Origin of the sequence: Aeromonas sp. 602658, from assembly GCF_049173005.1 — a bacterium.
GTDB classification, from domain to species: Bacteria; Pseudomonadota; Gammaproteobacteria; order Enterobacterales; family Aeromonadaceae; genus Aeromonas; species Aeromonas veronii_A.
Window position 1 is genome coordinate 1 of sequence record NZ_JAAKRF010000024.1, and the last position, 51402, is coordinate 51402.

Annotated in this window: 62 protein-coding genes and 1 pseudogene; 16 read left to right on the forward strand and 47 right to left on the reverse strand. The window is 59.0% G+C overall.

What is annotated here, in order from left to right; all coding sequences use genetic code 11:
- Both G5253_RS15080 and G5253_RS15085 read left to right on the forward strand, forming a co-directional pair.
- Nucleotides 1-216, forward strand: a 216-nt coding sequence (locus tag G5253_RS15080) for a hypothetical protein (RefSeq protein ID WP_421203662.1), incomplete at its 5' end; no start/stop codon positions are given.
- A 153-nt stretch (nt 217-369) separates the two neighbouring features.
- Nucleotides 370-477 (forward strand): annotated as a pseudogene (locus G5253_RS15085) (gamma carbonic anhydrase family protein); the annotation flags it as partial.
- 218 nt (nt 478-695) lie between these two features.
- Here G5253_RS15085 and rplQ read toward each other — a convergent pair.
- The 28 genes from rplQ to rpsJ form a co-directional block, all read right to left on the reverse strand.
- Complete coding sequence (rplQ, locus tag G5253_RS15090) at nt 696-1079, reverse strand: 50S ribosomal protein L17 (protein ID WP_005307999.1); 384 nt, start codon at nt 1077-1079, stop codon at nt 696-698.
- Nucleotides 1080-1122: 43 nt separating this feature from the next.
- Complete coding sequence (locus G5253_RS15095) at nt 1123-2112, reverse strand: DNA-directed RNA polymerase subunit alpha (protein ID WP_005307997.1); 990 nt, start codon at nt 2110-2112, stop codon at nt 1123-1125.
- 25 nt (nt 2113-2137) lie between these two features.
- The gene (gene rpsD / locus G5253_RS15100) at nt 2138-2758 is read right to left on the reverse strand and encodes a 30S ribosomal protein S4 (RefSeq protein WP_005342696.1); all 621 of its coding nucleotides are present in this window, start codon (nt 2756-2758) and stop codon (nt 2138-2140) included.
- Between the two features lie 39 nt (nt 2759-2797).
- The gene (gene rpsK / locus G5253_RS15105) at nt 2798-3187 is read right to left on the reverse strand and encodes a 30S ribosomal protein S11 (RefSeq protein WP_005307993.1); all 390 of its coding nucleotides are present in this window, start codon (nt 3185-3187) and stop codon (nt 2798-2800) included.
- Between the two features lie 14 nt (nt 3188-3201).
- Nucleotides 3202-3558 carry a 30S ribosomal protein S13 gene (rpsM, locus tag G5253_RS15110; RefSeq protein WP_005307991.1) on the reverse strand — a complete coding sequence of 119 codons (357 nt, stop codon included), beginning with the start codon at nt 3556-3558 and terminating at the stop codon, nt 3202-3204.
- A 139-nt stretch (nt 3559-3697) separates the two neighbouring features.
- A complete protein-coding gene (gene rpmJ, locus G5253_RS15115) occupies nt 3698-3811 on the reverse strand; it encodes a 50S ribosomal protein L36 (protein ID WP_005319705.1) in 114 nt (37 codons plus the stop codon).
- Between the two features lie 27 nt (nt 3812-3838).
- Nucleotides 3839-5167, reverse strand: a complete 1329-nt coding sequence (secY, locus tag G5253_RS15120; RefSeq protein ID WP_005307989.1) for a preprotein translocase subunit SecY — start codon at nt 5165-5167, stop codon at nt 3839-3841.
- 8 nt (nt 5168-5175) lie between these two features.
- Complete coding sequence (rplO, locus tag G5253_RS15125; RefSeq protein WP_005342691.1) at nt 5176-5613, reverse strand: 50S ribosomal protein L15; 438 nt, start codon at nt 5611-5613, stop codon at nt 5176-5178.
- 2 nt (nt 5614-5615) lie between these two features.
- Nucleotides 5616-5795 (reverse strand): 50S ribosomal protein L30, encoded by a 180-nt coding sequence (rpmD, locus tag G5253_RS15130; RefSeq protein ID WP_005307985.1) that lies wholly within the window; start codon nt 5793-5795, stop codon nt 5616-5618.
- A gap of 6 nt (nt 5796-5801) precedes the next feature.
- The gene (gene rpsE / locus G5253_RS15135; RefSeq protein ID WP_005342686.1) at nt 5802-6302 is read right to left on the reverse strand and encodes a 30S ribosomal protein S5; all 501 of its coding nucleotides are present in this window, start codon (nt 6300-6302) and stop codon (nt 5802-5804) included.
- Nucleotides 6303-6316: 14 nt separating this feature from the next.
- Nucleotides 6317-6670 carry a 50S ribosomal protein L18 gene (rplR, locus tag G5253_RS15140; RefSeq protein WP_005340606.1) on the reverse strand — a complete coding sequence of 118 codons (354 nt, stop codon included), beginning with the start codon at nt 6668-6670 and terminating at the stop codon, nt 6317-6319.
- A gap of 9 nt (nt 6671-6679) precedes the next feature.
- The gene (rplF, locus tag G5253_RS15145) at nt 6680-7213 is read right to left on the reverse strand and encodes a 50S ribosomal protein L6 (protein ID WP_005307981.1); all 534 of its coding nucleotides are present in this window, start codon (nt 7211-7213) and stop codon (nt 6680-6682) included.
- A 13-nt stretch (nt 7214-7226) separates the two neighbouring features.
- Entirely contained in the window at nt 7227-7619 is a 393-nt protein-coding gene (rpsH, locus tag G5253_RS15150) for a 30S ribosomal protein S8 (protein ID WP_005307980.1), read from the reverse strand.
- Nucleotides 7620-7640: 21 nt separating this feature from the next.
- Nucleotides 7641-7946, reverse strand: a complete 306-nt coding sequence (gene rpsN, locus G5253_RS15155) for a 30S ribosomal protein S14 (RefSeq protein ID WP_005340609.1) — start codon at nt 7944-7946, stop codon at nt 7641-7643.
- A 10-nt stretch (nt 7947-7956) separates the two neighbouring features.
- Nucleotides 7957-8496: a 50S ribosomal protein L5 gene (rplE, locus tag G5253_RS15160; protein ID WP_005331162.1), complete on the reverse strand. Its 540-nt coding sequence runs from the start codon at nt 8494-8496 to the stop codon at nt 7957-7959.
- Nucleotides 8497-8509: 13 nt separating this feature from the next.
- Nucleotides 8510-8827 (reverse strand): 50S ribosomal protein L24, encoded by a 318-nt coding sequence (gene rplX, locus G5253_RS15165; RefSeq protein ID WP_266134979.1) that lies wholly within the window; start codon nt 8825-8827, stop codon nt 8510-8512.
- An 11-nt stretch (nt 8828-8838) separates the two neighbouring features.
- The gene (rplN, locus tag G5253_RS15170) at nt 8839-9207 is read right to left on the reverse strand and encodes a 50S ribosomal protein L14 (RefSeq protein WP_005307975.1); all 369 of its coding nucleotides are present in this window, start codon (nt 9205-9207) and stop codon (nt 8839-8841) included.
- 147 nt (nt 9208-9354) lie between these two features.
- Nucleotides 9355-9603, reverse strand: a complete 249-nt coding sequence (rpsQ, locus tag G5253_RS15175; RefSeq protein ID WP_005307966.1) for a 30S ribosomal protein S17 — start codon at nt 9601-9603, stop codon at nt 9355-9357.
- A complete protein-coding gene (gene rpmC / locus G5253_RS15180) occupies nt 9603-9794 on the reverse strand; it encodes a 50S ribosomal protein L29 (protein ID WP_005307965.1) in 192 nt (63 codons plus the stop codon). Before rpmC ends, rpsQ begins: the two co-directional genes overlap by 1 nt.
- Nucleotides 9794-10207: a 50S ribosomal protein L16 gene (gene rplP / locus G5253_RS15185; protein ID WP_005340612.1), complete on the reverse strand. Its 414-nt coding sequence runs from the start codon at nt 10205-10207 to the stop codon at nt 9794-9796. Before rplP ends, rpmC begins: the two co-directional genes overlap by 1 nt.
- Before the next feature lie 13 nt (nt 10208-10220).
- Complete coding sequence (rpsC, locus tag G5253_RS15190) at nt 10221-10934, reverse strand: 30S ribosomal protein S3 (RefSeq protein ID WP_005307962.1); 714 nt, start codon at nt 10932-10934, stop codon at nt 10221-10223.
- Between the two features lie 3 nt (nt 10935-10937).
- Nucleotides 10938-11282: a 50S ribosomal protein L22 gene (rplV, locus tag G5253_RS15195; protein ID WP_005319741.1), complete on the reverse strand. Its 345-nt coding sequence runs from the start codon at nt 11280-11282 to the stop codon at nt 10938-10940.
- Between the two features lie 10 nt (nt 11283-11292).
- Nucleotides 11293-11571, reverse strand: a complete 279-nt coding sequence (gene rpsS / locus G5253_RS15200) for a 30S ribosomal protein S19 (protein WP_005307960.1) — start codon at nt 11569-11571, stop codon at nt 11293-11295.
- A 22-nt stretch (nt 11572-11593) separates the two neighbouring features.
- Entirely contained in the window at nt 11594-12415 is an 822-nt protein-coding gene (gene rplB / locus G5253_RS15205; protein WP_005340614.1) for a 50S ribosomal protein L2, read from the reverse strand.
- Nucleotides 12416-12430: 15 nt separating this feature from the next.
- Entirely contained in the window at nt 12431-12733 is a 303-nt protein-coding gene (rplW, locus tag G5253_RS15210; protein ID WP_005307955.1) for a 50S ribosomal protein L23, read from the reverse strand.
- Complete coding sequence (rplD, locus tag G5253_RS15215) at nt 12730-13335, reverse strand: 50S ribosomal protein L4 (RefSeq protein ID WP_005340616.1); 606 nt, start codon at nt 13333-13335, stop codon at nt 12730-12732. The genes rplW and rplD overlap by 4 nt, the downstream gene beginning before the upstream one ends.
- A gap of 17 nt (nt 13336-13352) precedes the next feature.
- Complete coding sequence (rplC, locus tag G5253_RS15220) at nt 13353-13985, reverse strand: 50S ribosomal protein L3 (protein WP_005340620.1); 633 nt, start codon at nt 13983-13985, stop codon at nt 13353-13355.
- A 22-nt stretch (nt 13986-14007) separates the two neighbouring features.
- Entirely contained in the window at nt 14008-14319 is a 312-nt protein-coding gene (rpsJ, locus tag G5253_RS15225; protein WP_005307944.1) for a 30S ribosomal protein S10, read from the reverse strand.
- Nucleotides 14320-14675: 356 nt separating this feature from the next.
- Here rpsJ and G5253_RS15230 point away from each other — a divergent pair, with 356 nt between their 5' ends.
- Nucleotides 14676-15590, forward strand: a complete 915-nt coding sequence (locus G5253_RS15230; RefSeq protein ID WP_227341575.1) for a DMT family transporter — start codon at nt 14676-14678, stop codon at nt 15588-15590.
- Nucleotides 15591-15627: 37 nt separating this feature from the next.
- On the opposite strand, the gene envZ is transcribed toward G5253_RS15230, so the two are convergent.
- Together envZ and ompR are read right to left on the reverse strand one after the other, a co-directional pair.
- Nucleotides 15628-16938 (reverse strand): two-component system sensor histidine kinase EnvZ, encoded by a 1311-nt coding sequence (gene envZ, locus G5253_RS15235; RefSeq protein ID WP_266134978.1) that lies wholly within the window; start codon nt 16936-16938, stop codon nt 15628-15630.
- Nucleotides 16935-17657 carry a two-component system response regulator OmpR gene (ompR, locus tag G5253_RS15240; RefSeq protein ID WP_005340625.1) on the reverse strand — a complete coding sequence of 241 codons (723 nt, stop codon included), beginning with the start codon at nt 17655-17657 and terminating at the stop codon, nt 16935-16937. The genes envZ and ompR overlap by 4 nt, the downstream gene beginning before the upstream one ends.
- Before the next feature lie 248 nt (nt 17658-17905).
- Between ompR and greB the strand changes: the two genes are divergently transcribed.
- Nucleotides 17906-18379, forward strand: a complete 474-nt coding sequence (gene greB, locus G5253_RS15245; protein ID WP_005355349.1) for a transcription elongation factor GreB — start codon at nt 17906-17908, stop codon at nt 18377-18379.
- Between the two features lie 191 nt (nt 18380-18570).
- The gene (locus G5253_RS15250) at nt 18571-20880 is read left to right on the forward strand and encodes a Tex family protein (RefSeq protein ID WP_421203665.1); all 2310 of its coding nucleotides are present in this window, start codon (nt 18571-18573) and stop codon (nt 20878-20880) included.
- A gap of 70 nt (nt 20881-20950) precedes the next feature.
- On the opposite strand, the gene G5253_RS15255 is transcribed toward G5253_RS15250, so the two are convergent.
- From G5253_RS15255 to bioH, 4 genes are all read right to left on the reverse strand, one after another.
- On the reverse strand, nt 20951-21229 hold the full coding sequence (locus G5253_RS15255) for a hypothetical protein (RefSeq protein ID WP_005340630.1): 279 nt from the start codon (nt 21227-21229) through the stop codon (nt 20951-20953).
- Between the two features lie 85 nt (nt 21230-21314).
- Nucleotides 21315-22091 (reverse strand): putative metalloprotease CJM1_0395 family protein, encoded by a 777-nt coding sequence (locus G5253_RS15260; protein WP_266134976.1) that lies wholly within the window; start codon nt 22089-22091, stop codon nt 21315-21317.
- A 1-nt stretch (nt 22092) separates the two neighbouring features.
- Nucleotides 22093-22326, reverse strand: a complete 234-nt coding sequence (locus tag G5253_RS15265) for a flagellar basal body rod C-terminal domain-containing protein (protein WP_005342675.1) — start codon at nt 22324-22326, stop codon at nt 22093-22095.
- Between the two features lie 71 nt (nt 22327-22397).
- Nucleotides 22398-23162: a pimeloyl-ACP methyl ester esterase BioH gene (gene bioH, locus G5253_RS15270; protein ID WP_075116222.1), complete on the reverse strand. Its 765-nt coding sequence runs from the start codon at nt 23160-23162 to the stop codon at nt 22398-22400.
- A 38-nt stretch (nt 23163-23200) separates the two neighbouring features.
- Between bioH and G5253_RS15275 the strand changes: the two genes are divergently transcribed.
- A complete protein-coding gene (locus tag G5253_RS15275; RefSeq protein ID WP_266134975.1) occupies nt 23201-23929 on the forward strand; it encodes a ComF family protein in 729 nt (242 codons plus the stop codon).
- An 80-nt stretch (nt 23930-24009) separates the two neighbouring features.
- Complete coding sequence (gene nfuA, locus G5253_RS15280) at nt 24010-24588, forward strand: Fe-S biogenesis protein NfuA (protein WP_005340636.1); 579 nt, start codon at nt 24010-24012, stop codon at nt 24586-24588.
- Between the two features lie 69 nt (nt 24589-24657).
- Here nfuA and gpsA read toward each other — a convergent pair whose 3' ends face one another.
- The 3 genes from gpsA to G5253_RS15295 are packed head-to-tail and all read right to left on the reverse strand — an operon-like array spanning nt 24658 to nt 26617.
- Nucleotides 24658-25662, reverse strand: a complete 1005-nt coding sequence (gpsA, locus tag G5253_RS15285) for an NAD(P)H-dependent glycerol-3-phosphate dehydrogenase (protein ID WP_266134974.1) — start codon at nt 25660-25662, stop codon at nt 24658-24660.
- 2 nt (nt 25663-25664) lie between these two features.
- The gene (gene secB / locus G5253_RS15290; RefSeq protein ID WP_005340639.1) at nt 25665-26135 is read right to left on the reverse strand and encodes a protein-export chaperone SecB; all 471 of its coding nucleotides are present in this window, start codon (nt 26133-26135) and stop codon (nt 25665-25667) included.
- Nucleotides 26136-26185: 50 nt separating this feature from the next.
- Complete coding sequence (locus tag G5253_RS15295; protein ID WP_005340640.1) at nt 26186-26617, reverse strand: rhodanese-like domain-containing protein; 432 nt, start codon at nt 26615-26617, stop codon at nt 26186-26188.
- A 246-nt stretch (nt 26618-26863) separates the two neighbouring features.
- On the opposite strand from G5253_RS15295, the gene gpmM reads away from it, so the two are divergent.
- Both gpmM and envC read left to right on the forward strand, forming a co-directional pair.
- On the forward strand, nt 26864-28393 hold the full coding sequence (gpmM, locus tag G5253_RS15300) for a 2,3-bisphosphoglycerate-independent phosphoglycerate mutase (RefSeq protein ID WP_005356867.1): 1530 nt from the start codon (nt 26864-26866) through the stop codon (nt 28391-28393).
- Between the two features lie 9 nt (nt 28394-28402).
- Nucleotides 28403-29755 (forward strand): murein hydrolase activator EnvC, encoded by a 1353-nt coding sequence (gene envC / locus G5253_RS15305; protein WP_421203667.1) that lies wholly within the window; start codon nt 28403-28405, stop codon nt 29753-29755.
- 132 nt (nt 29756-29887) lie between these two features.
- On the opposite strand, the gene G5253_RS15310 is transcribed toward envC, so the two are convergent.
- Nucleotides 29888-30538 (reverse strand): Qnr family pentapeptide repeat protein, encoded by a 651-nt coding sequence (locus G5253_RS15310; protein ID WP_421203669.1) that lies wholly within the window; start codon nt 30536-30538, stop codon nt 29888-29890.
- An 89-nt stretch (nt 30539-30627) separates the two neighbouring features.
- Here G5253_RS15310 and G5253_RS15315 point away from each other — a divergent pair, with 89 nt between their 5' ends.
- A complete protein-coding gene (locus G5253_RS15315; protein ID WP_421203671.1) occupies nt 30628-31635 on the forward strand; it encodes a substrate-binding domain-containing protein in 1008 nt (335 codons plus the stop codon).
- 84 nt (nt 31636-31719) lie between these two features.
- Here G5253_RS15315 and G5253_RS15320 read toward each other — a convergent pair whose 3' ends face one another.
- Genes G5253_RS15320 through G5253_RS15330 form a run of 3 tightly spaced genes read right to left on the reverse strand, consistent with a single transcriptional unit; the run spans nt 31720 to nt 34673 of the window.
- Complete coding sequence (locus tag G5253_RS15320; protein ID WP_005342660.1) at nt 31720-32361, reverse strand: bifunctional 4-hydroxy-2-oxoglutarate aldolase/2-dehydro-3-deoxy-phosphogluconate aldolase; 642 nt, start codon at nt 32359-32361, stop codon at nt 31720-31722.
- A 9-nt stretch (nt 32362-32370) separates the two neighbouring features.
- Nucleotides 32371-34167 carry a phosphogluconate dehydratase gene (gene edd, locus G5253_RS15325; RefSeq protein WP_266134971.1) on the reverse strand — a complete coding sequence of 599 codons (1797 nt, stop codon included), beginning with the start codon at nt 34165-34167 and terminating at the stop codon, nt 32371-32373.
- On the reverse strand, nt 34164-34673 hold the full coding sequence (locus G5253_RS15330; RefSeq protein WP_005340649.1) for a gluconokinase: 510 nt from the start codon (nt 34671-34673) through the stop codon (nt 34164-34166). The genes edd and G5253_RS15330 overlap by 4 nt, the downstream gene beginning before the upstream one ends.
- A 245-nt stretch (nt 34674-34918) precedes the next feature.
- Between G5253_RS15330 and gntU the strand changes: the two genes are divergently transcribed.
- The 4 genes from gntU (at nt 34919) to G5253_RS15350 (ending at nt 42280) form a co-directional block, all read left to right on the forward strand.
- A complete protein-coding gene (gntU, locus tag G5253_RS15335; protein WP_005355418.1) occupies nt 34919-36259 on the forward strand; it encodes a gluconate transporter in 1341 nt (446 codons plus the stop codon).
- Nucleotides 36260-36409: 150 nt separating this feature from the next.
- Complete coding sequence (gene pssA, locus G5253_RS15340) at nt 36410-37759, forward strand: CDP-diacylglycerol--serine O-phosphatidyltransferase (protein WP_193860903.1); 1350 nt, start codon at nt 36410-36412, stop codon at nt 37757-37759.
- A 190-nt stretch (nt 37760-37949) separates the two neighbouring features.
- The gene (gene recG, locus G5253_RS15345; RefSeq protein WP_193758393.1) at nt 37950-40019 is read left to right on the forward strand and encodes an ATP-dependent DNA helicase RecG; all 2070 of its coding nucleotides are present in this window, start codon (nt 37950-37952) and stop codon (nt 40017-40019) included.
- A gap of 143 nt (nt 40020-40162) precedes the next feature.
- Nucleotides 40163-42280 (forward strand): AsmA family protein, encoded by a 2118-nt coding sequence (locus tag G5253_RS15350; RefSeq protein WP_421203674.1) that lies wholly within the window; start codon nt 40163-40165, stop codon nt 42278-42280.
- 54 nt (nt 42281-42334) lie between these two features.
- On the opposite strand, the gene G5253_RS15355 is transcribed toward G5253_RS15350, so the two are convergent.
- Nucleotides 42335-43243: a bifunctional GNAT family N-acetyltransferase/hotdog fold thioesterase gene (locus G5253_RS15355; RefSeq protein WP_227341588.1), complete on the reverse strand. Its 909-nt coding sequence runs from the start codon at nt 43241-43243 to the stop codon at nt 42335-42337.
- A gap of 51 nt (nt 43244-43294) precedes the next feature.
- Between G5253_RS15355 and G5253_RS15360 the strand changes: the two genes are divergently transcribed.
- The gene (locus G5253_RS15360) at nt 43295-43975 is read left to right on the forward strand and encodes a spermidine synthase (protein ID WP_265062869.1); all 681 of its coding nucleotides are present in this window, start codon (nt 43295-43297) and stop codon (nt 43973-43975) included.
- On the opposite strand, the gene dtd is transcribed toward G5253_RS15360, so the two are convergent.
- The 5 genes from dtd to G5253_RS15385 form a co-directional block, all read right to left on the reverse strand.
- The gene (gene dtd, locus G5253_RS15365; protein WP_042054233.1) at nt 43964-44401 is read right to left on the reverse strand and encodes a D-aminoacyl-tRNA deacylase; all 438 of its coding nucleotides are present in this window, start codon (nt 44399-44401) and stop codon (nt 43964-43966) included. The two genes, G5253_RS15360 and dtd, sit on opposite strands and share 12 nt — an antisense overlap.
- Nucleotides 44402-44493: 92 nt before the next feature.
- Nucleotides 44494-45366 carry a virulence factor BrkB family protein gene (locus G5253_RS15370; RefSeq protein ID WP_005340664.1) on the reverse strand — a complete coding sequence of 291 codons (873 nt, stop codon included), beginning with the start codon at nt 45364-45366 and terminating at the stop codon, nt 44494-44496.
- 176 nt (nt 45367-45542) lie between these two features.
- Nucleotides 45543-46784 (reverse strand): malic enzyme-like NAD(P)-binding protein, encoded by a 1242-nt coding sequence (locus G5253_RS15375; protein ID WP_421203677.1) that lies wholly within the window; start codon nt 46782-46784, stop codon nt 45543-45545.
- Nucleotides 46785-47038: 254 nt separating this feature from the next.
- Nucleotides 47039-48265 carry an aromatic amino acid transporter gene (locus G5253_RS15380; RefSeq protein WP_139747002.1) on the reverse strand — a complete coding sequence of 409 codons (1227 nt, stop codon included), beginning with the start codon at nt 48263-48265 and terminating at the stop codon, nt 47039-47041.
- 169 nt (nt 48266-48434) lie between these two features.
- Entirely contained in the window at nt 48435-49868 is a 1434-nt protein-coding gene (locus G5253_RS15385) for a DUF2867 domain-containing protein (RefSeq protein WP_421203680.1), read from the reverse strand.
- Between the two features lie 286 nt (nt 49869-50154).
- Here G5253_RS15385 and G5253_RS15390 point away from each other — a divergent pair, with 286 nt between their 5' ends.
- The gene (locus G5253_RS15390; protein ID WP_421203681.1) at nt 50155-51246 is read left to right on the forward strand and encodes a hypothetical protein; all 1092 of its coding nucleotides are present in this window, start codon (nt 50155-50157) and stop codon (nt 51244-51246) included.
- The last annotated feature ends 156 nt before the right edge of the window (nt 51247-51402 follow it).

Genomic DNA, 51402 nt, shown 5'->3' on the forward strand with positions numbered 1-51402 from the left:
GAAAATCAAAAATTGTTTTTGATGCTCGATGCTGTGAGTGCCCACACAGATTGCTTGATTCAAATTGTTAAAGAGCGACGCAACAATGTGTTGCTGCGGGAGTGGAATTCTACTCAACCGCTTTCTCGAGTCAAGCCTTATTTTCAAAGGTTTTTCGAGATTATTGACGAGGTTGTTTGCGTTGCCGCTTGCCCTGTCGATGGAGGCGCATTATAGGGAGTGAATTCGTTCTGGCAACCCCTTATCGGCAATAAAATTGCAAAAAACTGCACTTTTTTAGTTATTCATCTCCAACCACAGCTTTTATACAAGCTTATCCACAGAAATGAGTTCCAGGTTGCTAGAATGGCCGAAAACAAGGAGGCCAAGATGGACTTGCGACTGAGACCTTACAAGGGAAAACGCCCACAACTGGGCAAAGGAGTATATGTAGATCCCTGCGCGACACTGGTGGGCGATATCCAGCTGGCCAACGATGTTCGGATGAAATGAGCAGACAATTCACCATTTCGCCAGGTTCAGGAACAACTCTTACCTTCTATATAGAAGAAGTTGAATGATGAGTTGAGGCAGTTGAGGCAGTTGAGGCAGTTGAGGCAGTTGAGGCAGTTGAGGCAGTTGAGGCAGTTGAGGCAGTTGAGGCAGTGTCAGAATGGATTAAGAGAAAAGCCGGGACAAGCCCGGCTTTTTCTTTATCACTCAGCAGCTGCTTCAGCAGCGGCCGGGCGGTCTACCAGCTCAATATAAGCCATAGGGGCGTTGTCGCCAGCACGGAAACCGCATTTCAGAATGCGAGTATAACCGCCGGCGCGCTCCAGGTAGCGCGGGCCCAGTTCATTGAACAGCTTAGCCACGATCGCGTTGTCGCGAGTGCGGGCAAATGCCAGACGACGATTAGCAACGCTATCAGTCTTGGCAAGGGTGATCAGCGGTTCAACTACACGACGCAGCTCTTTTGCCTTAGGCAGAGTCGTCTTGATGATCTCATGACGAACCAGGGAGCTGGCCATGTTGCGGAACATAGCCTGACGATGGCTGCTGTTCCGGTTCAGTTGACGACCACTCAAACGATGGCGCATGACCTTATCCTTCTAACTAAATCTGTGAAACCCGTAATCTGGATTACTCGTCAGCGATGCTGGCGGGCGGCCAGTTCTCAAGGCGCATGCCAAGAGACAGACCACGGGAGGCCAACACGTCCTTGATCTCAGTCAGGGACTTCTTACCGAGGTTAGGAGTCTTAAGCAACTCAACTTCGGTACGCTGTACCAGATCACCAATATAGTGGATAGCTTCTGCCTTCAGACAGTTCGCAGAACGAACTGTCAGCTCCAAATCATCGACAGGACGCAGCAGAATCGGATCAAACTCGGGTTTCTCTTCTTTCTTCTCGGGCACGCTGACATCGCGCAGATCCACGAAGGCTTCCAGTTGCTCGGCCAGAATAGTGGCAGAACGACGGATAGCTTCCTCAGGATCCAGGGTACCATTGGTCTCCATGTCGATGACCAGCTTGTCCAAGTCGGTACGCTGTTCCACACGTGCTGCCTCAACATTGTAGGCAATACGAACGATGGGGCTGAACGCGGAGTCCAGCAGCAGGCGACCGATAGGACGCTCTTCGTCATCGTTGTGAACACGAGCAGAAGCAGGCACATAACCACGACCGCGCTGAACTTTCAGGCGCATGCTGATTTCAGCATTGGCACCAGTCAGGTGGCAGATTACGTGCTCCGGGTTTACGATCTCGACTTCATCACCGTGAGTGATATCACCTGCGGTAACGGGGCCTGTTCCAGACTTGGTCAGGGACAGAGTTACCTCGTCCTTGCCTTCTAGCTTCACAGCGATACCTTTCAGGTTGAGCAGGATTTCAAGAATGTCTTCCTGTACACCTTCTTTGCTGCTGTACTCATGCAGTACCCCGTCAATTTCGACTTCAGTAACTGCACAACCGGGCATAGAAGACAGCAAAATACGACGCAGGGCGTTGCCCAGCGTGTGACCAAAGCCACGCTCGAGTGGCTCAAGAGTCACTTTCGCATGAGTCGGGCTAACTTGCTCGATGTCAACTAGCCGCGGTTTAAGAAAATCTGTTACAGAACCCAGCATTGTGTCCTCTCTTTAGAAGCTAGCTTTACTTGGAGTAAAGCTCGACGATCAGCTGTTCGTTAATGTCGGCAGACAGGTCGGAACGCTCTGGCAGGCGCTTGAAGGCACCTTCCATTTTAGCGGCATCAACCTCTACCCAAGTCGGCTTCTCGCGCTGACCAGCAACCTCAAGGGCAGCTTTGATACGCGCTTGCTTCTTAGCCTTCTCACGAACGCAGATCACGTCCTCAGGGGAAACCTGGAAAGAAGGAATGTTCACAACGCGGCCGTTTACCATGATGGCCTTGTGGCTCACCAGCTGACGAGATTCAGCGCGGGTAGCACCGAAGCCCATGCGGTATACGACGTTGTCCAGACGACCTTCCAGCAGCTGCAACAGGTTTTCACCGGTGTTACCCTTTTGACGGGCAGCGTCGCGGTAGTAGTTGCGGAACTGTTTTTCCAATACGCCGTAGATACGACGAACTTTTTGTTTCTCGCGCAGTTGCACACCGTAATCAGACAGACGGGGCTTGCGAGCGCCGTGCTGACCAGGAGCGGTGTCAATCTTGCACTTAGAATCAATCGCACGAACACCAGACTTCAGGAAGAGGTCTGTGCCCTCACGACGGCTAAGCTTAAGCTTAGGACCGATATATCTTGCCATCTTCTTTCTCCAACAATCCTAGACCAAGTAGCTACAGCGTTACACGCGGCGCTTCTTGGGAGGACGACAACCGTTGTGCGGGATCGGAGTCACATCAGTAATGTTAGTGATGCGGAAACCAGCCGCGTTCAGGGCGCGGATGGAAGACTCACGACCGGGACCCGGACCTTTGACCATGACTTCCAGGTTCTTGACGCCATATTCTTTGGCCATCTCACCAGCGCGCTCGGCAGCTACCTGAGCAGCGAACGGGGTGGACTTACGAGAACCACGGAAACCGGAACCACCAGAAGTAGCCCAAGACAGAGCATTGCCCTGACGGTCAGTAATGGTCACGATTGTGTTGTTGAAAGATGCATGAACGTGCGCAATACCGTCGCTCACTTGCTTTTTAACGCGCTTGCGAGCACGAGTCGGAGTTTTAGCCATTTTCTACCTTCCCGTTACTTCTTGATAGCCTTGCGCGGACCCTTACGGGTACGAGCGTTGGTCTTGGTACGTTGACCACGAACAGGCAGGCTACGACGGTGACGCAAACCACGGTAGCAACCCAGATCCATCAATCGCTTGATGTTCATGGAAATCTGACGACGCAGGTCACCTTCAACGGTGAATTTACCTACTTGTTCACGCAGACTCTCGATCTGAGCTTCGTCCAGGTCTTTAATTTTCACATTCTCAGCGATACCGGCTGCGGCACAGATGGCCTTGGAGCGGGTACGACCGACGCCATAAATCGCAGTCAAAGCAATGACTGCATGCTTATGGTCAGGAATGTTAATGCCAGCGATACGGGCCACTATTCACTCCTACATATAGTAGATTACGACCACCACAAAGCCCGTGAGCGGATACGTGGCGGTCAACCAATACACAACAAAAGTTGGCTGGCTATATTAGCCAGCACAACTATTTGTTGCAAGTACTAACCGTAAAAAATTAGCCTTGGCGCTGTTTATGCTTTGGCTCGCTGCAAATCACACGCACCACACCGTGACGCTTGATGATTTTGCAGTTACGGCAGATTGCCTTAACGGAAGCACGAACTTTCATTGCTTAACTCCGTAACTACGCCGACCTTTAGCGGCCGTAGCCCTTCAGGTTGGCCTTCCTCAGGACGTCACCATATTGATGAGACATCATATGGGTTTGTACCTGAGCCATGAAGTCCATGATAACCACCACAATAATCAGCAGCGAAGTGCCACCGAAGTAGAACTGTACGTTCCAGGCAGTCATCAGGAACTGGGGTACCAGACAGATAAAGGTTATATAGAGCGCACCTGCCAATGTCAGGCGAGTCATAACCTTATCGATATAACGTGCTGTCTGCTCGCCCGGGCGGATCCCCGGGATAAAGGCTCCACTCTTCTTCAGGTTATCTGCTGTCTCGCGGGGGTTGAACACCAGCGCGGTATAGAAGAAACAGAAAAAGATAATGGCTGCTGCATACAGCATCTCGTAAAGCGGCTGACCCGGCTGCAGGACCATAGAGACCTGTTGCAGGATATCAGCGACTTTACCCTCACCCTGACCAAACCAGGAGGTAATGGTCCCCGGGAAGAGGATGATACTGGATGCGAAAATCGCAGGAATCACACCAGCCATATTCACTTTCAACGGCAGGTGTGTGCTTTGCGCGGCAAATACCTGGCGGCCTTGTTGACGCTTGGCATAGTTAACGACAATACGACGCTGACCACGCTCCACGAACACCACAAAGTAAGTCACTGCGAAAACAATCAAGCCCAGCAACAACAACAGCAGGATGTGCAATTCCCCTTGACGTGCCTGTTCGGCCGTAGCGCCAATGGCATGCGGCAGACCAGCAACGATACCTGTGAAAATAATCAACGAGATACCATTACCAATCCCACGCTCGGTAATCTGCTCACCCAACCACATCAAGAACATGGTACCGGTGACCAGACTCACAACCGCTGTGAAATAGAAGCCCAAACCCGGATGAGTCACGAGTCCTTGCATCATATTCGGCAGACCGGTTGCAATACCAATGGCCTGGAAAGTTCCCAAAACCAGCGTGCCCCAACGGGTATATTGGCTAATCTTGCGACGGCCGGATTCACCCTCTTTCTTGAGTTCAGCAAGAGCAGGATGAACCACTGTCAGCAGCTGGATAATGATCGACGCCGAAATGTACGGCATGATCCCCAACGCAAGAATAGAAGCACGCGATAGTGCACCACCACTGAACATGTTGAACATCTCAATGATGGTGCCCTTCTGTTGCTGGAACAACTCGGCCAGTACGGCGGCGTCAATACCAGGAATCGGCACATAAGAGCCTGCACGGAAAACGATAATCGCCCCGAGAACGAAGAGCAGACGGCTCTTCAGTTCACTCAGACCACCCTGTGCTTTAACATCCAATCCTGGTTTCTTAGCCATTGTACTGATTATTCCTCGATTTTACCGCCAGCGGCCTCGATGGCTGCACGTGCACCTTTGGTGACGGACAGACCACGAACGGTCACAGCACGGTCAATGTTGCCAGACAGAACAACTTTAGCGAACACGATGTTCTTGGTCAGAACGCCGGCTTGCTTCAGAGTGCTCACGTCGACTACATCACCTTCTACCAGGGCGATTTCGTTCAGGCGCACTTCGGCAGATACCAAAGATTTGCGAGAGAAGAAACCGAACTTCGGCAGACGGATTTTCAAAGGCATCTGGCCACCTTCGAAACCGTTGCGGACTTTACCGCCACCGGAACGAGAGGTTTGACCTTTAACACCACGACCACCGGTCTTACCCAGACCAGAACCGATACCACGGCCCGGACGGTGCTTAACGCGCTTGGAACCAGCGGCCGGAGACAGAGTATTCAGACGCATGCTTAGCCCTCCACCTTAACCATGTAATAAACCTGGTTGATCATACCGCGTACGCAAGGAGTATCTTCCAGCTCAACGGTGTGACCAATGCGACGCAGACCCAGACCACGCAGAGTCGCCTTGTGCTTTGGCAGACGGCCGATAGAGCTGCGAGTTTGAGTTACTTTTACAGTGTTAGCCATGTCGCATTACCCCAGAATTTCTTCAACGCGCAGACCACGCTTGGCAGCGATCTGTTCCGGTGACTGACCGTGAACCAGAGCGTCTACAGTTGCGCGAACAACGTTGATTGGGTTGGTGGAACCGTAGGTCTTAGCCAGCACGTTGTGGATACCAGCAACTTCCAGAACGGCACGCATGGCGCCGCCTGCGATGATACCAGTACCTTGAGAGGCCGGCTTCATGAACACGGTGGAACCGGAGTGAACACCTTTCACCGGGTGGTGCAGGGTGCCGTTGTTCAGTTCAACCTTGTTCAGGTTACGCTTGGCCTGTTCCATTGCTTTTTGAATAGCAGCCGGAACTTCACGGGCTTTACCGTAACCGTAACCTACACGGCCGTTACCATCACCCACCACGGTCAACGCGGTGAAGGACATGATACGACCACCTTTAACAGTTTTCGAAACACGGTTTACTGCAATGAGCTTTTCTTGCAGTTCGCCGGCTTGAGATTCGACTTTAGCCATCTTCGACTCCTAGCTTAGAACTGAAGACCAGCGTCACGTGCGGCAGCTGCCAGGGCAGCGATGCGACCGTGATACTTGAAACCGGAACGATCGAAAGATACGTTCTGAACGCCTTTGGCAATAGCACGCTCAGCGATAGCTTTACCTACAGCGGTAGCCGCATCTGCGTTACCGGTGTATTTCAGAGCTTCACTGATGGCTTTCTCTACTGTGGAAGCAGAGGCCAGAACTTCGGAACCGTTGGCTGCAATAACCTGCGCATAGATATGACGCGGGGTACGGTGAACAACCAGACGGGTAGCTCCCAGTTCCTGCATCTTTTTCCGAGCACGAGTAGCACGACGGAGACGAGCTGCTTTCTTGTCCATAGTGTTACCTTACTTCTTCTTAGCTTCTTTAGTACGCACTTGCTCGTTGGCATAGCGTACACCCTTGCCCTTGTAGGGCTCCGGAGCGCGGTAAGCACGGATATCGGCGGCGACTTGGCCAACCAGCTGCTTGTCGACACCACGCAGAACGATTTCTGTGGCAGTCGGGCACTCAGCGGTCACACCAGCCGGCAGCGCATGCTCTACCGGGTGAGAGAAGCCCAGAGCCAGCGCAACAGCATTGCCCTTGATGGAGGCTTTATAACCTACACCAACCAGCTGCAGCTTGCGCTCGAAGCCTTGGGTAACACCGATTACCATGTTGTTGACCAATGCACGGGCAGTACCGGCCTGAGCGTCAGCACCAGCGATGCCGTCGCGCGGGGCGAACTTCAGTACATTGTCTTCTTTGGTCACTTCTACACCGGCGTGAATAGAGCGAACCAGGGAACCTTTACCACCTTTGATGGACAGTTCCTGGCCGTTCAGAGTCACCTCTACGCCAGCAGGAATAGTGACGGGTGCCTTAGCAACACGAGACATTTCCTACCTCCTATTAAGCGACGTAGCAGATGATCTCACCGCCCATGCTTGCTTTACGGGCAGCACGGTCAGTCATCACACCTTTAGACGTGGACACGATAGCAACACCGAGACCGCCCATAACTTTCGGCAGATCAGTAGTGCGCTTGTAAATACGCAGGCCGGGACGGCTCACGCGTTGGATCAGTTCTACAACTGGCTTGCCCTGGAAATATTTCAGTTCAATTTCCAGTTCCGGCTTCACGTCACCAGCTACGGAGTAGCCAGCGATGTAACCTTCTTCTTTCAGCACTTTGGCGATAGCCACTTTCAGCTTGGAAGAAGGCATGGAAACCGCAACTTTGCTCGCCGCCTGACCGTTACGGATGCGGGTCAGCATATCCGCGATCGGATCTTGCATGCTCATAAGTCTAACTCCCGAGATTCGTTACCAAGAAGCCTTCTTCAGGCCCGGAATTTCGCCCTTCATGGCATGCTCACGCACCTTGATGCGAGACAGGCCAAACTTGCGCAGGAAACCGTGCGGACGACCAGTAATATTGCAACGGTTACGCTGGCGGGACGGACTGGAATCACGGGGCAGCTGTTGCAGTTGCAGTACAGCATCCCAACGCGCTTCTTCAGAAGCGTTCATGTCAACGATGATAGCTTTCAGCTCGGCACGCTTGGTCGCGTACTTGGCTACCAGCTTGGCACGCTTTGCTTCGCGCGCTTTCATGGATGTTTTAGCCATAACCCTAACCTTACTTGCGGAATGGGAAGTTAAAGGCAGCCAGCAGAGCACGGCCTTCTTCATCGGTATTCGCGGAAGTGGTGATGGTGATATCCAGACCACGGACGCGATCGACTTTGTCATAGTCGATTTCCGGGAAGATGATCTGCTCACGCACGCCCATGGAGTAGTTACCACGACCGTCGAACGCTTTAGCGTTCAGGCCACGGAAGTCACGGATACGCGGTACGGAGATGCAGATCAGCCGTTCCAGGAACTCCCACATACGCTCGCCACGCAGGGTTACTTTACAACCTATCGGGTAGCCTTCACGAATCTTGAAGCCCGCAACAGATTTGCGAGCTTTGGTGATCAGCGGCTTCTGACCGGAAATGGCAGCCATATCGGCAGCAGCATTTTCCAGCAATTTCTTGTCAGAGATCGCTTCACCAACACCCATGTTCAGGGTGATTTTCTCGATCCGAGGGACTTGCATGATAGTCTTGTAACCGAACTGCTTGGACAGTTCATTTACTACATCGGATTTGTAGTAATCATGCAGTTTCGCCATCGTTAAACTCCAATTACTTCACAAGTTCGCCGGTGGATTTGAAGAAACGGACTTTTTTGCCGTCTTCAATCCGGAAACCAACGCGGTCAGCTTTGCCAGTGGCAGAGTTGAACAGCGCTACGTTAGATACATCGATGGGGGCTTCTTTGGTGATGATACCGCCAGCCTGACCCAGTGCGGGTACCGGCTTCTGGTGCTTCTTCACCTGGTTGATGCCTTCCACGATTACCTTACCTTTAGCAATCAGAACTTGAGTGACTTTGCCACGCTTGCCCTTGTCTTTGCCGGTAAGAACAATCACTTCGTCTTCGCGACGGATTTTAGCTGCCATCGTTCGACTCCTTACAGTACTTCGGGTGCCAGGGACACAATCTTCATGAACTTCTCATTACGCAGTTCACGGGTCACCGGGCCAAAAATACGAGTACCGATTGGCTGTTGGTTGTTGTTAAGCAACACAGCCGCATTGTTGTCGAAACGGATGACTGAGCCGTCCGGACGACGAACGCCTTTACGGGTGCGTACGACCACCGCGTTGTACACATCACCTTTCTTCACTTTACCGCGAGGAATGGCTTCCTTGATGGAAACCTTGATGATGTCGCCGATGCCGGCGTAACGGCGGTGCGAGCCACCCAGAACCTTAATACACATTACACTGCGAGCGCCGGAGTTGTCGGCAACACCCAGCATACTTTGCATCTGGATCATCTTAGTGCTCCGCTTTGTTTACTTCTTATCCCTAATGGGATCTGGCTGCCTTCAAAAGGCGCGAAACTATAACACAGGATTTTCAGAAAAGGTAGCCTAAAAAACAAACGGCCCCTGAAAGGGGCCGCTTGGACTACAAAGTACCGATTAGGCCTTTTCTACAACGGCAACCAGGGTCCAGGACTTGGTCTTGGACAGCGGGCGGCATTCGCGGATTTCCACGAGGTCACCAGCTTTGCACTCGTTGTTTTCGTCATGTACGTGCAGCTTGGTAGTGCGCTTGATGATCTTACCGTAGATCGGGTGCTTTACCTTGCGCTCGATGGCAACAGTGATGGACTTGTCCATCTTGTCGCTGATTACACGACCCTGCAGAGTACGGATTTTGTCAGTCATTACGCACCTGCCTTCTCAGTCAGTACAGTCTTGATACGTGCGACGTCACGACGCACTTGTTTCAGAGTGTGAGTCTGAGCCAGCTGGCCGGTGGAAGCTTGCATACGCATGTTGAATTGCTCGCGCAGCAGGCCCAGCAGCTCCTGGTTCAGTTCTTCGACGCTCTTTTGACGCAGATCTTGGGCTTTCATCACATCACCGTCTTAATTACGAAAGTGGTCTGAACAGACAGCTTGGCTGCGGCCAGGGCGAACGCTTCACGCGCCAGAGCCTCAGGTACACCGTCCATCTCGTACAGAACCTTGCCAGGCTGGATCGGGCAAACCCAGTATTCCACGTTACCTTTACCTTTACCCATACGAACTTCGAGGGGCTTTTCGGTAATCGGCTTGTCCGGGAACACACGGATCCAGATCTTACCCTGACGCTTAACGTGACGGGTCATGGCACGACGGGCTGCTTCGATTTGACGAGCAGTCAGTTGACCACGGGATGTCGCCTTCAGGCCAAAGGTACCGAAGGATACTTCGTTACCAGAGGTGGCCAGACCGCGGTTACGACCCTTGTGGGTCTTGCGGAATTTAGTACGCTTAGGTTGCAACATTTACCGAATCTCCTTACTTAGCAGCGCGGCGCTTGTTGTCACGCTTGGGCTTTGCAGGAGCTTGCTCTTGAGCAGCGGCAGCGTTAACAGCAGCCAGACCGCCCAGAACTTCGCCCTTGAAGATCCAAACTTTAACGCCGATCACACCGTAAGTGGTGTGGGCTTCAGAAGTTGCGTAGTCGATGTCGGCACGCAGGGTGTGCAACGGCACACGACCTTCACGGTACCATTCGGTACGCGCGATTTCAGCGCCGCCCAGACGACCGGAAACTTCCACCTTGATGCCCTTGGCACCCAGGCGCATTGCGTTCTGTACGGCGCGCTTCATAGCACGACGGAACATTACACGACGCTCCAGCTGGGAAGTGATGCTGTCGGCAACGAGTTTGCCATCCAGCTCCGGCTTGCGGACTTCGGAAATGTTGATCTGAGCAGGCACGCCAGCAATAGTGGCTACAGCTTTGCGCAGCTTCTCAACGTCTTCGCCTTTCTTACCGATGACAACACCCGGACGAGCGGTGTGAATGGTCACACGGATGCTCTTGGCCGGACGCTCAATGGTGATCTTGGACAAGGACGCGTTTTTCAGTTCCTTGGTCAGGAACTGGCGTACTTGAAAATCGCTGTACAGGTTGTCAGCGAAGTCTTTGGTGTTCGCGAACCAGGTAGAATTCCAAGGCTTGGTAATACCCAGGCGAATGCCATTAGGATGTACTTTCTGACCCATTGCTTATCTCCCAGCCTTAGCGTCGGATACCACTACAGTGATGTGAGCGGTACGCTTGAGGATACGATCCGCACGACCTTTGGCACGCGGACGGATGCGCTTCATGGAGGGACCTTCGTCGACCATGATAGTAGCAACACGCAGCGCGTCGATATCGGCGCCTTCGTTGTGCTCAGCGTTTGCAATGGCAGATTCCAGCACTTTCTTAACCAGCACTGCAGCCTTTTTCGGGCTGAAGGTCAGGATATTCAGAGCCTTGTCTACGGACAGACCACGTACTTGATCGGCTACCAGACGAGCTTTCTGGGCAGAAGTACGGGCATAACGGTGTTTAGCGATAGCTTCCATCATTTATCCCTTAGCGCTTCTTAGCCTTCTTATCAGCAGCATGGCCGCGATAAGTACGAGTCGGTGCGAATTCACCCAGTTTGTGACCGATCATTTCTTCGGTAACGAAAACCGGAACGTGCTGACGACCATTATGGACAGCGATGGTCAAACCGATCATGTTCGGGATGATCATTGAACGACGGGACCAGGTTTTAACCGGCTTTTTATCCCCGCTTTCCACCGCTTTCTCTACCTTCTTCAGCAAGTGCAGGTCGATAAATGGACCCTTCTTGAGAGAACGTGGCATGGTGATTCCTCTATGTTAACAATTACTTGTTACGACGACGTACGATGTACTTGTCGGTACGCTTGTTCTTACGGGTCTTGAAGCCTTTAGCCTTCTGGCCCCATGGGGACACAGGCTGCATGCCCTTGTTACGACCCTCACCACCACCGTGCGGGTGGTCAACCGGGTTCATCGCCATACCGCGAACGGTCGGACGAATACCACGCCAGCGGTTTGCACCGGCTTTACCCAGTTGACGCAACATGTGCTCGGAGTTACCGACTTCACCGATGGTAGCGCGGCACTCGGCCAGAACTTTACGTACTTCGCCGGAACGCAGACGCAGAGTTACATAGTTACCTTCACGAGCCAGGATCTGGATGAAAGTACCAGCGGAACGAGCCAGCTGGGCACCTTTACCAGGCTTCATCTCTACAGCGTGAACGGTAGAACCAACCGGGATGTTGCGCATCGGCAGGGCGTTACCTACCTTGATGGCTGCATCAGCACCAGAAGCGATCGCGTCACCAGCTTTCAGGCCTTTCGGAGCCAGGATGTAACGACGCTCACCGTCTGCATACAACACCAGAGCGATGTTAGCGGTACGGTTCGGATCGTATTCCAGGCGCTCTACTTTAGCCGGGATACCGTCTTTGTCGCGCTTGAAGTCGACGATACGGTAGTGCTGCTTGTGACCACCACCGATATGACGGGTAGTGATACGGCCGTTGTTGTTACGACCACCGGACTTGCTTTTGCTGTCCAGCAGAGCGGCGAAGGGCTTGCCCTTGTACAGCTCTTGATTGACGATCTTGACGACGTGGCGGCGGCCCGGAGAAGTAGGCTTGCACTTAACGATTGCCATTTTTGAGAACTCCTCTTACTCGGCTGCGCCCATGAAGTCGATGTCCTGACCAGCTTTCAGGGTCACATAAGCCTTTTTCCAATCGGAACGACGGCCTACGCGTGCACCTGCGCGCTTGGTCTTACCCTTCATGTTCAGGGTACGGACGGTCTCAACTTCGACCTCGAACAGTTTCGCAACTGCAGCTTTGACTTCCGCCTTGGTAGCATCAACAGCAACTTTGAACACGATAGTGTTCTGCTTTTCTGCAACCATGGTGCTCTTTTCAGAGATGTGCGGAGCCTTCAGAACTTTCAGCAGACGCTCTTCACGGATCATGCCAGCATCTCCTCGATTTGCTTAACTGCGTCAGCAGTCATCAGAACCTTGTCGAAAGCGATCAGGCTGACCGGGTCGATACCGGCAACGTCACGCACGTCAACTTTGTACAGGTTGCGAGCAGCCAGGAACAGGTTCTCATCGACTTCAGCAGTCACGATCAGAACGTCAGTCAGTTCCATTTCTTTCAGCTTGGCGATCAGTTCTTTGGTCTTCGGAGCTTCGATGCCGAACTTCTCAACAACGATCAGGCGCTCTTGACGTACCAGCTCGGACAGAATGCTACGGATAGCGCCGCGGTACATCTTCTTGTTTACTTTCTGGCTGTGATCTTGCGGCTTAGCAGCAAAAGTCACACCACCGGAACGCCAGATGGGCGAACGGATGGAGCCAGCACGGGCACGACCAGTACCCTTCTGACGCCACGGCTTTTTGCCGCCACCAGACACTTCAGAGCGAGTCAGCTGCGCACGAGTACCCTGACGGGCACCAGCGGCATATGCAACGACGACCTGGTGAACCAGAGCTTCGTTGAATTCGCGCCCGAAGGTAGTCTCGGAAACTTCAAGAGCGCTCTTGGCGTCTTTCATTACCAATTCCATTACTATCTCCTCAGACGTTACGCTTTGACGGCAGGTTTGACGATCACGTTGCCGTTGGTTGCACCCGGTACTGCACCTTTGATGAGCAGCAGGTTGCGTTCAGCGTCAACACGAACCAGTTCCAGGTTCTGAGTCGTTACACGCTCAGCACCCATGTGACCAGCCATCTTTTTGCCCTTGAATACACGACCCGGAGTCTGGTTCTGACCGATAGAACCCGGAACGCGGTGAGACAAGGAGTTACCGTGGGTCATATCCTGGGTGCGGAAGTTGTGGCGCTTAACAGTACCAGCAAAGCCCTTACCTTTGGATGTGCCGGTAACGTCTACCAGCTTAACGTCAGCGAGAAGATCTACTTTCAGCTCGCTACCAACAGTGAAAGTTTCACCGTTGTTCAGGCGGAATTCCCACAGACCGCGACCGGCTTCTACACCAGCTTTGGCGAAGTGGCCAGCTTCCGGCTTGGTCACACGGCTGGCTTTTTTGGCGCCAGTGGTAACCTGAATAGCGTTGTAGCCGTCGGTTTCTACAGATTTGACCTGAGTTACACGGTTAGCTTCAACTTCGATAACAGTCACCGGGATAGAAACGCCATCTTCAGTGAAGATGCGAGTCATACCCACTTTGCGACCTACAAGACCGATTGTCATTGTTATCAACCTCTTTCCGTAATTAACCCAGGCTGATCTGGACGTCTACACCAGCTGCCAGATCCAGACGCATCAGGGCGTCTACGGTCTTGTCAGTCGGCTCAACGATGTCTACCAGACGCTTGTGAGTGCGGATCTCGTACTGATCACGCGCATCTTTGTTGACGTGCGGGGAGATCAGGACGGTGAAGCGCTCTTTGCGAGTCGGCAGCGGAATAGGACCGCGAACCTGCGCGCCAGTGCGCTTAGCAGTTTCAACGATTTCCGCAGTGGATTGATCAATCAGGCGATGATCAAAAGCCTTCAGGCGGATACGGATTCTTTGGTTCTGCATTGACAGAGCTCCAATAGATAAAAGAACATAAATCAACACCGCCCGACCGAGATTTCTCCCGCCAGAGGTGTGATTTTTCACGTTTCCCCCCATATCGGGAGGACTGTATGGCTGGCTCCTGTAAACAGGAAACTCAGCAACAGACATATCGTCTGGCTTACCTCATGGGTAAGCGGAGGGGATTATACGGATTTTTCAAATTTGCGCAAGGGAGAGCGAACAGATTATGCGCAGTTTTATGTAACAGATGGATCTCGCCTGCGGCAACGCACTCTGCTACCAACACCCAGGTAACGACAATGTTACAAGCAGACTGGTAGACTGTGCGCTTGCCTCCGTCAGTGGAACGACATCCCATGCTCAAAGATCAAAAGAAAGCCTATCAGTATGGCCTTTGCGCCGTTGCCCTCTGGTCGACGGTCGCCACAGCCTTCAAGATCTCCCTCGCCTATTTCGAACCCGTGCAACTGTTGCTTGTGGCCGCCTTCACCTCAACTCTCACGCTGACAGCCGTCGTCGCCAAACAGGGCAAACTGCCGCTGCTGGGGAGCTACATCAAGGCCCGCCCTTTCTACTACTTGACTCTGGGTGTGCTGAACCCCTTTCTCTATTACTTGTTGCTGTTCAAGGCGTATGACCTGCTGCCTGCCCAGCAGGCACAGACCCTCAACTACACTTGGGCTATCACTCTCAGTCTGCTTGCCGTCCCCTTTCTCGGCCAGAAGCTGCGTCGGCGCGATGGCGTCGCCATCGTGTTGGGATATTTTGGCGCACTGGTGATCGCTACCAGAGGGGATGTATTCGGCCTGCAGTTCGACAACCCCCTCGGCGTGACGCTGGCACTGGTCTCGACCCTCATCTGGGCCAGCTACTGGATCCTCAACACCCGCAATCAGGGGGATCCCATCGTCAGCCTGTTGCTCGGCTTTATGATCAGCCTGCCCTTTATCGTCGTTGCGACCTGGTTGCTCTCCGATTTTGCCATGACCGCCTGGCAGGGATGGGCTGGTGCCATCTATGTGGGACTGTTCGAAATGGGCTTCGGTTTCGTGCTCTGGCTGATGGCGCTGCGCCATGCCACCAACACGGCCCCCATCAGCAACCTCATCTTTATCTCGCCGTTTGCCTCACTGGTGCTGCTCAACCTGTTGATCGGCGAAACCATCCATCCGGCCACCCCCATCGGGTTGGCGCTCATCGTTGCCGCCCTGCTGATCCAGCAGCTCAAGTACGGCAAACGCTATCGTGCATCAGTCGAAACCAAGAGCTGACCATGCAGAAGGGCGTATCCACGGATACGCCCTTCTCTCAATCCATCCACTCCTGTGGCTGATGTTTCGGCAGCCGTATCTCGACCAGCAGGCCGCCGAGATCCGAGCTTCCCAGCCGGATAGTGCCGTGGTGCTGGGCGACTATCTTGGCCACGATGGCCAACCCCAAGCCACTGCCGCCAACAGTTCGCGCCACATTCCCCTGAGTAAACGGCTTGAGCACCCGGGAGTAGTCCTGCTCCGGAATACCGGGGCCATCATCGGATAGGCGCAGGCGCACCCAGTGCCCGTCGTCCTTCAACTCGGCATACAAGCGGCTCGCCCCATAACGCTGCGAGTTGCTTGATAGGTTGTTCAACACCCGCCGGATACTAACCGGATTGCAGGCCACCCGCACTGCCTCTTGTGGCAGCGCCAGATCGACGTCCAGCCCCTGCTCCGAATAGATCAACAGGGTATCGTGCACCAGCTGGGTCAGATCGACAGGTACCGGAGCCTGCCCCTCATCCGGGCGGATGTAATCGATGAACTGATCGATGATGGCATTGGACTCATCAATATCTGAGTTGATGCTCTCCTTGAGATATTCGTCACCGGAGGACATCATCTCGGTCGCCAGCCGGATACGGGTCAGCGGGGTTCGCAGGTCATGGGAAACCCCCGCCATCATCAGGTTACGCTCTTCGATCAGGCTCTTGATGGAGTGGGACATATGGTTGAAGGTGCGGGTCAGACGGCGTACCTCCCGTGACCCCAGCTCCCCCAGCGCCTCGGGGAAATGTCCTCTGGCCACGGCAACCGCGCCAGCCTCGAGATCCTCGAGCGGACGAACCAACTGGCGTGCAAAGCGCCAGGCAGCAAACAGGGTGATCACCAGCAGCACGCTCAGATAGATGATGAGGGGTTCGATATCGTCATCTTCAATCTCGGTCAGCGGGATCCGCACCCAAATTTTGCTGGCCTGGGGCGGCTGGATCCAGATGATGTAGTGATCCTGGATCTCGACCCGCACCTTGGCCGGGCCACCCAGCTCGCGGCTGATGTTCTCCTCCAGATAGGGGTACGGCTTGGCCTCGTTGAAGCCATGCTGCACCGCCTCGCTCTGGGTATAGATGTCGGTACCGGTCGTCACATAGACCAGCGCCTCGGCATCTTCGCTCAGCGCCAGTTGTTCAGTGTTGACCGGAAAGATCAGCTTGACCTGATTGGCCAGCAAGTGACTGATCTGCTTGACGGTTGGCGCCAGCAGATAGTTATAGAAGGTGACGTAGGAGACCGCTTGATAGACCACCAGAACGGCGGCCAGAAACCAGAGCATGCGTGAGAACATGCTGCCGACCTTTTTCATGCACCGTCACCATCTGGCACGAACACATACCCCAGACCCCAGACGGTCTGCAGATAGCGGGGCTGGGCCGGATCCTGTTCCAGCAGGCGACGCAGGCGAGAGACCTGCACGTCGATGCTGCGCTCGGTGGCGGTGTATTCACGGCCACGGGCCAGATTCATCAGCTTGTCGCGGGAGAGCGGCTCGCGCGGATGGCTGACCAGCACCTTGAGCACCGCAAATTCACCGCTGGTGAGCGCCATCGGCTCGCCATCCCGGCTCAGTTCGCGGGTTGCCAGATTGAGCTGGAAAGCCCCGAAGTTGACCACCTTCTCTGCAGCCGAGGGGGCCCCCGGCAGCTCGACGGTATGGCGGCGCAGCACGGCACGGATCCGCGCCAGCAGTTCGCGGGGGTTGAACGGCTTGGGCAGATAGTCATCGGCCCCCATCTCGAGCCCGACGATGCGATCCACTTCATCCCCCTTAGCGGTGAGCATCAGCACCGGGATCTGGTTGCCCGCTTCCCGCAGACGGCGGCAGATGGAGAGTCCATCTTCCCCCGGCAACATCAGGTCGAGCACCATCAGGCTGAAGTTTTCACGAGTCAGCAAGCGATCGGCCTGCTCGCCATTGGCCACGCCGCGCACTACGAATCCCTGCTCGGTGAGATAGCGTTCCAACAGGGAACGTAATTTCAGGTCATCGTCCACGACCAGGACCTTGTATTGCTGCTGACTCATTGCTTTGCCTCTTCATTCTTTAGCTGCCCCCAATACTAGGGGGGGATATAGCGGGAGCAAAGCACAAATATGTTACCGGTTATTACCCGTCCCGAGAGCGTGACGGCCATCAAGTCACTGCGCTGGCCAGCGACTCCCTGAATGGCGCCAGCCGAGCCATCACGATTTCCCTCGACAGCAAGAGGACAAAAGCTAATATTCCCGAGCAGTTAGCGATGAATACCCCTCTTTGACAGGTCCGCATCACCATGAAGACAAAGCTGATCACCCGCGAAGGCTACAACAAGCTGAAAGAAGAGCTCGATTTCCTCTGGCGCCAGGAGCGCCCCGAGGTCACCAGGAAGGTGGCATGGGCCGCCAGTCTGGGGGATCGCAGCGAAAATGCCGACTACCAGTACAACAAGAAGCGGCTGCGGGAGATCGATCGGCGGGTGCGTTACCTGCGCAAGTGCCTCGAAGAGCTGGGGATCGTCGACTATGCCCCCGCGCAGGAGGGCAAGGTCTTCTTCGGCGCCTGGGTCGAGGTGGAAAACGAAGAGGGCGAGACCAAGCGCTTTCGCATCGTCGGCTATGACGAGATCTTCGAGCGCAAGGATTACATCTCCATCGACTCCCCCATGGCCCGCGCCCTGCTCAAGAAAGAGGTCGGTGATGAGGCCATCGTCCGTACGCCAGTTGGTGACGTCTGCTGGTATATCAACGAGATCAGCTACCCCAAATAGCCGGACTGCTTGCCACAGGCACATCCTGAGTCACAGGTGCAATGGCAAGATAAACGCCCTCCCCTGCGACTTTATCAGTCTGACTGGTGCAGACCCCAGCGCAGGGTGGCATCCCGCAACACGACCCCATATAGTGCTCACACTTGGCGCCTGATGGCGCGGACTCGACCACAGAGGCCCTCAACAACATCATGATGCAAACCATAGAGAGACAGATTGCTGGTGAGCTCAATGCTCGCCCGGAGCAGGTGCAGGCCGCAGTGCGCCTGCTGGATGAAGGCTCGACCGTGCCCTTTATCGCCCGTTACCGTAAAGAGGTGACCGGCGGTCTGGACGACAGCCAACTACGTACTCTGGAGAGCCGCCTCGGCTATCTGCGTGAACTGGAGGATCGCCGTCAGGTGATCATTCGCTCCATCGAAGAGCAGGGCAAACTGACCCCCGAGCTGGCCCGCGAATTGAATGGCGCCGACAGCAAGACCCGACTGGAAGACCTCTACCTCCCCTACAAGCCCAAGCGCCGCACCAAGGGGCAGATGGCGATCGAAGCCGGGTTGGAGCCGCTTGCCAACCTGCTGCTCAGCGACCCGATGCAGGATCCCGAGCAAGCGGCGGCCGCCTTCCTCAATCCCGAACAGGGCATTGCCGACAGCAAAGCAGCACTCGACGGCGCCCGCTATATCCTGATGGAGCGCTTCGCCGAGCAGGCCGACCTGCTGGAGAAGCTGCGCGACTACCTGTGGCAGAACGCCACCCTGCGCGCCCGCGTGGTAGCAGGCAAGGAGCAGGAAGGGGCAAAGTTCAAGGATTACTTCGAACACGACGAACCGCTGCACAAGGCCCCCTCCCACCGGGTGCTGGCCATGTTGCGCGGCCGCAATGAGGGGATCCTCAATCTGGCGCTGGTCACCGGTGACGACGAGAGTGCCAGCCCCTGCGAAGGGATCATTGCCCACCACCTCAAGCTCAATCTGCAGAACCGCCCGGCCGACAAATGGCTGCAGGGGGTAGTGAGCTGGACCTGGAAGATCAAGTTGTCGCTTCAGATGGAGACCGAGCTGATCGGTCGCATCCGCGAGTCGGCAGAGGAGGAGGCGATCAAGGTGTTCGCCATGAACCTCAAGGATCTGCTGATGGCGGCCCCGGCCGGCATGCGCTGCACCATGGGGCTGGATCCGGGCATCCGCACCGGGGTCAAGGTTGCCGTGGTGGATGCCACCGGCAAACTGGTCGATCACGCCACCATCTATCCGTTCGAACCAAAACGCCAGATTGATCAAAGCCTCAAGACCCTGAGCGAGTTGTGCCAGAAGCACAAGGTTGAGCTCATCAGCATCGGCAACGGCACCGCCTCGCGGGAGACCGACCGGCTGGTGAGCGACCTGTTCGAGCGCTACCCCGCCGCCAAGGCGCAGAAGATAGTGGTGAGCGAAGCGGGGGCCTCGGTCTACTCCGCCTCCGAGCTCGCCTCTCAGGAGTTCCCGGATCTCGATGTCTCGATCCGTGGCGCCGTCTCCATCGCCCGCCGCCTGCAAGACCCGCTGGCCGAGCTGGTCAAGATCGACCCCAAGAGTATCGGGGTGGGCCAGTATCAGCACGACGTCGGCCAGAGCCAGCTGGCCCGCCGACTGGATGCCGTGGTTGAGGATTGCGTGAACGCGGTCGGGGTCGATGTGAACACCGCCTCGGTCGCCCTGCTCAACCGGGTTTCCGGCCTCTCCCAGACGTTGGCCCAGAACATCGTCGCCTATCGGGATGAGCACGGCGCCTTCAAGAGCCGTCAGCAGTTGCTGAAAGTGAGCCGACTCGGCCCCAAAGCCTTCGAACAGTGCGCCGGCTTCCTGCGCATTCGCGGCGGCAGCAATCCCCTCGACAGCTCAGCGGTGCACCCGGAGTCCTATCCGGTCGTGGAGCGGATCCTCGCCAAGCTGGAGCAGACCGTGGAGAGCCTGCTCGGCAACAGCAGCCTGCTGCGCAGCCTGAAACCGGCCGACTATACCGATGAGCAATTCGGCGTACCTACCGTCACCGACATCATCGGCGAGCTGGACAAGCCGGGCCGCGACCCGCGCCCCGAGTTCAAAACCGCGACCTTCAAGGAAGGGGTGGAGCAGATCAGCGACCTGGTGCCCGAGATGGTGCTGGAAGGGGTGGTCACCAACGTCACCAACTTCGGTGCCTTCGTCGATATCGGTGTTCATCAGGACGGGCTGGTGCACATCTCCTCCCTGACCGACCGTTTCGTCAAGGATCCCCGTGAGGTGGTCAAGGCGGGCGACATTGTGCGGGTCAAGGTGCTGGAAGTGGACGCCCCGCGCAAGCGGATCAGCCTGACCATGCGCCTCGACGAAAAGGCAGGGCAGCCCGCCCGCAAACCAGCTGAAGCGCGCAACAGTAGCGCAGGCAACGCCAAACCAAGAAATGAGCAGCGCCAAAACGCCCCAATGGGTGGTGCCATGGGCAACGCCTTCGCGGCGGCGCTCTCCAAAGCGAAAAAGTAACGACACCGTCCGGAACGCCTCTGAATGCAAAAAGCCCCGCTAGGGGCTTTTTTACACGCGAAGCTCAGGATCACTGCGCCAGGGCAGCAAGAATGCTCTCGGGCTCTCCATGCTGGGCCAGCACCTCCCGCAGCCGGTTGAATGCCTTGCAGGCCTCTTGCGGATACTTGCCGTAAGAGACGACGCCGGTGTGGCTCCAGCCAGCCGCCAGCATCACTTTCTTCTTGAAACTGGTTCCTTCAGTTCCTCCTCCTCCGAGCTGCATCAGAAACTGCTCCATCTGCAGGTGGGGGGGCGGTACACGGGAGAAGGTGGTGAAATCTTCCGCTTTGACTTCATCGAAATGCATGACAGCTCCTGTGAAATTGGAATGGGCCTGATCTTCAGGTTAGTTGCAAAACAGGCAAAGCAGCTGAAAGTTTGGCGAGGGTGATTCAGATATGCAGACTGAGGGACTGGGTAGAAGCCGGGCTGACAGCCTGTTGATAGTGGCCCGCGATGACGCTGTTGCGCTTGTCCATATAGGCACTCAGCACACTGCCCGATTTCGCGCTCTGCTCGGCCATCAGCTCTTTGCGCGCCTTGGCTTCACTCGCGGCGGCGCTGCGTGCAACGGCCAAATCCTGCGCGGAAGGCTCGGCAGGCGCCAGCGCTGCAGAGCGGATCTGCTGCATCTTGGCGATGGTAGCCGCAGGGTCACCGGGTACGACACTGGTATCGATCTGGACTTCGCCACCCGTAGCATAACGCTTGCCATCCGGCCCTTGCGTAAACTGATAGGTGGGCGAGCTGGCGTACTCTCCACCCGCAGACTGGTGAGCCTGCTCGTGAGTACGCACCTCCTTGTCACGCTCGACAAGATCCTGAACCTGCTGCTCTTGCCGCTGTTGCTGCTGTTGCTGCTCCTGCTGTTTGGGATCTTGCTGCTTGCGCTGCCCATCCTCACCGGTGGCCTCGACAAAGCGATTGTCTGGCAGTGTCGTCGGTGCTAATTGTCCGGTTTCACGGCTGTTCTGGGAGCTCTGATTGCTGGAGGCCTGACCAGCTTTGGATTTCTCTTTCTGGGAGCCGACTTCAGATTCGGCAACGGAGGCTTGGCCCGCTCGGGCCTGCGGGATCAGTTCTGCCCGGCGATTATCCGTCCTCGCTGCTTCCACCTGGGGTTGCAGCTGTGTCGGGATAAGGGGAGGCAGACTGACATTGATGTTCATCTCACACCCGGATGTCGATCAGGGTTCCCATCATCTCGCTGGCAGTCTGCACTACCTTGGCGGAAGCGCCAGCCTGTTGCTCGGCCACCTTGAGATTGACAAGCTCATCGGTCACTTGCACCTGATCCCCGCTGGGGGTGTTGAGGCGGGCGATCTGATTGGATGCCTTGTCGGCAATCTGCTCGGCTCGCTGAAATCCCTGAACCCCGCTGTTGAAAGCAGAATCAATACGCATGGTGTTACTCCTCTGGTCACAGCTTAATTATCCGCCAGACCAGAGGATTAATGAAGCTTACAGGCTGTTTTTTAGCCAACAAAATCTCGAACGATTTCAATGAATTCGTCAGGGTGGGAGATAAAAGGTGCGTGTGAGGCCTTATTGAGAGTCACGCTGCAGCTGGCAGGGTAGAGATCATCCAGCAGGGGAATGGCCGCCTTGGGCACCAATGAATCCAGTCGGCCATAGATCCGCAACCAGGGCAGATCGAGCTCCTGCAGCGGTTCGCGCAGATCAATCTCGGCCAACAGCGTCAGTCCAGCCTCGAGTGCGGCAAACTCGGGCACCGGCCGCTCGGCCAGCCATTGGCGCAACTGACGGATATCGTCTCTGGCATGTTCGCTGCCCATGGCCTGGATCGCCAGAAAGCGCTCTATGGTCTGGCGAAAATCCCCCGCCAGCATCTGGTTGAAGCCGGTCAGTACCTTGGGGGCAATTCCGGGCCACTCGTCCCGCGCCATAAAGCAGGGAGAGCTGGCTACCGTGATCAGGGAGTGCAACCGATCGGGATGAGTCAGCGCCAACTGGCTTGCCACCAGACCGCCGAGCGACCAGCCAAGCAGATGGCACTTCTGCGGCAAGATGGCGGCCACCTGCTCGGCAAGCCAGGGCAGGCTGTAATCCACCTCGTCTGCCAGCGGGCTGTTGCCAAAGCCGGGCAAATCCACCAGATGAACCCGATAGTGGGACGCCAACTGTTGGGCAACACCATGCCAGACCGCACCGTTCATCCCCCACCCGTGCAACAGCACCAGATCGGGCCCCTGGCCAAACTGCTCTACCGATATGCTCATCTAGACTCAAGATCCCTGTTCATGCTCTTGGGGTCAGCATGTTAAAGCGACTGCTCGCTAAAGCAAGCCCGCTGCTCGGCAGCCACGGTGACTGGCAAGGGAGTTGCCTGCTCTGCCATCAGCCTTGCGACAACGAGCCCCTGCTCTGCAGCTGGTGTCGGCAGGCGCTGCACCAGCCACAGCCGAGATGCCGCCTCTGCGCAGCACCGCTGGCTGACTATATAGAAGAGAGCATACCGGTCTGCGGTCGCTGCCAGCGCAGACCTCCCCCCTGGAAGCGGTTGCAGGTGATTGGCGACTACCAGGCTCCCTACCCCATGCTGATCCCCCGGCTCAAATATTCCGGCCAGATCCTGCTGGCGCCGCTACTGGCACGCCTCTTGGCCGATCATCTGGATAGCCGCGAGCCGCCGGAGGCGATCATTCCGGTTCCCCTGCACTGGTGGCGGCAGTGGCGGCGTGGGTTCAACCAGGCGGAGGAGATCGCACAAGCCCTTGGCGAGTTCACCGGTATTCCCTGCGACAACACCCTGTTGCAGCGCATCAAGGCAACACCGCAGCAAACAACCCTGAGCGCCGGGCAGCGGCGGCGCAATCTGCGCGGGGCATTCCGGATCCGCCCTCACCACTATCGCCATGTCGCCCTGCTCGATGACGTCGTGACCACAGGCGCCACCGCTGGGCAGCTCAGCCGTTTGCTCCATGAGAGCGGCATCACAAAGGTAGAAGTGTGGGCAATCTGTCGTACCCTGCGGCACAGCAAGTAGCCATCGGCATGCTACCCAAGCATTAATAACCGCGTTATCATGAATACCCTAGTCGTACACTCAGGTTTATGAGGATAGTGATGATCAGCATTTCCGACGCCGCCCAGGCCCATTTCCGTAAACTGCTGGAAAAACAGCCTGATGGCACCAATATCCGGGTGTTTGTGGTCAATCCGGGAACCCAGAATGCCGAGTGTGGCGTATCGTATTGCCCGCCCGATGCCGTGGACCCGGAAGATCAACACCTGCCCTTCAGCGGCTTCGACTGCATGGTCGATCCCCTGAGCGCCCCCTTCCTGGTGGATGCCACCATCGACTTCGTCACCGATCAGATGGGCTCCCAGCTCACCCTGAAAGCACCGAACGCCAAGATGCGTAAAGTGGCCGACGACGCGCCGCTAATCGAGCGCATCGAGTACGTGTTGATGTCCGAAGTGAACCCCATGCTGGCCGGTCACGGTGGCAAGGTCACCCTGGTAGAGCTGACTGAAGATAAACTGGCCATCCTGCAGTTTGGCGGTGGTTGCAACGGTTGCTCCATGGTCGATTACACCCTGAAAGAGGGGATCGAGAAGCAGCTGCTGGAGAAGTTCCCGGGTGAGCTCAACGGTGTGAAAGACGCCACCGAGCACCAGCGCGGCGACCACTCTTACTACTGATTTGCAGCCCTTGCAGCAAAGAAAAGGCCCCGCCAGATGGCGGGGCCTTTTGCATGGGCAATCGGCAGATTACTCGTCCTTCTTGTCTCGCGACAGCAGGGCGATGGCCGCCTCTTTCGGGTTCTTACCCTCGTAGAGCACCTTGAAGATCTGCTCGCAGATGGGCATCTCGACGCCGCAGCGGGCCGCCAGCAGATGCACCTCTTTGGTGTTGCGATACCCCTCCACCACCTGACCGATCTCGGTCATGGCGGTGTTCACATCCTTGCCAGCCCCGAGGGCCAGCCCGAAGCGACGGTTGCGCGACTGGTTGTCGGTACAGGTGAGCACCAGATCCCCGAGCCCCGCCATCCCCATAAAGGTTTTGGCATCGGCACCCAGCGCCGCACCCAGACGCTGCATCTCCACCAGACCCCGGGTGATGAGCGCAGTTCTGGCATTGGCGCCAAACCCTAGCCCGTCGGAGAGACCGGCACCGATGGCGATGACGTTCTTCACCGCCCCACCCAGCTGCAGACCGACGAAGTCCGGATTGGTATAGACCCGGAACGAGCGGCCACAGTGCAGCAGGTGGGAGAGATCGTCGGCGAACTCGTCGTGGGTCGAGGCGACCGAGATGGCGGTCGGCAGACCGGCAGCCAGCTCCTTGGCGAAGGTGGGACCGGAGATCACCGCCAGCGGTATCTCGTCACCCAGCACTTCACGGGCCACATCCTGCAGCAGACGGCCACTGTCCGGCTCCAGACCCTTGGTGGCCCAAGCGATACGGGTATCGGGGCGCAGGAAGGGTTTGATCCGGGTCAGCACATCGCCAAATACATGGCTCGGCACGACCAGCAGCAGCACGGGGGCAGCTTGTACCGCACGTTGCAGATCCGCAGTCAGCAGCAGATCGGCGGGAAAAGGGACATCAGGCAAAAATGCCTTGTTGCAGCGGTCTTGTTCCAGCTCGGCGACATGAGCGGGGTCGTGACCCCACAGCAGGGTCGGATGACCATTGCGCGCCAGAGAAATGGCAAGGGCGGAGCCATAAGACCCCGCCCCCAAGACCGAGATAGCGATCTGGTCAGCCATTATCAGGCTTCCGCAGTCGCCTGCTGGGCCTGTGCTTGCGCCATGTGCTGGGCAAACAGGGCATCGAAGTTGACCGGTGCCAGGTTCAGCTGCGGGAAGGAACCCTTGCTCACCATGTTGGCCACGGCTTCGCGGGCATACGGGAACAGGATGTTCGGGCAGAAGGCAGCCAGGCAGTGAGCCAGTTGCGGCTCCGGCAGGTTACCGATGGTGAAGATACCGGCTTGCTGTACTTCGCACAGGAAGGCAGTTTCGGTTTCCAGTTTGCAAGTCACGGTCAGGGTCAGGACAACCTCGTAGACGTTCTCAGCCAGGATGTTGGTCTTGGTATCCATATCCAGCTTGACGTCCGGCTGCCACTCTTTCTGGAAGATGTGCGGGGTGTTCGGCGCTTCGAAAGAGACATCCTTGGTGTAAACACGCTGGATGTGGAATTCCGGTTGTACTTCCTGGTTGTTGATCTCGTCAGCCATTTCGTTTGATTCCTTGTTATATGGATAAGTGGGCTCAGGCCCTGCTTAAATCAGCGTTTCTTGGTTACCGGCAGATTTTCTGCACGCCATTGGGCCATGCCACCGCCGAGCACGTAAACCTGCTTGAAGCCAGCTTTGCTCAGCTGACGGCCCGCGCCGCCCGCAGTCATTCCCGACTCGCACACCACTATGATGGGGGCATCTTTATGCTTTTCAACCGGGCCCAGATTATTGCTCTGGATCTGGGTCAGCGGCAGGTGCTGGGCACCGGCCAGATGGCCCTTGGCGTACTCTTCCTGACTGCGAATATCCACCACGGTGGCATTCTCGCGGTTGATCAGCAGGGTCGCGGTGTGATTGTTGACGGTTTTTACCGGGGACAAACGGGCACGCACAGTGGTGTAAACCAGAGTGCCAGCCAGACCCAACCAGGCTGCGGTCAGCAGCGGGTTACGGGCCGCAAAATCCAAATACTCTTGCATCTTCTACTATCCAGGGACCAAGACAAGGGCCCGAGTATACATGGGGGTATTGATAAGATCAGCCATCTTGGCGGCAAAGCGCGAGCAGGCTCCCATCATCATTGGGCAGCGAGCATGGCAGGAAGGGCATGGCTTGTGGGGCCGCGGGAGCGCCCCTTGGCTATCAGGTGACTATTTCGGCAGATGTAGTAATATTACGCTAGTTTCATTTCCCGCATTTTTTCCAATCCGAGAGGACATAGTCTTATGTCAACAGCTAAGAAACCTTTGGTTCTGGTCATCATGGACGGTTGGGGCTACAGCACCAAGCAAGAGCACAACGCCGTCGCTGCCGCCAAGACTCCCAACCTCGATCGCCTGGCCCGTGACTACACCAGCACCCTGATCTCCGGCTCCGGTCTGGACGTCGGTCTGCCGGATGGCCAGATGGGCAACTCCGAAGTGGGCCACGTCAACATCGGTGCCGGTCGCATCGTCTATCAGGAGCTGACCCGCATCTCCAAAGACATCCAGGACGGCGAATTCTTCCAGAACGTCGAGCTGGCCAAGGCTGTTGACGCTGCCGTGACCAACGGCAAAGCCGTTCACATCATGGGCCTGATGTCCCCGGGTGGCGTACACAGCCACGAAGAGCACATCATGGGCATGATCGAAATGGCTGCCAAGCGTGGCGCCGAGAAGATCTATCTGCACGCCTTCCTGGATGGCCGCGACGTTCCGCCGCGCTCCGCCCAGTCCTCCATCGAGCTGTTCGATGCCCTGTTCGCCAAGCTGGGCAAGGGTCGTTTCGCTTCCATGATCGGCCGTTACTTCGCCATGGACCGTGACAACCGCTGGGATCGCGTGCAGCAAGCCTATGACCTGATGACCCAGGGCAAGGGCGAGTTCACCGCCGAGAGCGCCACCGAAGCGCTAGCTGCCGCCTATGCCCGCGACGAGAACGACGAGTTCGTCAAAGCAACCCGCATCGGTGAAGCTGCCCCGATGGAAGATGGCGATGCGCTGATTTTCATGAACTTCCGTGCCGACCGTGCCCGTGAAATCACCCGCGCCTTCGTTGACACCGACTTCACCGGCTTCGCTCGTGCAGTCGAGCCGAAGCTGAACTTCGTGATGCTGACCGAATACGCGGCCGACATCAAAACCGCCTGTGCCTACCCGCCGACCGCTCTGGTCAACACCCTGGGCGAGTGGCTGGCCAAGCAGGGCAAGACCCAGCTGCGCATCTCCGAAACCGAGAAGTATGCTCACGTCACCTTCTTCTTCAACGGTGGCGAAGAGTCCTGCTTCACCGGCGAAGATCGCGAGATCGTTGCCAGTCCGAAAGTTGCAACTTATGACCTGCAGCCGGAGATGAGCTCCGAAGAGCTGACCGACAAGCTGGTTGCGGCCATCAAGAGCGGCAAGTACGACGTCATCATCTGTAACTACCCGAATGGCGACATGGTTGGTCACACCGGTGTATTCGATGCCGCCGTCAAAGCGTGTGAAGCCGTTGACCACTGCATCGGTCGTGTCACCGACGCCCTGGCCGAAGTGGGTGGCGAGTGCCTGATCACTGCCGACCACGGCAACGCCGAGAAGATGCTGGACGAAGAGACTGGTCAGGCCCACACCGCCCACACCAATCTGCCGGTTCCGCTCATCTATTTCGGTCGCAAAGCCGAGGTAGTTGAAGGTGGCAAACTGTCCGATCTGGCCCCCACCATGCTGACTCTGATGGGTCTGCCTGTGCCGCCGGAAATGACTGGCAAGCCCCTGATGATTCTGAAATAATCCTTCCCCATGCGGGGATGCGAAGTTATTTCACAGAAAACCAGTCGCGTCGGCCTGTTGGCCGGCGCGCTGTTTTTTTGCCTGTCGATTGGCGCCAGCAAACCGGCTTTGGCCGCCAATCAGCAGCTGGGCACCATGCAGTCCCAGATCAAAGAGCAACAGAAGACCATCAAGCTCAGCAAGCAGGAGCTTGCCAAGCTCAATACCCAGCTCAAGGCTGACGAGCAGGCCATCTCGGCCGCCGCCGCCAAACTCAACCAGACCAGACAGCAGTTGAAGCAGAACCAGCAGAAGCTGGCGACCCTGCAAAAAGACAAGCTGGCGCTGGAAGTTCAAGCCAAACATCAAAAGCAGTTGCTGGCCAAACAGGCGGAGAGCGCCTTTCAGGCGGGCAACCACGACTACCTGAAACTGCTGCTCAATCAGCAGGATCCGGCCAAACTGAGCCGCTCCCTCGACTACTACGACTACCTCAACAAGGCCCGCATCGAGGCCATCGACGCCCTGCGAGCCACCCGTGACAAGCTGGCGAAAAACCAGCAGGCCACCAAAGAGACCGAAAGCAAGCTGCAAGCCCTGCTTGCCGAACAGCAGGAGCATCACCAGGCTCTGCTGGCAAGCCAGCAGAGCCGGGCCAAGGTGCGCAACCAGTTGCAGCAGTCGGTACAGGATGACGAGCAGAAGCTCTCCAAGCTGGTCAAGGCGGAGAAGGCGCTGAAAGCGCGGCTGGAGGAGCTGCGCCGCCAGCGGGAAGAGCAGGAACGGCGCGAACGGGCCGAACGGGAGCGGCTGGCCAAGCTGAAAGCGGAACAGGAGCGTCAGCGCAAGCTGGCCGAGCAGCGCCGCGCCGAGCAACAACGACTTGCCGCCCAGCAGAACAAAACCGTCAAACCGGCAGAACCGGTCGAAGAGATGTCCAGTACCAAACCGGAGCGAGGCTCTGGGATTGGGACCGCAGGTTACTACAGCGGGCTCAAGACCAATGGCAGCCTGCGCTGGCCGGTACAGGGGCCGATCCTCATCGCCTACGGCTCGCCGCGCACCGCCCAGCTCAAGTGGAAAGGCACCCTGATCGGCGCCAGCGAAGGAACCCAGGTAAAGGCGGTCGCACCGGGACAAGTGGTTTACGCCGACTGGCTCGACGGCTTCGGTATGCTGCTGGTAATCGATCACGGTAAGGGCTATATGAGCCTCTACGGTCACAATCAGTCGCTGCTGCGTCAGGTTGGCCAGAATGTGGAACAGGGTGAACCGGTGGCGCTGGTCGGTGACAGTGGCGGTCAGGACAGACCGGGCCTCTACTTCGAAATTCGCTATCAGGGCGAGGCGATCAACCCGACCAAATGGCTGGCCAAGGGTTGAGTCAACCCGGCCGACAAACGCATCACACGCTCACAACAACAGCCTGCCTCACGCAGGCTTTTGTCGTTTCAGGAGTACAGCAACCCGCTGTCACCCGCATTTGATGAAAAATTACCTAATTTTTCGCTCGGCTCAGGGAAAAACAACCAGACCGATCTGCTCAAGCAAGGTCTGCTGCTGATCCTCGTTGATCTGCACCCCTTGCAGATCGACCCGGCGCAGATCCAGCCCCGGCAGATCGCACTGGCGCAGATCGCAGCCCTGCAATTTGAAGCTGGTCCAGTCGATCTGGCCAAACTCGGAGCCGCTGAGATCGGAACCCGCCAGCGAGGCACCAAACAGGTTGGCTCCCTGCCAGCGGTTGCCGGTCAGCTCGCACTTCTCCAGCAGACAACCCTCGAAGCTGGCATAGCTGAAGTTGTTGCCGGTCAGATGGGCCTCGCAGAAGTAGCTTTTGGCGGTGATCTGGTTGGCGAAGCTGGCATGGCCGAAGTTGATACCGACCGCCTGACAGTCGCGCATCTCCAGCCCCAGACACTGGCTGCGGCTGCCATCGGCCATGGTGAGATCGCAGCGCAGGAAGCTGGCCTCGCGCAGATCGCAACCCTGCAACAGGCAGCCCCGTTCACTCTCCCGATCGTAGAAGCTGCAGTCGATGAAGCGGCTATCGCTCAAATCCAGCCAGGAGAAGTTGCAGCCGATAAAGCGGCACTCCGAGAACTGCTCCCCCTCCACATCCTGTTGCTCGAACCGGACATCCACGAACTGCTTGCCTCTGATCATCGGAAAACTCCTGCAAAAACGGCTTCATATGCTGACTTTATCCGCCAAAAACGGTAATGTTACAAGTAACATCCACGCTGGACACCCCTATGAGCCCCACCCGCAAGCGCCGCCCCACCCTGCAAGATATCGCCGACCAGACCGGCGTGACCAAGATGACTGTCAGCCGCTATCTGCGCGACCCGCAGACCGTAGCGGAGGGGACCCGCGAGCGGATCGCGGCTGTGGTGGAAGAGCTGGGCTATATCCCCAACCGGGCGCCGGACATTCTCTCCAACGCGACCAGCAAGGCGATCGGCATCCTGATCCCCTCCCTCTCCAACCAGGTCTTCTCGGCGGTGATCCATGGCATCGAGTCGGTGACCCGACCGGCCGGTTACCAGACCCTGCTGGCCCACTACGGCTACAGTCCGGAGCGGGAGGAGGAGCAAGTCGCGTCCCTGCTCTCCTATCACGTGGATGGGCTGATCCTCTCCGACAGCCAGCACACCGAACGCACCCGCAAGATGATCGCCACCGCCGGCATTCCGGTGGTGGAGACCATGGACCTGCCGCAAACCCCCATCGACATGGTGGTCGGCATGGATCATAGAGCCGCAGCCCGGGCCATGGTAACAGAGATGCTGCGCCGGGGCCGACGCAAGGTGGTCTATCTGGGGGCGCGGCTCGACGTGCGCACCCAGCTGCGGATGGAGGGTTACTATCAGGCGATGACCGACTTCGGCCTCACCGGCCAGCATCTGCTGACCGAACAATCCTCCAGCTTCACTCTGGGGGGCGAGCTGCTGGATCAGGCGCTGGTACGCTATCCCGACCTCGACGGCCTGTTCTGCACCAACGATGACCTGGCGGTGGGCGCCCTGCTGCAGTGTCAAGCCAAGTGGATCCCGGTGCCCCAGCAGATCGCCATCGCCGGTTGCAACGCCCTCGACATCGGCCACGCCATGACCCCCAAACTGGCCAGTATCGTCACCCCGCGGGAAGCGATCGGTCGGGAGGCGGCCACCATGCTGCTGGCGCGTCTCAACGGCCAATCCCAACCCGATACCCGCAAAGATATCGGCTTCTCCCTCTATGTCGGGGAGAGTCTGGGGTAATCCCTTCCCTCACCCACTTAAGTCACGCTGATAGCAAACAGGCCACCCGAGGGTGGCCTGTTTGGTTTTCTGCACAACTGAGGCTTAGCGTTTTACCAACTCAACCGCTTCGCGGGAGAGGCGGGTCACCTCTTCCCAGTTGCCGCTCTTGACCGCATCGGCCGGCAGCATCCAGGAACCGCCGACGGTGGCGACGCACTTGAGTGCCAGATAGTCGGCCACGTTTTTCGGGCCGATACCGCCGGTCGGGCAGAACTTCACCTGGGGCAGCGGCGCGGCAATCGCGGAGAGCGCCTTGGTGCCGCCGTTCGCTTCGGCCGGGAAGAACTTCAGGTGGTCGTAGCCCGCTTCCAGCGCCTGCATCACTTCAGACGGAGTTGCCACACCCGGGATCAGCGGCGCGGTGCTCTTGGCCGCGTGAGCCAGCAGGGCCGGCGTCATCCCCGGGGAGATGACGAAGCGGGCACCGGCGGCAACGGCTGCGTCAAACTGCTCGCAGTTGAGCACGGTACCAGCACCGACCATGGCATCCGGCATCGCCTTGGCAATGAGGGCGATGGCATCAAGCGCCACCGGGGTGCGCAGGGTGATTTCGAAGACAGAGATGCCGCCGTCGAGCAGCGCCTTGGCCATCGGCAGGGCCTGATCCAGCTCGTTGATAACCATCACGGGTACCAGCGGGGAGGCGGCAAACACCTCGGCCGGGGTCACTTTCCAGTTCTGCATAGCTCTTCCTTAGTCAAAGATGGTGGCGCCACACTCGGCGCTCGATACCGCGCGACGCATCACGCTGAACAGTTCACGGCCCCACCCCTCTTGTTCCAGAGTGAGGTCAATCTCGGCCTGGGTACGGCCACTCAAATCGGTCAGGCAGTCGAGGCTGCCGTTTACCGCATCAACCCGCAGCAGATCGCCGTCGGCCAGCAGGCCAATGGCCCCGCCGTGCAGCGCTTCCGGGGTGACGTGGATGGCGGCCGGGATCTTGCCGGAGGCACCGGAGAGGCGGCCATCGGTGACCAGCGCCACCTTGTAACCCGCCTTCTGCAGGTTGCCGAGCACCGGCATCAGCTTGTGCAGCTCCGGCATGCCGTTGGCGGCCGGGCCATTGTGGCGCACCACGATCACGGCGTCCTGATTGAGATCGCCCGCCTTGTAGGCCGCTTCCACCGCATGTTGGGAGGAGAAGACCCGCGCCGGGGCTTCAATCACCCGATACTCGGGAGCCACGGCGGAGACCTTGACCACGGCGCGGCCCAGATTGCCCGCCAGCAGCTTGGTACCGCCGGTGACCTGGAATACGCTGCCGGAAGGTGAAAGCACGCTCGCATCGCCGCTCTCGCCCACCGGCTGCCATACCAGCTGGCCATCGACCAGTGCCGGACGACTGAGGTAATCCTGCATCTCGCCAAAGACCGGAGTGGCATCCATATGGATCAGCCCCTCTTCGGCCAGACGGCGCATCAGGCCGGGCACGCCGCCTGCCTGTTCGAAGGCATTGACGTCGGCCGGGCCGTTCGGGTACATGCGAACCAGCAGCGGCACCACGTCGGAGAGATCGCTGATGTCATCCCAGGTCAGTACCAGACCGGCGGCGCGGGCCAGCGCCACCATGTGGATGCTGTGGTTGGTGCTGCCGCCGGAGGCGAGCAGGGCCACCAGACCGTTGACCAGCGAGCGCTCATCCAGCACCTCGCTCAGGGGGCGATAGGCCGGAGATCCCGGGATCATGGCGCTGATACGGCGAGCCGCCTCGGCGGTCAGGGCTCGGCGCAGCTCGCTATGGGGATGCACAAAGGCGGAGCCCGGCAGCATCAGGCCCATGGCCTCGAACACCAGCTGGTTGGTGTTGGCGGTGCCGTAGAAGGTGCAGGTGCCTGCCGCGTGGTAGGCGCCGCACTCCATCTCCAGCAGAGCATCACGACCCACTTCACCGGCGGCGTACTTCTGACGCACCTTCACCTTCTCGTCGTTGCTGATGCCGCTCGCCATCGGGCCAGCAGGAACAAATGCAGTCGGCAGGTGAGCGTGGGAGAGGGCCCCCATGATCTGGCCCGGAGCTATCTTGTCGCAGATACCGAGCAGCAGGGTGGCATCAAAGGTGTTGTGAGAGAGCGACAGCGCGGTCGCCTGGGCGATCAGGTCGCGGGAGAAGAGGGACATGTCCATCCCCGGCTGCCCCTGAGTCACGCCGTCGCACATGGCGGGCACACCGCCAGCGACCTGGGCGCTGTGGCCCAGCTCGGCCAGTACCGCCTTGATCTGATCCGGATAGCCCTGATAGGGCTGATGGGCGCTCAGCATGTCGTTGTAGGCGGTGACGATGCCGACGTTGGCGCGGGTCATATCGAGAATGCGACCCTTCTCGTCACTGCTGCAGGCGGCCACGGCGTGGGCCAGGTTGCCGCAGGCCAGCGCGGCGCGGGTCTTGCCCTGATCTGCCTGGCGCTGGATGCGGGCCAGAAATGCCTGACGACGGGCGACACTGCGCTCGCGGATGCGGGCGGTGACGTCGGAAATTACCTGATGAATCATTGGGCTTGCTCCAATGCTGTGACGGCGCGGTCAACCACCTGTTCGAAGGTGCCGTCTATATCAATGTGGAATACACCGGCTTCGCCATCCGGGCGCTCCAGGGTATCGAACTGACTTTGTACCATGCTTTCACGCATGAAGTGGCCCTTGCGGGCACGCATCCGCTCGAGGATCAGCGGCTGGCTGCCATCGAGGAAGATGAAGCTGACCGACTCGTTGCCTTCGCGGATCTGGTCGCGGTACTTCTTTTTGAGGGCGGAACAGACAATGATGCCGGTCTCGTTCTTCTGCTCGAGACTGTAGGCGGCGTCGCGGATCCGCTCCAGCCAGGGGGCACGATCCTCATCGTTGAGGGGGTTGCCGCCAGCCATCTTCTGGATGTTGGCCTTGGGGTGCAGGTCATCACCATCGATGAACTTGGCGCCCAGCGCTTCGGCTACTTTCAGACCCACGCTGGATTTGCCGCTACCACACACACCCATCACGATAATGCACTTACCCGCCATAATTTGACCTCTGTCCCACTTTTCAAAAAACCAGCTGTTGATGGGTTCTAATCTAACACGTTACCGGTAACATGTTACCGGTAACGATTGAAAATGTGAAGTCTGCCACAGACTGAGCAAACCCATAGTCACCTGGGCATATGATGTTGAGCCCTTGCCATAAATCTAAATAAATCATAAAGATATGGTTTGCCGACGGATCGGCAAGGTGTCACGACTGAACTTGGAAAAAGGAACGCATAACAATGTCTGACCTCTCCCTGATCATGACAGCCGCCGGCTCGATTGTGCTGCTGCTCTTCCTGGTGATGAAGGCCCGGCTCCACGCCGTGGTAGCCCTGATCCTGGTCTCCATGGTGGCGGGTCTCGCCGCTGGCATGAACCCGGCCGATATCGCCAACACCATCCAGAAAGGGATGGGTGGCACCCTCGGTTTCGTCGCGGTGGTGGTGGCGCTGGGCGCCATGTTCGGCAAGGTGATGGAAGTGACCGGTGCCCTCGACCGGGTGGCTCACACCCTGCTCGGCAAGTTCGGCGTCAAGCGCGCCAACTGGGCCATGGCCCTGACCGGCTTTGTCTGCGCCCTGCCGCTCTTCTTTGACGTGGCCGTGGTGCTGCTGATCGGCGTCGCCTTCGCCATCGTCCGTCGTGGCGGCGGCAGCGTGGTTAAGATTGGTATCGCCCTGCTGGCCGGTATCGCCACTTGCCAGGCCTTCCTTATTCCGGCGCCGGGCCCGATCCTGGTGGCATCCCAGCTGGGTGCCGACTTCGGCTACATGATCCTGTTCGGCCTGATCGCCGCCGTGCCGGCGCTGATCCTGGCAGGCCCGCTGTTCGGTGACTTCATCAGCAAGATCGTCGATGTGCCGCTACCCGCCGATGCCCAGAACAGTGTCCACGATGACAGCAAATCCCTGCCCTCCTTCGGGCTTGCCATGGGCCTCATCGGTCTGCCGCTGCTGCTGATCGGCCTCAAGACCATCGTCGGTCGCTTCGTCGAGGCAGGCTCCACCCTGCACAACTGGCTGGAGTTCATCGGTCACCCCTTCACCGCCATCATGGTCGCCTGTCTGGCCGCTTTCTACCTGCTGGGTATTCGCCGCGGCATGTCCCGTGACGAGGTGATGAGCGTCTGCAACAGCGCCATCCAGCCCGCCGGTGTCATCATCCTGGTGACCGGTGCCGGTGGCGTCTTCAAGCAGGTGCTGGTTGATTCCGGTGTGGGCGCCGCGCTGGGCAACATGCTGGCCGACTCCGGTCTGCCTATCGTCGCACTGGCCTTCATTCTGGCCGCTGCGGTACGGGTGATTCAGGGCTCTGCCACCGTCGCCATGCTGACCGCCTGCGGTCTGGTGCTGCCGATGCTGGAGCCGCTCGGCCTGAACGGCGCCCAGCTGGCGGCCGTCACCATCGCCATTGGCGGCGGTGCCATCGTGCTCTCCCACGTCAACGACTCCGGTTTCTGGCTGGCGAACCGCTACCTCGGCCTGACCGAGAAGCAGACCCTGCAGACCTGGACCGTGATGGAAACCATCATCGGCACCACCGGCGGCGTGATGGCGATGATCATCTACAGCTTCCTCTGACAAGGGGGAAATGCTGACAAAAAGGCCTCACTCGTGAGGCCTTTTTCATCTTTCTGATGATTCTTTCTTTGGCTGAGAGGGCGAGATTGCTAGAATCGCCTATTCATCGCTCCGAGTGGAACGCTTAACCCCGTGATTTCAGGTTTATCTATGCATTCATCGGCCCATTATCGACAACTGCTGGCGCGCCTGCCCCAGATCGCCGTCGCAGCGGATCAGTTTGAAGTGCTCTATAGCGCCCAGGATTTCAAACGCCGCATTCTTGCGCTTATCGCCAGTGCCACCCGGCGCATCTATCTGGTCGCGCTCTATCTGCAAGATGACGAAGCAGGCCGGGAGATCCTCTCCGCCCTCTACGCCGCCAAGCAGCGCAATCCGGCCCTCGACATCAAGCTGTTCGTCGACTTCCACCGTGCCCAGCGCGGCCTGATCGGCAAAGGCAAGCAGGGCGGCAACCACCTGATGTATCAGGCCATGGCTGCCGAACACGAGCACCAGATCGAAATCTACGGCGTGCCGGTCAAAGGGCGCGAACTGCTCGGCGTGCTCCACCTCAAGGGCTTCATCTTTGATGATGTGGTGCTCTACTCCGGTGCCAGCCTCAACGACATCTACCTGCATCAGCAGGATCGCTACCGCTTCGATCGCTATCACCAGATCACCAGCCCGGAGCTGGCCCGCAGCATGGTCAACTATGTGGATGACCTGTTCGTGAAGAGCGACGCGGTGCAGCGACTGGATCACAGCGATATCCCCAGCGCCAAACAGCTGAAAGGGCCGATCCGCCGCTTCAAGCAGAGCCTGCGCCAGAGCCAGTACCGTTTCAGCACCATGCCGGTCAACACCCAGGAGGTGGCCATCACCCCCATGGTGGGTCTGGGCAAGCGCAACAATCAGCTCAACCTGATGATCCGCAATCTGGTGCGCGCCACCGAGCGGGAGATCTTCATCTGCACCCCTTACTTCAACCCCCCCAAGGAGTTGAGCAAGGATATCGAGGATCTGCTGCAGCGCGGTTGCAAGGTGACCATCGTAGTGGGCGACAAGACCGCCAACGACTTCTTCATTCCGCCGGAAGAGAAGTTCTCCACCATCGGTGGCCTGCCCTATCTCTACGAGACCAACCTGCGCAAGTTTGCCGAGCGCAACCAGCGTCACATCGACGACGGTCGCCTCAACCTGATGCTCTGGTGTTGCGAGCGCAACTCCTACCATCTCAAGGGGATCTTCGTGGATGACGAGTGGGCCCTGCTCACCGGCAACAACCTCAACCCCCGCGCCTGGGCGCTGGATCTGGAGAACGGCCTGCTGGTACACGATCGTCGCCACCTGCTGCGTCCCCAGTTCAACGCGGAGCGGGAGAACATCCTGACCAACACCAAGCGGATCAGCCACTTCGATCAGGTGGAACAGATCCAGGACTACCCGGAACAGGTGCGCAAGCTGCTGGGACGGATCCACAGGGTCAAGGCCCACCTGCTGCTCAAGCGGATCATCTGACCTTGGGCGCCATGCGCCCGCACCTTGCCTGTTGGCAGCCGCACAAAGGCCTCCCGTTTTCGGCAGGCCTTTGTTCTATCCGCCGTTTCCCCCGCCTTGGCGGCCCAGCCAGCAGCAACTCGGCTTGCATCGGCCCCTCAACAACCCCTATCATCTGGACATATTTACAGTGTTTTCGGGCATCTAATTGATGAAATTGGATAAAATTCCTCTCGATAGCCTCAAGGGTGTCGGCAGCAAGATGCTGGAGAAGCTCGAGCGGCTGGGGCTGGCCACGGTACAGGATCTGCTGTTCCACCTTCCCCTGCGCTACGAGGACCGCACCCAGGTGTGGCCCATCGGCGATCTGCCGCCCGGCCTGCACGGCGCCGTCGAGGGCGAAATCCAGGACACTCAGCTGGTGATGGGGCGCCGCCGCATGATGGTCTGTCGCATCAGCGACGGTACCGGCACCCTCACCTTGCGCTTTTTCAACTTCACCGCCGCCCAGAAAAATAGTCTGGCGGCGGGCCGCCTGATCCGCTGCTTTGGCGAGGTGCGCCCCGGCAAATACGGGCTGGAGATGGCCCATCCCGAGTACAAGCTGCTCGGCGAGGAGCAGGCCGGTCAGACCGAAGAGGCGCTCACCCCCGTCTACCCGACTACCGAAGGACTGCGCCAGCTCACCCTGCGCAACCTCACCGATCAGGCGCTGGCCCAGCTCGACCTCTACGGCGTGGAGGAGCTGCTGCCCGCCGGACTCTATCCCCATCAGATTGAACTGGCCGCCGCCCTGAAGCTGCTGCATCGCCCGCCTCCCTCGGTGGCGCTGCCGCTGCTGGAAAGCGGCCAACATCCGGCCCAGCAGCGACTGGTACTGGAGGAGCTGCTGGCTCACAACCTCTCGGTCTTGAAGGTGCGTGCTCAGGCACAAACCCAGCTGGCCCGCGCCCTCAAACCGGCGCCCGCGCTGGTCGAACAGCTGCTCGGCGCCCTGCCGTTCAAGCCCACCGGTGCCCAGAGCCGGGTGGTGGCCGAGATAAGCAAGGATCTGCAACAGAGCCACCCCATGATGCGGCTGGTGCAGGGTGACGTGGGCTCCGGCAAGACCCTGGTCGCGGCGCTGGCTGCCCTGCAGGCTATCGGCAACGGCTGTCAGGTGGGCTTGATGGCGCCGACCGAGCTGCTGGCCGAACAACACGCCATCAACTTCGCCAAGTGGCTGGAGCCGCTCGGCATCGGAGTCGGCTGGCTGGCGGGCAAACAGAAAGGCAAGGCGCGGGAGGAGGCACTGGCCGCGATCAAAGATGGCAGCGTCAAGATGGTGGTGGGCACCCACGCCATCTTTCAGGAGCAGGTGGTGTTCCAGCGCCTCGCCTTGGTCATCATCGATGAACAGCACAGATTCGGGGTGCATCAGCGCCTCGCCCTGCGTGAGAAAGGGGAGCGTGAAGGGGTACATCCCCATCAGCTCATCATGACCGCCACCCCCATCCCCCGCACCCTGGCGATGACCGCCTATGCCGACCTCGACACCTCGGTCATCGACGAACTGCCACCGGGCCGAACCCCCATCACCACGGTGGCGCTGCCCGACAGCCGTCGCGGCGACGTGATCGAGCGGGTCAAACTCGCCTGCACCGAAGGCAAGCAGGCCTACTGGGTCTGCACCCTGATCGAGGAGTCGGAGGTGCTGGAGTGTCAGGCCGCCGAGGATACCGCTGCCGAGCTGCAGAACCTGTTGCCCGGTCTGCATATCGGGCTGGTACACGGCCGGATGCGGCCGGTGGAGAAACAGCGGGTGATGGAGGAGTTCAAGGCAGGCATACTGCAACTGCTGGTCGCCACCACCGTCATCGAGGTGGGGGTGGATGTGCCCAACGCCAGCCTGATGATCATCGAGAACCCGGAACGTCTCGGGCTGGCGCAGCTGCACCAGCTGCGCGGCCGGGTTGGCCGGGGTGCGGTGGCCTCTCACTGCGTGCTGCTCTATCATGCCCCCTTGTCCAAGACGGCCCAGAGCCGACTCGGGGTGCTGCGGGAGACCAACGATGGCTTTCTCATCGCCCAGCGCGATCTGGAACTGCGCGGCCCGGGGGAACTGCTCGGCACCCGCCAGACCGGTCTGGCCGATCTCAAGATCGCCGATCTGGTGCGGGATCAGCCGCTTATTCCACAGGTGCAAAAGATGGCGCGCTTCCTGATGGATAGGCACCCAAGCCATGTCGAACCCTTGATTCGCCGTTGGCTCGGCTTACGGGATCACTATTCCAATGCCTGATCGAGGTAGATGCAGAAGATGGGCACATGTCCTTATGGATAGGCATCCGAGTCATGTCGAACCCTTGATACGGCGCTGGCTCGGTCTGCGAGACCACTACTCAAACGCCTGACAACCAATCCCAAAACAGGAGGAAAGCACCCATGAATTCCTGGCTACGCGGCCTGCTCTACACCTTCGCCTTCCTGCTGCTATTTGTCTGGGTTGCCCTCGGCCTGTTCGACGCCGAGCGCGCCAAAGGCCCCATCGCCAGCTGGATCAGCCAGCAGACCGGTGTGCCGGTCACCATAGGGCGACTGGTGTTCAACCCGCTGCACCCCTACACCCTGCTGGCAGAGCAGGTGCGCTACGGCGATGCAGTCTCCCTCGACAAGATCTATCTGGAGATCGAGAGCATCGACTGGCTGAGCCGAGACGTGCGGATCGCCCATCTCGATCTCATTCGCCCCGCCATCAAGCTGCCGCTGCCCAACCAGCTACCTAGCCTGCCGGTGCACTCCCTCACCATCAGCGACAGCACCATAGACCGGCTCAGTCTGGAGAGCCCCGAGCTGACCCTGCGCGGTCTCAACGCCACCCTGAGCGACTGGGAGCTGATCGACCCGAAACGGCAACCACAGGCCAACCTGAGCCTCAATATCGGCCAGCTGGAGACCCCACAATTCACCTTCGCCCGTCTCAACCTGCAAGGACGGCTGGAGGGGGAAGTGCTGCGCACCGACAAGCTGGTGACCAACCTGTTTGACGGCCTGCTGGAGACCGGCATGGTGCTGGACTGGCCCGCCCGCACCCTGCAACTACATGACCTCAAGGCGCGCGGCATGCGGGTCGAGCTGGGGGATCTGACACAACAAGGCTTCCCGCAGCGCTTCCCGTTGCAAAGCGTGTCTCTGGATCGCGGTCAACTGGACGGCGTCAGCCTCAACGACATCAATCAGGAGCTCTCCTTCAACAACTTCAGCGGCCAGCTCACCGCCTTCAACTGGCAGGCGGGCAGCCAGCCCACCGGCTATCTGAGCGGCACCCTGGGGGACATGGGCCGTGGCCTGTTCCAGCTGGAGGAGATCAAGGGCAAGCTCGCCTTCTCGTCCCAACAGATCGACGGCGAACTGCAGGGCAAGGCCTATGAAGGGGAGTTCAATGTCGAGCTCTCCCTCGATACCCAGCAGCAGAAGCTGACCCTGAAAGACGTGGCGCTGAGCGGCATGGATATCAGCCTGCCGCAGGGATGGTGGCAGGATTGGCAGAGCTGGCGCCCGCAGCAGGTCGATATCCGCAAGCTGGCGTTCGACAAGCTCAAGGTGCTCTCCTTCGACGATACCCTGCCCCTGTCGCTGACCGGCTGGCAGCTCTATCTGAGCGATCTCGCCCTGCGCGATAACCAGCCCGGCCCGCTGCTCGGCCGAGCCCGTATCGAGAGCAAGTGGTTCGAGCTGGTGTGGGATGGCCTCAGCGCCCGCAACGGCGAGCTGGATGGGGAGCTGACCCCCAGCTCCTGGCAACTGGGCAAACTCACCAGCTCGCTGCCGGATGAGGGCAGCCTCAGCATGAGCGGCCAGTGGGGCCGCGAACCTGGCCAGAGCAGCCGCCTGCGACTGCAGGCGACCAAGCTGGATCTGCAGCAATGGGGCAAGATATTCCACTCCCCTGTCTCGTTCGCTGGCAAGGCGGACGTGAGCGCCGACCTGCAAGCCGAACACGGCAAAACGGCGGGCGAGTGGCGCCAGAGCCTGCAGGGCAGCTTTGCCCTCGACGCCAACGAACCCTTCTGGGACAAGGTGAAGATAGATCCGCTGCTGGATGAGTGGTTCAAAGGGGCGACCCCGCCCGTCCTGACGCCGGATCAGCTGTGGCAGGCGATGCAGGAGGGTGACACCCCCTTCTACCGCATCAAGCTGCAGGGCAAGATCGATAAGGGGCAACTACAAGTCGAGCAAGCTGGCGCCTCCACCATCACTCATCTGCTGGCGCTGCAAGGGGGGATCGATCTGGTCAACGAGCAGTGGCAGCTCGATCTGGGGATCCTCAATGGCAACCGCTGCGCCGAGCTGCTCGGCCAGTGGCGCGGGCCGCTGACGGAACCCACGCTGGCCTGGAGCTTCCCGCAGAAGCAGGACGCCTGCGGCTGGGAAGTGGGAGTACGCTATCCGCCGCAAGGCAACAGCGCCCCGCTCTGGCGACCGGCTCCCGCACCGAAAGCCCAAAACCAGGCCCAAGTGCAGACCCAAGCCGGGCAGACAAGCGACAGCCAGCGAGGGTAAAAACAGACAAGGCCTCATGATGAGGCCTTGTTGTTTGATGGGGAAACGATGCGGTTACTGGCCCGGACGGCGGGGCGGCTGCACCACGTAGTGACCGAGGAACTCCGCCGCCAGCTTGCTGCCGCTGAACAGCTGGATCTTGAGGCTGAAGGTGGCAGGCTCGCCCCGTTTGAGTGGCTGCAGCACGGCGGGCATCCCCTCGCGGGCCACTCGCGCCTCCGGCTCCTCATCGACCGGGCCATGATATTTGATGGTGCTCTCGGCAAGCACCGGCTCGCCCACCAGCCCCTCCTCTTTAAGCTGCAGCCAGATCAGCCCCCAGCCCGCCAGCACGCACTGGCTGTAGACACTGCCGGCGAACATGCTGCCATGCACGTTGAAATTGGCCGCCAGATTGGCCTTGAGATGGAAGGTCTGGCCATCGTAGTGGCTGATGTGCATCCCCATCTTCTCGCTGATGGGCACCCCGCGCGACCAGCGGGTGGTGAGATCCTGACACCACTCTGGCCGGTACTGGATAGTCTGCAACGGGCTCAGGGATTTGATCATCTGGCGATGGGGAATCCGACCAAAGGAGACGGGGCCGCCCCCCACTTCGAGAAAGCCGCACTTGCGATAGAACTCCACCGCTTCCTGACGGGCGTTCATCACCAACCGTTTCACCTTCTCGCTGCGGGCCAGTTGCTCGAGATCCTCCACCATTTTGGCGCCCAGCCCCTGCCCGCGATATTCGGGGCGCAGCGCCATAAAGCGGATCTGCGCCTCGTCACCGCCGATAAAGAGGCGGCCCACCGCGATGGGAGTGCCATCAGGTGCCAACATCAGCCGGTGAATGGCGACGGTGTCGTATTCGTCCCGCTCGGAACCGACGGGCAGATTGAAGGGCTTACGCAGAAGTTCCCAGCGCAACTGGTAGTAGGCATCCAGCTCGGCGACTGTCTGAGGGGTGACTACCCGGTACATAGTTTCATCCTTGAGTTACACTGGTCGGAAACCATCTTGCCGTGCAAATTCATGGACTTCAATCTGCAAGCGTACCAAGCCGATCACTTGTTGCACCTCAGCGTCAAACCCCAGCGCCGCCTCACGGTACAGGAAAATGACCAGCACCGCTGGCTGGAGATAGACGGCGTGGTGCAATCCGCCATGTCGCTCGCCGACCCCGCGACCCTCTGTCTGCCCCATCAACGGGTCATCGCCTGCCTGCTGCCGGAGCAGGCCACCCGGATCCTAGAACTGGGTCTGGGTGGCGGCGATCTCACCCGCCATCTGAGTCAGCGCTGGCCCTCGGCTCGCCACGAGTGCGTCGACCTCGACGAAGAGGTGCTGACCGTTTATCAGCAGTTTTTCCAGCATCAGGAGAGCGATGAACACGCTGCTCCGGCACTCCATCAGGCCGATGCCCTCGCCTTTTTGGAGCAGAGCGAACAGCAGTACGATCTCATCCTGCTCGATCTCTTCAGTCAGGATGGCAACCCGCTGCTGCTGTTTCAGGAGCGGCTCTACCGGGCGCTGGCTCCCCGCCTCTGCGGCACTCTAGTCATCAACCTGTTGCCGCGCACCGAACTGGAGCTAACCCACGCCCTGACGCTGATAGAACAGTGGATTGGCCCGGCTACCCCCTATCCGGTCGCAGGGCTCATCAACGTGATTGTCCACGTCATACCGCGGGATCAGGCATCCTCAGACCTGTAGCCAGAAGGTAACCGGGCCGTCGTTGACCAGCGCCACCTTCATGTCGGCGGCAAAACGCCCGGTTGCGGTCGGGATGCCGCTGGCAGCAGCCTTCGCCACGAAGTAGTCATAGAGGCGTTCGGCCTCGCTCGGGTGGGCACCGCTGGAGAAGCTCGGGCGCATCCCGCTCTTGGTGTCGGCCGCCAGGGTAAACTGGGAGACCACCAGCAGGCTGCCACCGATCTGGCTGACATTGAGGTTCATCTTGCCATTCTCGTCACTGAATACCCGATAGCCGCTCACCTTGTGCAGCAGTTTGTCGGCCTTGGCCTCATCATCCCCCTGCTCCACCCCGAGCAGCACCAGCAGTCCCTGACCGATGGCGCCGGTCACCTCCCCCTCGACAGTCACGCTGGCCTCGCTGACCCGCTGAATCAGTGCAATCACATCCCTCTCCTCTCAAAACAGAACGACCGCCCCGGCTCGATTGCAGGGGCGGTCGTCGATGCTACCAATAAACCGGTGGCCAAGGCGATGGCTTAGCCCAGCTCCTCGCTCGCCGGCTTCTCGTACTCGCCGAGGCAGGCAGTAGTCTCCGCACCAAGCAGCACCACCAGCCAACTCAAATAGACCCAGACAAACAGGATCGGGATGGTGGCCAGCGCGCCGTAGATGGCCTGATAGGAGGGGAAGTTGGTGATGTAGATGGCAAAGCCGCGCTTGGCCAGCTCGAACAGGGTCGCCGCTACCAGCGCGCCGATAAAGGCGTGGATCAGCCGCACCTTGCAGTTCGGCACCACGGTATAGACCAGCAGGAAGGTAAGCACCGAGAAGAGGAATGGCAAACCCCGCAGCAGCAGATAGCCGATACCGAACAGGCTCTCGGCGCCAAACAGCCGCAGCGAGAAGATGTAGGAGGAGATGGCGATGCTGGCCCCGATAAGCACGGGCCCCAGGGTCAGGATCATCCAGTACATGGCAAACGCCTGCGCCAGCGGGCGGCCCTGGGTCGAACGCCAGATGTAGTTGAGGTTCTTGTCGATGGCGGAGATCAGCATCAACGCCACCACCACCAGCGCCCCAATCCCCACTGCCGTGGTGTTGGTGGCATTGGCGACGAAGCCGTCGATGTACTCCTTGAGCATATCGCCCGCGGTCGGCACGAAGTTGTGGTAGACGAACTGCTCCATCGCCTGCTTGAGGCTCTGGAACACCGGGAAGGCGGACATCATGCCAAAGACCACGGCGATCATCGGCACCAGCGAAAGCAGGGTGACATAGGCCAGATAACCGGCGGTAACCGTCAATCTGTCCTGCTGGAAACGGCCCCAGACAAACTGGGCAAAGTGGCGACCATCATGGCGCAAGAAGGAGAGGGCGTGGGCCAAACGGCCGCTGACAGGCTGCTGCATCTTGATTCTCGTTAGCGTCATAGTGGCAATATTGTGTCAGAGGAGAGCGCTGTTTGACCACCTTTGAACCCGATTTGCCTCCATCTGCCCCAACCTGTAACCCGGATGGCGTCTCTGGCTGTCGCCAGAAGCAGAAATAAAAACGGCCCCGCTATGGGGCCGTTTGCAACACCGGATTACAGCATGTAGTCCGCGGACAGCTCGATGCGTGCGACGCCGGAGGCCACCGCCGCCAGCGCTACGGCGCGGGCAACCCGTGGCAGCAAGCGGGCATCCATCGGCTTGGGAATGACGTAATCCTTGCCGAAGGCGAGCTCGCTCACCCCGGCGGCGGTCAGCACCTCGGCCGGCACCGGCTCCTTGGCCAGCGCACGGATCGCCTCGACCGCGGCAATCTTCATGGCATCGTTGATGCGGCTGGCACGGGCGTCGAGGGCGCCGCGGAAGATGAAGGGGAAACAGAGCACGTTGTTGATCTGGTTCGGGTAGTCGGAGCGGCCGGTACCCATGATGAGGTCGCTACGTACCCCGTGGGCCAGCGCAGGCTTGATCTCCGGATCCGGGTTGGAGCAGGCGAAGATCACCGGATTGGGTGCCATCAGTGCGACCGCTTCGGCGGGCAACACATCGGGGCCGGAAACACCGACAAACACATCCGCCCCTTCGATGACATCCATCAGGGTGCGCAGCGGGGTCTCGTTGGCGAAGCGATGCTTGTACTTGTTGAGATCGCTGCGGCCGGTGTGAATCACCCCCTGACGATCCAGCATGAAGATGTTGTGCGCTCTGGCGCCACACTTGATCAGCAGATCCATGCAGGCGGTGGCGGCAGCCCCCGCCCCCATGCAGACGATGCGGCTGTCACTGATCTGCTTGCCCTGAATCTCCAGCGCGTTGAGCAGACCGGCGGCGGTGACGATGGCGGTACCATGCTGATCATCGTGGAACACCGGTATGTCGCAGCGCGCGATCAGCGCCTCTTCAATCTCGAAACACTCCGGCGCCTTGATATCTTCCAGATTGATGCCGCCGAAGGTATCGGCGATAGCCGCTACCGTGTCGATGAACTGCTGGCTGGTCTCGTGCTTCACCTCGATGTCGATGGCGTCGATACCGGCGAAGCGCTTGAACAGCAGTGCCTTGCCCTCCATCACCGGCTTGGAGGCCAGCGGCCCCAGATTACCCAGCCCCAGAATGGCGGTGCCGTTGGAGATGACTGCCACCAGGTTGCCCTTGCCGGTATAGCGGTAGGCATCGGCCGGGTTGGCGGCGATCTCGCGCACCGGCTCGGCAACACCCGGGCTGTAGGCCAGCGCCAGATCGCGGGCGGTTTCGGCGGGTTTGGTCAGGGCGATGGCAATTTTGCCCGGTACGGGCTGGGCGTGGTAATCGAGTGCTTCTTGACGCAGATCGGACATGGGGGACCCCGATGTGGTTGGTGCAAATGAGGTGCCGACAGGGGGCACGCAGAAGGGCGGGGATCATAAAAGAAAGCGGTGGGCATGCCCAGCAGATCATGCTGCCGTCAGCCAGATCAGACCAGTTATTTCAGCACCTTACCCCACTCACACCTACCACTTTAGTTATAGATCCTGCTGTGTGGGGTAAAAATGGAGAAAAAAGGGCGGCAAGTTGGCCTTGCCGCCCTTTCTGTCAGTGCTGTAGACCTGACTCAGTTGCCCAGATAGACCGGCAACAGATTTGCCATCGACAGGAAGTGGAACAGCGCGGTCGCCAATCCGAACAGGATCAGCAGCCAGGCCATCAGCTTGCCGCCGGGGGTGACGAAGTGGGGAATCACCTCGCCCCGCTCGGCCCGCGCCCGGGTGCGCAGCACCAGCAGTGCCGGGATGATGCAGGTCCAGATGGTGGCGGCGGCACCGGCATAGCCGATGGCCAGCAGGAAGCCGAACGGGAAGAGCAGGGAGAGCAGCAGCGGCGGCAGGAAGGTGACCGCCCAGGTCTTGCAGCGACCGGCGCGGCTGTTATCGAACTTGAACAGATCAGCCAGATAGTCGAACACACCGAGCCCTACCCCGATAAAGGAGGAGAGGATGGCCGCCATGGAGAAACCGTTGATGGCGCTGGCCACCTTCTCCGATTCAATGACCCCGGAGAGGGCGGAGAGCAGCACGCTCACGTCCCCTCCCTTGGCAATCACGGGAGCAAAATCCTGACGGGGAAGGTTGCCGAAGATCCCCAACAGCCAGAGCACGTAGAGCGCCAGCGCGATCAGGGTTCCCCCCAGAATGGCCCATCTGGCCTGCTGCTCGTTCTGGTAGTAGGCACGCAGGGAGGCCACCGAGTGGTGATAGCCGAACGAGGTGAGCGCCACCGGCAGCATCGCCATGGCATAGGGAGCATAGCGGCTCTCGCTGCCCGCCAGATCGAGCAGGGTCGGCAGCTTGATACTGCCGAGCAGACCGGCCACACCGAGGGCGAAGCTGAGGATCATGAAGGCGATCAGTACCACCGAAATACGGTCAACGGCGCGGGTCGAGTGCCACACCACCGCAGAGAAGAGCGCCACGAACAACACGGACGCGAGCTTGCTGTCGATCCCCAGAATCCCCTGCAGGATGGCACCGGAGGAGGTGATATAGGCGTAGAGCAGAATGCCGCCAACAAAGTAGACCGAGAGATTGTTGAGGAGATTGAGCTTCTCCCCCAGCAGCTCGCGAGTCACGGTATTGAAGGAGACCCGCATGTCGTGGTGCTGGAAGGATTCCAGCAACATCCAGCCGGAGAGAGTCATCATCACCATAGTGACGGTCAGCGCCAGCACCGACCAGAGGGTCCAGGCCCCCGCCCCCGAACTCGGCAGACCGAGCATGCCGGCTCCCACGCAGACGCTGGCAATGATGCAGGCGCCCCCCAAAATTGACGGTTTTTTCTTCATAATCCCTTCTTTTTCTGACTGATTATCTATCCGCGGTAAACAAGACCGCGGCATGATGCCAGCCTTTGCCATGAGACGCCTACCACTATCTGCCATAACCGGGCATGGCTGCCGCATAAAAAAGTGCCCCGAACGGGGCACTCTATCAGCGGGAATGGTGTGAAGAGGGTTAATCCATCACCGGGATACCTGCCCTCGCTTCGGCCTGACGGGCGATGGCCTCGGTCATCCCCTGAAAAATGAAAAGGTGGAACGGCAGCATGGCGAGCCAGTAGGCCAACCCCCAGGCGCCCTGCGGGTGCCAGTGAGCGGTGACCCGGATGCGGGTCAACCCGGACTCCTCCGGCAGGATGTTGAACTCCAGCCGCCCGACGCCCGGGGCCTTCATATTGAACAAGAGATCGAGCCTGCGCCCCTCATCCACCCCGAGGATCTGCCAGGAGTCGAGCATATCCCCCTTCACGAAACGATCCGGATTGGTGCGGCCACGGGTGCGGGCTGGGCCGCCAATCAGGTGATCCATCCATTCGCGCACCACCCACAACTCGTTCATGTAGAAGTAGCGCTGCTCACCCCCCAGTTGCTGCAACACCTGCCACACCACCTCGGGAGAGGCGAGGCAGATGGCCTCGCCGCTGGCGGTGCGATCGTAGAAGCCATATTCGGGATGGCGCCAGCGCAGGCCGAGGGGGGTCTCCTGCCCCTGCTGCTCGGCACCCAGCTTCTGCTCCAGCGCCAAACTCTCCGCCAACGCCTCGTCGAAGCTGAGCAGGGTCTGCGGCAGCAGGGCCCGCAGCGGGCCATCGTCGGCCGGAATATCGTGCTTGAGGCCACCCACCAGCGCCTTGGCCACCGGCTGCGGTACCGAGGTAACAAACTGCAGCCACCAGGCAGAAAGGCGCGGACTCAGAAACGGAATGGGAATGATGGGGCAGCGCTTGCCGATATGGGCGGCGAACTTCTGCAACTGCTGTTGATAGCTGAGCAGCTCGGGGCCGACCGCGTTGAAGATGCGGCCATCCACCTCGTCTGCCTCTACCAGCCCGCCCAGATAGTGCAGCAGGTTGGACAGCGCAATCGGCGGCGTGCGCGAGCGCACCCACTTTGGCGTCACCATCATCGGCAGGTTGAATACCAGATCCCGCATCACCTCGAACGCCGCCGAACCGGGCCCGATGATGATGCCGGCACGCAGCTCCACCGTAGGCACACCGGATTCGCGAAACAGCTCGCCACAGTGGCGGCGGGAGTTGAGATGGCGGCTGTTGCACTGCTCAGGCTGGATCGCCCCGAGATAGATGATGCGACGCACCCCGGCAGCACGAGCGGCGGCAGCGAAGTTCTTTACCCCCTGCTGCTCCAGCCGGTGAAAATCGGCCCCCGCCCCCATGGCATGTACCAGATAGAAGACGGTATCTATGTCCGCCAGCGCAGGCAGCAAAGTGATGGGTTTGAGGCTGTCGGCGAGGCGATACTCGACCCCCTCAGGCAAGCGGCAGGGACGGCGCGCCCCGGCAATCACCCTGTAGCCCAGGGTTTGCAGGTGAGGCACCAGATAGGAACCGATATAACCTGCCGCTCCCATCACCAGACAGTTACGCATGAGTGAAGCCCTCAGCATCATTGATGCAAGGGGCGCCAGACAGGAATCCACCATAGCCCGCCACGTCCATCACCAGACAATTTCTCATGTAATTCTCCCTATCCTCACCGATGCCGCTTGTCAGCTAAAGTGCACCGCGCTACCTGAAAATGTTCAACTAGAGCGCCACCATCCAGTCTCTTGCCATCCTGCCACGCCACCACCTTGCAACCTAGTACTAACCACCTCGCTGATTAGTACGATTTGGTGTTAAGCCCTGAGCATTAAGCGGTCGATAACTGACCAGATGTATAGCGCCGAGGGCGAATGTATGCGCATCGATCACTACGACCTCCAGGGGGAGGTGCAATACCGGCAACAACAGGCCCAGAGCCGCAAGGTGCGCAACCTCGGGCCAGTGCCACCCGCCGTCAATCCACCGGAGGGCAACAACACGGCAGCGGCCGGCGAACGCAGCAGCACCCTGACCCTCACCAGCGCCCTGACGCTGCAAACCCCGAGGCAATCCGCCGCCAACCAGCAAGCGACAACACCTCCCACCCCGCCTGCAGCGGACGTCGGCAAAGAGCAGGATGGTATTCCCGATGATGGGCTGGATAACCGCCAGCGACTGATCAAGCTGATGATTGAGGCGATGCTGGGCCACGAGATCGAACTGCCCAAGCCGATCAAGCCCACCGAAGAGGGAGGCGATGGAGTGACCCAAGGAGACGCCGCGGCTCAAGCCGCCGAGCCGGATCAACTGGTGGAGGTGACTGACACCCTGCTGCAACAGGAGCAACTCAACGTGGTGGCATCGGCCAGCGTAGCGACTCGGGATGGTCAGACTATTCAGCTCGATCTCGGCTTTATGCTCGACTGGCGCCAGCTGGAGGTGAGCCAGCGGCGCACCACCCTCAATGCCCTCAAAGATCCGCTGGTGCTGAGTCTGGATGGCAAGATTGCCGATCTGACCGAGGCACGGGTCACTTTCGATATCGATCAGGATGGCAAGGAGGATAGCCTGCCGGGTCTGCGGGAAGGGAGCGGCTTTGTGGCGCTGGATCGCAATGGCAACGGCACCATAGACGATGGGGGCGAGCTGTTTGGTGCACGCTCCGGCAATGGCTTCGACGAGTTGGCAACCCTGGATGAGGATGGCAACGGGGTGCTGGATGAAGGGGATAGCCAGTTTTCAGCCCTGCAGTTCTGGCATCCGGAGCACGCACCTATAGCTCTGGTCGAACTGGGGATCGGCGCCATCCTGCTGCGCCCCCTCGACACCCCCTTCAACCATCTGGGGGAGAGCGGCAATCAGGGGGTGCTGCGCCAATCCGGCCTCTATCTCACCGAACAGGGTAAAGGAGGCTGGGTGCAGCAGATCGATCTGCGGGTCTGAGCCTTGAAATGAAATCACCCATCGGTCGCTGACGATAACTGCCAGCGACCGGCGCCGGTGCCACCATCAACTCAGCTCGGTGGGGTCGATATCCAGACTCCAGCGCACCCTTTTGGTCTCAGGCCAGCCTTCCAGCTCCTTAACCGCCCAATCCAG

Bases quoted from the DNA above. Each gene is read 5' to 3' on its own strand.
- rplQ (WP_005307999.1), bottom strand. From the start codon at position 1,079: ATGCGCCATCGTTTGAGTGGTCGTCAACTGAACCGGAACAGCAGCCAT.
- G5253_RS15095 (WP_005307997.1), bottom strand. From the start codon at position 2,112: ATGCTGGGTTCTGTAACAGATTTTCTTAAACCGCGGCTAGTTGACATC.
- rpsD (WP_005342696.1), bottom strand. From the start codon at position 2,758: ATGGCAAGATATATCGGTCCTAAGCTTAAGCTTAGCCGTCGTGAGGGC.
- rpsK (WP_005307993.1), bottom strand. From the start codon at position 3,187: ATGGCTAAAACTCCGACTCGTGCTCGCAAGCGCGTTAAAAAGCAAGTG.
- rpmJ (WP_005319705.1), bottom strand. From the start codon at position 3,811: ATGAAAGTTCGTGCTTCCGTTAAGGCAATCTGCCGTAACTGCAAAATC.
- secY (WP_005307989.1), bottom strand. From the start codon at position 5,167: ATGGCTAAGAAACCAGGATTGGATGTTAAAGCACAGGGTGGTCTGAGT.
- rplO (WP_005342691.1), bottom strand. From the start codon at position 5,613: ATGCGTCTGAATACTCTGTCTCCGGCCGCTGGTTCCAAGCGCGTTAAG.
- rpmD (WP_005307985.1), bottom strand. From the start codon at position 5,795: ATGGCTAACACTGTAAAAGTAACTCAAACTCGCAGCTCTATCGGCCGT.
- rpsE (WP_005342686.1), bottom strand. From the start codon at position 6,302: ATGGCTAAAGTCGAATCTCAAGCCGGCGAACTGCAAGAAAAGCTCATT.
- rplR (WP_005340606.1), bottom strand. From the start codon at position 6,670: ATGGACAAGAAAGCAGCTCGTCTCCGTCGTGCTACTCGTGCTCGGAAA.
- rplF (WP_005307981.1), bottom strand. From the start codon at position 7,213: ATGTCTCGTGTTGCTAAGGCACCCGTCACTATTCCTGCTGGCGTAGAG.
- rpsH (WP_005307980.1), bottom strand. From the start codon at position 7,619: ATGAGCATGCAAGATCCGATCGCGGATATGCTGACCCGCATCCGTAAC.
- rpsN (WP_005340609.1), bottom strand. From the start codon at position 7,946: ATGGCTAAAACATCCATGAAAGCGCGCGAAGCAAAGCGTGCCAAGCTG.
- rplE (WP_005331162.1), bottom strand. From the start codon at position 8,496: ATGGCGAAACTGCATGATTACTACAAATCCGATGTAGTAAATGAACTG.
- rplX (WP_266134979.1), bottom strand. From the start codon at position 8,827: ATGGCAGCTAAAATCCGTCGCGAAGACGAAGTGATTGTTCTTACCGGC.
- rplN (WP_005307975.1), bottom strand. From the start codon at position 9,207: ATGATCCAGATGCAAAGTATGCTGGGTGTTGCCGACAACTCCGGCGCT.
- rpsQ (WP_005307966.1), bottom strand. From the start codon at position 9,603: ATGACTGACAAAATCCGTACTCTGCAGGGTCGTGTAATCAGCGACAAG.
- rpmC (WP_005307965.1), bottom strand. From the start codon at position 9,794: ATGAAAGCCCAAGATCTGCGTCAAAAGAGCGTCGAAGAACTGAACCAG.
- rplP (WP_005340612.1), bottom strand. From the start codon at position 10,207: ATGTTGCAACCTAAGCGTACTAAATTCCGCAAGACCCACAAGGGTCGT.
- rpsC (WP_005307962.1), bottom strand. From the start codon at position 10,934: ATGGGTCAGAAAGTACATCCTAATGGCATTCGCCTGGGTATTACCAAG.
- rplV (WP_005319741.1), bottom strand. From the start codon at position 11,282: ATGGAAGCTATCGCTAAACACCGTTATGCCCGTACTTCTGCCCAGAAA.
- rpsS (WP_005307960.1), bottom strand. From the start codon at position 11,571: ATGCCACGTTCTCTCAAGAAGGGTCCATTTATCGACCTGCACTTGCTG.
- rplB (WP_005340614.1), bottom strand. From the start codon at position 12,415: ATGGCAATCGTTAAGTGCAAGCCTACTTCTCCGGGCCGCCGCCACGTC.
- rplW (WP_005307955.1), bottom strand. From the start codon at position 12,733: ATGATCCGTGAAGAGCGTCTGCTGAAAGTTCTGAAGGCTCCGCACATC.
- rplD (WP_005340616.1), bottom strand. From the start codon at position 13,335: ATGGAATTGGTAATGAAAGACGCCAAGAGCGCTCTTGAAGTTTCCGAG.
- rplC (WP_005340620.1), bottom strand. From the start codon at position 13,985: ATGACAATCGGTCTTGTAGGTCGCAAAGTGGGTATGACTCGCATCTTC.
- rpsJ (WP_005307944.1), bottom strand. From the start codon at position 14,319: ATGCAGAACCAAAGAATCCGTATCCGCCTGAAGGCTTTTGATCATCGC.
- G5253_RS15230 (WP_227341575.1), top strand. From the start codon at position 14,676: ATGCTCAAAGATCAAAAGAAAGCCTATCAGTATGGCCTTTGCGCCGTT.
- envZ (WP_266134978.1), bottom strand. From the start codon at position 16,938: ATGAAAAAGGTCGGCAGCATGTTCTCACGCATGCTCTGGTTTCTGGCC.
- ompR (WP_005340625.1), bottom strand. From the start codon at position 17,657: ATGAGTCAGCAGCAATACAAGGTCCTGGTCGTGGACGATGACCTGAAA.
- greB (WP_005355349.1), top strand. From the start codon at position 17,906: ATGAAGACAAAGCTGATCACCCGCGAAGGCTACAACAAGCTGAAAGAA.
- G5253_RS15250 (WP_421203665.1), top strand. From the start codon at position 18,571: ATGATGCAAACCATAGAGAGACAGATTGCTGGTGAGCTCAATGCTCGC.
- G5253_RS15255 (WP_005340630.1), bottom strand. From the start codon at position 21,229: ATGCATTTCGATGAAGTCAAAGCGGAAGATTTCACCACCTTCTCCCGT.
- G5253_RS15260 (WP_266134976.1), bottom strand. From the start codon at position 22,091: ATGAACATCAATGTCAGTCTGCCTCCCCTTATCCCGACACAGCTGCAA.
- G5253_RS15265 (WP_005342675.1), bottom strand. From the start codon at position 22,326: ATGCGTATTGATTCTGCTTTCAACAGCGGGGTTCAGGGATTTCAGCGA.
- bioH (WP_075116222.1), bottom strand. From the start codon at position 23,162: ATGAGCATATCGGTAGAGCAGTTTGGCCAGGGGCCCGATCTGGTGCTG.
- G5253_RS15275 (WP_266134975.1), top strand. From the start codon at position 23,201: ATGTTAAAGCGACTGCTCGCTAAAGCAAGCCCGCTGCTCGGCAGCCAC.
- nfuA (WP_005340636.1), top strand. From the start codon at position 24,010: ATGATCAGCATTTCCGACGCCGCCCAGGCCCATTTCCGTAAACTGCTG.
- gpsA (WP_266134974.1), bottom strand. From the start codon at position 25,662: ATGGCTGACCAGATCGCTATCTCGGTCTTGGGGGCGGGGTCTTATGGC.
- secB (WP_005340639.1), bottom strand. From the start codon at position 26,135: ATGGCTGACGAGATCAACAACCAGGAAGTACAACCGGAATTCCACATC.
- G5253_RS15295 (WP_005340640.1), bottom strand. From the start codon at position 26,617: ATGCAAGAGTATTTGGATTTTGCGGCCCGTAACCCGCTGCTGACCGCA.
- gpmM (WP_005356867.1), top strand. From the start codon at position 26,864: ATGTCAACAGCTAAGAAACCTTTGGTTCTGGTCATCATGGACGGTTGG.
- envC (WP_421203667.1), top strand. From the start codon at position 28,403: ATGCGGGGATGCGAAGTTATTTCACAGAAAACCAGTCGCGTCGGCCTG.
- G5253_RS15310 (WP_421203669.1), bottom strand. From the start codon at position 30,538: ATGATCAGAGGCAAGCAGTTCGTGGATGTCCGGTTCGAGCAACAGGAT.
- G5253_RS15315 (WP_421203671.1), top strand. From the start codon at position 30,628: ATGAGCCCCACCCGCAAGCGCCGCCCCACCCTGCAAGATATCGCCGAC.
- G5253_RS15320 (WP_005342660.1), bottom strand. From the start codon at position 32,361: ATGCAGAACTGGAAAGTGACCCCGGCCGAGGTGTTTGCCGCCTCCCCG.
- edd (WP_266134971.1), bottom strand. From the start codon at position 34,167: ATGATTCATCAGGTAATTTCCGACGTCACCGCCCGCATCCGCGAGCGC.
- G5253_RS15330 (WP_005340649.1), bottom strand. From the start codon at position 34,673: ATGGCGGGTAAGTGCATTATCGTGATGGGTGTGTGTGGTAGCGGCAAA.
- gntU (WP_005355418.1), top strand. From the start codon at position 34,919: ATGTCTGACCTCTCCCTGATCATGACAGCCGCCGGCTCGATTGTGCTG.
- pssA (WP_193860903.1), top strand. From the start codon at position 36,410: ATGCATTCATCGGCCCATTATCGACAACTGCTGGCGCGCCTGCCCCAG.
- recG (WP_193758393.1), top strand. From the start codon at position 37,950: ATGAAATTGGATAAAATTCCTCTCGATAGCCTCAAGGGTGTCGGCAGC.
- G5253_RS15350 (WP_421203674.1), top strand. From the start codon at position 40,163: ATGAATTCCTGGCTACGCGGCCTGCTCTACACCTTCGCCTTCCTGCTG.
- G5253_RS15355 (WP_227341588.1), bottom strand. From the start codon at position 43,243: ATGTACCGGGTAGTCACCCCTCAGACAGTCGCCGAGCTGGATGCCTAC.
- G5253_RS15360 (WP_265062869.1), top strand. From the start codon at position 43,295: ATGGACTTCAATCTGCAAGCGTACCAAGCCGATCACTTGTTGCACCTC.
- G5253_RS15370 (WP_005340664.1), bottom strand. From the start codon at position 45,366: ATGCAGCAGCCTGTCAGCGGCCGTTTGGCCCACGCCCTCTCCTTCTTG.
- G5253_RS15375 (WP_421203677.1), bottom strand. From the start codon at position 46,784: ATGTCCGATCTGCGTCAAGAAGCACTCGATTACCACGCCCAGCCCGTA.
- G5253_RS15380 (WP_139747002.1), bottom strand. From the start codon at position 48,265: ATGAAGAAAAAACCGTCAATTTTGGGGGGCGCCTGCATCATTGCCAGC.
- G5253_RS15385 (WP_421203680.1), bottom strand. From the start codon at position 49,868: ATGCGTAACTGTCTGGTGATGGGAGCGGCAGGTTATATCGGTTCCTAT.
- G5253_RS15390 (WP_421203681.1), top strand. From the start codon at position 50,155: ATGTATAGCGCCGAGGGCGAATGTATGCGCATCGATCACTACGACCTC.